The organism is Nostoc sp. 'Peltigera membranacea cyanobiont' 232 (assembly GCF_002245985.1).
Taxonomy (GTDB): Bacteria; Cyanobacteriota; Cyanobacteriia; order Cyanobacteriales; family Nostocaceae; genus Nostoc.
The window spans coordinates 1-57671 of sequence record NZ_NOLK01000024.1 but is presented as its reverse complement, the minus strand read 5'-3'; the positions used below and the strand labels follow the sequence as shown (position 1 = coordinate 57671).

At 41.8% G+C, this 57671-nt stretch carries 49 protein-coding genes; 20 read left to right on the top strand and 29 right to left on the bottom strand.

Annotation, left to right across the window (positions count from 1 at the left end; genetic code table 11):
• Positions 1–505: 505 nt before the first annotated feature.
• The 10 genes from CDG79_RS42240 to CDG79_RS10820 all read right to left on the bottom strand — a co-directional run bounded on the left by CDG79_RS42240 (position 506) and on the right by CDG79_RS10820 (position 12437).
• A complete protein-coding gene (locus CDG79_RS42240) occupies positions 506–775 on the bottom strand; it encodes a hypothetical protein (RefSeq protein WP_189524955.1) in 270 nt (89 codons plus the stop codon).
• Positions 696–878 (bottom strand): restriction endonuclease, encoded by a 183-nt coding sequence (locus CDG79_RS45450; protein WP_094342147.1) that lies wholly within the window; start codon positions 876–878, stop codon positions 696–698. The genes CDG79_RS42240 and CDG79_RS45450 overlap by 80 nt, the downstream gene beginning before the upstream one ends.
• A gap of 141 nt (positions 879–1019) precedes the next feature.
• Positions 1020–2636, bottom strand: coding sequence for an iron uptake porin (locus CDG79_RS10855; protein WP_094342146.1), 1617 nt, complete (start codon positions 2634–2636; stop codon positions 1020–1022).
• A gap of 129 nt (positions 2637–2765) precedes the next feature.
• Complete coding sequence (locus CDG79_RS10850; protein ID WP_094342145.1) at positions 2766–3812, bottom strand: Gfo/Idh/MocA family oxidoreductase; 1047 nt, start codon at positions 3810–3812, stop codon at positions 2766–2768.
• A 433-nt stretch (positions 3813–4245) separates the two neighbouring features.
• Positions 4246–5646 (bottom strand): sugar porter family MFS transporter, encoded by a 1401-nt coding sequence (locus CDG79_RS10845; protein ID WP_094342144.1) that lies wholly within the window; start codon positions 5644–5646, stop codon positions 4246–4248.
• Positions 5647–5785: 139 nt separating this feature from the next.
• Positions 5786–6784, bottom strand: a complete 999-nt coding sequence (locus CDG79_RS10840; protein ID WP_094342143.1) for an ABC transporter permease subunit — start codon at positions 6782–6784, stop codon at positions 5786–5788.
• Positions 6781–8337: a sugar ABC transporter ATP-binding protein gene (locus CDG79_RS10835; protein ID WP_094342142.1), complete on the bottom strand. Its 1557-nt coding sequence runs from the start codon at positions 8335–8337 to the stop codon at positions 6781–6783. Before CDG79_RS10835 ends, CDG79_RS10840 begins: the two co-directional genes overlap by 4 nt.
• Positions 8338–8599: 262 nt before the next feature.
• A complete protein-coding gene (locus CDG79_RS10830) occupies positions 8600–9628 on the bottom strand; it encodes an ABC transporter substrate-binding protein (protein WP_189524954.1) in 1029 nt (342 codons plus the stop codon).
• Between the two features lie 108 nt (positions 9629–9736).
• Entirely contained in the window at positions 9737–10744 is a 1008-nt protein-coding gene (locus tag CDG79_RS10825; RefSeq protein WP_094342140.1) for an ABC transporter substrate-binding protein, read from the bottom strand.
• 796 nt (positions 10745–11540) lie between these two features.
• Positions 11541–12437 carry an inositol oxygenase family protein gene (locus CDG79_RS10820; RefSeq protein WP_094342139.1) on the bottom strand — a complete coding sequence of 299 codons (897 nt, stop codon included), beginning with the start codon at positions 12435–12437 and terminating at the stop codon, positions 11541–11543.
• A 653-nt stretch (positions 12438–13090) separates the two neighbouring features.
• Between CDG79_RS10820 and CDG79_RS42235 the strand changes: the two genes are divergently transcribed.
• Both CDG79_RS42235 and CDG79_RS45445 read left to right on the top strand, forming a co-directional pair.
• Positions 13091–13411 carry a hypothetical protein gene (locus tag CDG79_RS42235; protein WP_094342138.1) on the top strand — a complete coding sequence of 107 codons (321 nt, stop codon included), beginning with the start codon at positions 13091–13093 and terminating at the stop codon, positions 13409–13411.
• A gap of 488 nt (positions 13412–13899) precedes the next feature.
• Positions 13900–14253 carry a DUF3011 domain-containing protein gene (locus CDG79_RS45445; RefSeq protein ID WP_094342137.1) on the top strand — a complete coding sequence of 118 codons (354 nt, stop codon included), beginning with the start codon at positions 13900–13902 and terminating at the stop codon, positions 14251–14253.
• 203 nt (positions 14254–14456) lie between these two features.
• On the opposite strand, the gene CDG79_RS10805 is transcribed toward CDG79_RS45445, so the two are convergent.
• Both CDG79_RS10805 and chrA read right to left on the bottom strand, forming a co-directional pair.
• Complete coding sequence (locus CDG79_RS10805; RefSeq protein WP_094342136.1) at positions 14457–15674, bottom strand: glutathione S-transferase family protein; 1218 nt, start codon at positions 15672–15674, stop codon at positions 14457–14459.
• 449 nt (positions 15675–16123) lie between these two features.
• The gene (gene chrA / locus CDG79_RS10800) at positions 16124–17344 is read right to left on the bottom strand and encodes a chromate efflux transporter (RefSeq protein WP_094342135.1); all 1221 of its coding nucleotides are present in this window, start codon (positions 17342–17344) and stop codon (positions 16124–16126) included.
• A gap of 380 nt (positions 17345–17724) precedes the next feature.
• Here chrA and CDG79_RS10795 point away from each other — a divergent pair, with 380 nt between their 5' ends.
• Together CDG79_RS10795 and CDG79_RS10790 are read left to right on the top strand one after the other, a co-directional pair.
• On the top strand, positions 17725–18456 hold the full coding sequence (locus CDG79_RS10795; protein WP_223278094.1) for a hypothetical protein: 732 nt from the start codon (positions 17725–17727) through the stop codon (positions 18454–18456).
• A gap of 145 nt (positions 18457–18601) precedes the next feature.
• The gene (locus CDG79_RS10790; protein WP_094342133.1) at positions 18602–19711 is read left to right on the top strand and encodes an LLM class flavin-dependent oxidoreductase; all 1110 of its coding nucleotides are present in this window, start codon (positions 18602–18604) and stop codon (positions 19709–19711) included.
• Here CDG79_RS10790 and CDG79_RS10785 read toward each other — a convergent pair.
• Positions 19683–21047 (bottom strand): amidase, encoded by a 1365-nt coding sequence (locus CDG79_RS10785; protein ID WP_094342132.1) that lies wholly within the window; start codon positions 21045–21047, stop codon positions 19683–19685. The two genes, CDG79_RS10790 and CDG79_RS10785, sit on opposite strands and share 29 nt — an antisense overlap.
• Positions 21048–21170: 123 nt before the next feature.
• On the opposite strand from CDG79_RS10785, the gene CDG79_RS10780 reads away from it, so the two are divergent.
• Complete coding sequence (locus CDG79_RS10780; protein ID WP_094342131.1) at positions 21171–22946, top strand: asparagine synthetase B family protein; 1776 nt, start codon at positions 21171–21173, stop codon at positions 22944–22946.
• 748 nt (positions 22947–23694) lie between these two features.
• Entirely contained in the window at positions 23695–25485 is a 1791-nt protein-coding gene (locus CDG79_RS10775) for a DVUA0089 family protein (protein WP_094342130.1), read from the top strand.
• A gap of 78 nt (positions 25486–25563) precedes the next feature.
• On the opposite strand, the gene CDG79_RS10770 is transcribed toward CDG79_RS10775, so the two are convergent.
• Positions 25564–26595 carry a VOC family protein gene (locus CDG79_RS10770; RefSeq protein ID WP_094342129.1) on the bottom strand — a complete coding sequence of 344 codons (1032 nt, stop codon included), beginning with the start codon at positions 26593–26595 and terminating at the stop codon, positions 25564–25566.
• A gap of 198 nt (positions 26596–26793) precedes the next feature.
• Here CDG79_RS10770 and CDG79_RS10765 point away from each other — a divergent pair, with 198 nt between their 5' ends.
• The 4 genes from CDG79_RS10765 to CDG79_RS10750 are packed head-to-tail and all read left to right on the top strand — an operon-like array spanning position 26794 to position 31755.
• Positions 26794–27417 (top strand): DUF3859 domain-containing protein, encoded by a 624-nt coding sequence (locus CDG79_RS10765; RefSeq protein ID WP_094342128.1) that lies wholly within the window; start codon positions 26794–26796, stop codon positions 27415–27417.
• Positions 27418–27422: 5 nt separating this feature from the next.
• On the top strand, positions 27423–29201 hold the full coding sequence (locus CDG79_RS10760) for an asparagine synthetase B family protein (RefSeq protein WP_094342127.1): 1779 nt from the start codon (positions 27423–27425) through the stop codon (positions 29199–29201).
• Entirely contained in the window at positions 29189–30466 is a 1278-nt protein-coding gene (locus CDG79_RS10755; protein WP_223278093.1) for a diaminopimelate decarboxylase family protein, read from the top strand. The genes CDG79_RS10760 and CDG79_RS10755 overlap by 13 nt, the downstream gene beginning before the upstream one ends.
• Positions 30467–30495: 29 nt before the next feature.
• Positions 30496–31755 carry a hypothetical protein gene (locus CDG79_RS10750; protein WP_094342126.1) on the top strand — a complete coding sequence of 420 codons (1260 nt, stop codon included), beginning with the start codon at positions 30496–30498 and terminating at the stop codon, positions 31753–31755.
• 79 nt (positions 31756–31834) lie between these two features.
• Here the strand turns inward: CDG79_RS10750 and CDG79_RS10745 are convergent, their stop codons facing one another.
• Positions 31835–32443, bottom strand: a complete 609-nt coding sequence (locus tag CDG79_RS10745; protein ID WP_094342125.1) for an rRNA large subunit pseudouridine synthase E — start codon at positions 32441–32443, stop codon at positions 31835–31837.
• A 362-nt stretch (positions 32444–32805) separates the two neighbouring features.
• Here CDG79_RS10745 and hisC point away from each other — a divergent pair, with 362 nt between their 5' ends.
• The gene (hisC, locus tag CDG79_RS10740) at positions 32806–33855 is read left to right on the top strand and encodes a histidinol-phosphate transaminase (protein ID WP_094342124.1); all 1050 of its coding nucleotides are present in this window, start codon (positions 32806–32808) and stop codon (positions 33853–33855) included.
• A gap of 169 nt (positions 33856–34024) precedes the next feature.
• On the opposite strand, the gene leuD is transcribed toward hisC, so the two are convergent.
• From leuD to smpB, 3 genes are all read right to left on the bottom strand, one after another.
• Positions 34025–34633: a 3-isopropylmalate dehydratase small subunit gene (gene leuD / locus CDG79_RS10735; RefSeq protein WP_094342123.1), complete on the bottom strand. Its 609-nt coding sequence runs from the start codon at positions 34631–34633 to the stop codon at positions 34025–34027.
• Positions 34634–34782: 149 nt separating this feature from the next.
• Positions 34783–36186 carry a 3-isopropylmalate dehydratase large subunit gene (gene leuC / locus CDG79_RS10730; protein WP_094342122.1) on the bottom strand — a complete coding sequence of 468 codons (1404 nt, stop codon included), beginning with the start codon at positions 36184–36186 and terminating at the stop codon, positions 34783–34785.
• Positions 36187–36421: 235 nt separating this feature from the next.
• Positions 36422–36889, bottom strand: a complete 468-nt coding sequence (gene smpB / locus CDG79_RS10725; RefSeq protein WP_094332194.1) for an SsrA-binding protein SmpB — start codon at positions 36887–36889, stop codon at positions 36422–36424.
• A 650-nt stretch (positions 36890–37539) separates the two neighbouring features.
• Here smpB and CDG79_RS10720 point away from each other — a divergent pair.
• A complete protein-coding gene (locus tag CDG79_RS10720) occupies positions 37540–38223 on the top strand; it encodes a response regulator transcription factor (protein WP_094342121.1) in 684 nt (227 codons plus the stop codon).
• A 61-nt stretch (positions 38224–38284) separates the two neighbouring features.
• Here the strand turns inward: CDG79_RS10720 and CDG79_RS10715 are convergent, their stop codons facing one another.
• The 4 genes from CDG79_RS10715 to murC form a co-directional block, all read right to left on the bottom strand.
• On the bottom strand, positions 38285–38761 hold the full coding sequence (locus tag CDG79_RS10715) for a low molecular weight protein-tyrosine-phosphatase (protein ID WP_094342167.1): 477 nt from the start codon (positions 38759–38761) through the stop codon (positions 38285–38287).
• Between the two features lie 55 nt (positions 38762–38816).
• On the bottom strand, positions 38817–39164 hold the full coding sequence (locus CDG79_RS10710) for a YbaB/EbfC family nucleoid-associated protein (protein WP_069070420.1): 348 nt from the start codon (positions 39162–39164) through the stop codon (positions 38817–38819).
• Positions 39165–39345: 181 nt separating this feature from the next.
• Entirely contained in the window at positions 39346–40347 is a 1002-nt protein-coding gene (gene murB / locus CDG79_RS10705; RefSeq protein WP_094342120.1) for a UDP-N-acetylmuramate dehydrogenase, read from the bottom strand.
• A gap of 125 nt (positions 40348–40472) precedes the next feature.
• Positions 40473–41918 carry a UDP-N-acetylmuramate--L-alanine ligase gene (gene murC, locus CDG79_RS10700; RefSeq protein WP_094342119.1) on the bottom strand — a complete coding sequence of 482 codons (1446 nt, stop codon included), beginning with the start codon at positions 41916–41918 and terminating at the stop codon, positions 40473–40475.
• A gap of 403 nt (positions 41919–42321) precedes the next feature.
• Here murC and nadD point away from each other — a divergent pair, with 403 nt between their 5' ends.
• Both nadD and CDG79_RS10685 read left to right on the top strand, forming a co-directional pair.
• Complete coding sequence (gene nadD, locus CDG79_RS10690) at positions 42322–42948, top strand: nicotinate (nicotinamide) nucleotide adenylyltransferase (RefSeq protein ID WP_094342117.1); 627 nt, start codon at positions 42322–42324, stop codon at positions 42946–42948.
• A gap of 116 nt (positions 42949–43064) precedes the next feature.
• On the top strand, positions 43065–44078 hold the full coding sequence (locus tag CDG79_RS10685) for a type I glyceraldehyde-3-phosphate dehydrogenase (RefSeq protein WP_094342116.1): 1014 nt from the start codon (positions 43065–43067) through the stop codon (positions 44076–44078).
• Between the two features lie 89 nt (positions 44079–44167).
• Here the strand turns inward: CDG79_RS10685 and thiL are convergent, their stop codons facing one another.
• Positions 44168–45175 (bottom strand): thiamine-phosphate kinase, encoded by a 1008-nt coding sequence (gene thiL / locus CDG79_RS10680; protein ID WP_094342115.1) that lies wholly within the window; start codon positions 45173–45175, stop codon positions 44168–44170.
• A gap of 90 nt (positions 45176–45265) precedes the next feature.
• Here thiL and CDG79_RS10675 point away from each other — a divergent pair, with 90 nt between their 5' ends.
• Positions 45266–45847 (top strand): Uma2 family endonuclease, encoded by a 582-nt coding sequence (locus tag CDG79_RS10675; protein ID WP_094342114.1) that lies wholly within the window; start codon positions 45266–45268, stop codon positions 45845–45847.
• Between the two features lie 61 nt (positions 45848–45908).
• Here CDG79_RS10675 and CDG79_RS10670 read toward each other — a convergent pair whose 3' ends face one another.
• Positions 45909–47015, bottom strand: coding sequence for a peptidylprolyl isomerase (locus CDG79_RS10670; protein WP_094342166.1), 1107 nt, complete (start codon positions 47013–47015; stop codon positions 45909–45911).
• A 190-nt stretch (positions 47016–47205) separates the two neighbouring features.
• Here CDG79_RS10670 and efp point away from each other — a divergent pair, with 190 nt between their 5' ends.
• From efp to CDG79_RS10655, 3 genes are all read left to right on the top strand, one after another.
• The gene (gene efp / locus CDG79_RS10665; RefSeq protein ID WP_094342113.1) at positions 47206–47763 is read left to right on the top strand and encodes an elongation factor P; all 558 of its coding nucleotides are present in this window, start codon (positions 47206–47208) and stop codon (positions 47761–47763) included.
• A 109-nt stretch (positions 47764–47872) separates the two neighbouring features.
• Entirely contained in the window at positions 47873–48430 is a 558-nt protein-coding gene (accB, locus tag CDG79_RS10660; protein WP_094342112.1) for an acetyl-CoA carboxylase biotin carboxyl carrier protein, read from the top strand.
• A 61-nt stretch (positions 48431–48491) separates the two neighbouring features.
• Positions 48492–48839, top strand: a complete 348-nt coding sequence (locus CDG79_RS10655; RefSeq protein WP_012407243.1) for an ArsR/SmtB family transcription factor — start codon at positions 48492–48494, stop codon at positions 48837–48839.
• A gap of 57 nt (positions 48840–48896) precedes the next feature.
• Here the strand turns inward: CDG79_RS10655 and CDG79_RS10650 are convergent, their stop codons facing one another.
• Positions 48897–49514, bottom strand: coding sequence for a GerMN domain-containing protein (locus CDG79_RS10650; RefSeq protein ID WP_094342111.1), 618 nt, complete (start codon positions 49512–49514; stop codon positions 48897–48899).
• Between the two features lie 377 nt (positions 49515–49891).
• On the bottom strand, positions 49892–51706 hold the full coding sequence (locus CDG79_RS10645; RefSeq protein WP_094342110.1) for a proline--tRNA ligase: 1815 nt from the start codon (positions 51704–51706) through the stop codon (positions 49892–49894).
• A 150-nt stretch (positions 51707–51856) separates the two neighbouring features.
• Between CDG79_RS10645 and CDG79_RS10640 the strand changes: the two genes are divergently transcribed.
• Positions 51857–53239 (top strand): glycerol acyltransferase, encoded by a 1383-nt coding sequence (locus CDG79_RS10640; RefSeq protein WP_094342109.1) that lies wholly within the window; start codon positions 51857–51859, stop codon positions 53237–53239.
• Positions 53240–53812: 573 nt separating this feature from the next.
• The gene (locus tag CDG79_RS10635; RefSeq protein ID WP_094342108.1) at positions 53813–54742 is read left to right on the top strand and encodes a PEP-CTERM sorting domain-containing protein; all 930 of its coding nucleotides are present in this window, start codon (positions 53813–53815) and stop codon (positions 54740–54742) included.
• A gap of 240 nt (positions 54743–54982) precedes the next feature.
• Here CDG79_RS10635 and CDG79_RS10630 read toward each other — a convergent pair whose 3' ends face one another.
• The 3 genes from CDG79_RS10630 to CDG79_RS10620 form a co-directional block, all read right to left on the bottom strand.
• Entirely contained in the window at positions 54983–55558 is a 576-nt protein-coding gene (locus CDG79_RS10630; RefSeq protein ID WP_094342107.1) for a Uma2 family endonuclease, read from the bottom strand.
• Between the two features lie 51 nt (positions 55559–55609).
• Complete coding sequence (locus CDG79_RS10625; RefSeq protein WP_094342106.1) at positions 55610–56764, bottom strand: PD-(D/E)XK nuclease family protein; 1155 nt, start codon at positions 56762–56764, stop codon at positions 55610–55612.
• 326 nt (positions 56765–57090) lie between these two features.
• Complete coding sequence (locus CDG79_RS10620) at positions 57091–57633, bottom strand: (2Fe-2S) ferredoxin domain-containing protein (protein WP_094342165.1); 543 nt, start codon at positions 57631–57633, stop codon at positions 57091–57093.
• Positions 57634–57671 lie beyond the last annotated feature (38 nt).

Genomic DNA, 57671 nt, shown 5'->3' with positions numbered 1-57671 from the left:
CTGAAAATTAAGGACTTCCAAATAAAAAAATATCTAACTATTTCTTGTGGGATGGGTGTCTCGCTCGTCATATTGAACTAGGCTGACTAGAGACCCCACAAGATTGGACGATTTATTTGTTGGAGTTCCCAATGGCACGCTTGATAAGGGAAAATCGTTGAGGCAGCAGGGGTGCAGAGGAGCGGAGGCGCAGGGGAGAAAGAAGAAGTTTTAAGCATTGCGTTCGGATATTTAGAAATTCCCCTCTGCGCCCCTGCCCCCCTGCTCCTCTGCTCCTCTGCAATCCTTACGCTGCATACCCTTCAGCTTAACTTAGTGCCATTCGTTGGAGTTCCCTTGTATCTTAGAAGACTGGCAAATTATTTAATATCACCTTGACAAAAAAAGCATGGTGAAAGCGGCATGAAAAAAGATGATTATCAAATAAGTCGCATTCTGAGTCGTGGCTGATCGATCCAGAGGAACAATCTGTGTTTGTTTATCCGCCAGATCAAAGCGCCACTTTTTACGATGAACCAGGAACACGTTTGCCAGTGCCAGAATTTGCCAAAGATTTTAACCTTACTGTAGCAGGCTTGTTTGGCTGGTTGCTTGAGTGAGTTGTGGTTTTGCGATCGCAGCAGCGGCAGCTAGGATGGGTGCTATTACTCAAAATTTTCTCAAGCGGAAATATAGCGATCGCTATCAGGCGTAGGTTAGGATTTTTCATCGTTATTGCATCGGTATTTTTCAATCCATCTGAGGATATCTGAGCGATCGTATACAGCAATCTCATCTGGCTTCAAATCAGCGAACTTCTTAGAAGCATGGCTATATTTTGAACTCGTGATGGCAATCCCACCTGTTATGTTATGTGTCTTGGCAACCCCATATAACATGTGCGCGATTACTGAACGAAAATCGGCGGCTATTCTTCCAAGAGGTGGGAGGAATAGCCGCCCGCCGATTTAGTAATTAGTCATTGCTACTAATGACTAATTACTAGCATTCTGTTAGTCAAGCAAACTATTCACATTCAATTAAAAATCGAAGGTTGTACGAAGCACACCTACATACTGCGTATCATTTCTACTGTCGTTTTCCGGGTTGAGAATCACCCAAAAACCAGGAGTCACAGAGATATTATCGTTTAGGCGGTAGCGATAGAAGGCTTCGATATGGTAAGCGGTGTCTCGGTCTTGACGGACATCACTGTTAGAGACACGTGGTGGTATACCAAAGAGAATTCCTGGCAAGTTACCCTTACCCCCCACATCAGGAAAGGACATACCAATCGCGCCAAACCAGACATTGGCATTGTCACCACTGTTCACAAATAGAGAATCTGTTCCACCTCTGCCATTAGAAATATCACTCAAACCAGAACTCTTGGCATTTGCCCAAATATATCCACCCCAACCGTGAATTTGGAAATTCGGAGAGAAGCGATAGAATCCCTGTGCGCCGACAATATCGTTGGAAGTAGCAATGTTGTTGCCAAAGGGAGCGTTTGACAGGGTGCTACCCGTCCCGGCTGCGAGATCGACTACTCCACCAGGACTATAGCCATGAGAGTAGGCAACACCAATAGCTCCTTCCTTACCGTAATAGGCTAAGTGCGCCAGGGCGTTGTAGCCGCCATCAAACAAGCCGTTGCTGCCCGATGGCGTATTGGGAGTGCTTGCTAAATAGCCCAAGGTGAGAACCAAGTCTTTGGTAATGTTCAAGTTAGCGGCTGCACCCCCACCACCTCGCCGGAATAAGGGACTGTATGACCCAAATAGTGAGGGAACCCCATTGCCGTCGTCAGCGATTGTGGGGGGAGTGACAGTAGTTGAAATATCGGTGTAACCAATGCCTGTGGGGCCAACAACGAAGTTAAGAGAATCACTGACTGGGAAGTAGTAACGGATGTGGGGAACAAAAAGTGTATCGTTGCTGTCATAGTCAAAGTTCAGGCGTGTCATGCCTGTGCCTGTAGCTGCGGCAATTTGGCTTGCACCATTGGTGGAATTTCCAAAGTTACCAAATTCTAGCCGGACTCGCAATAAATCTTTGCCTGTGAAACTGCTCTCAAAGTTGAGACGACCCCGGTTTGCAAAGTAGATACGGGATTCATCGCGATCGCCACCTACTCTATTACCAAAGGTATCACTAATGGCGGTAATAATTTGAGCATTCAGTCTGGTAGTTGTGGAAAATTGCTGCGCCTCTAATGTTGCTGTATGTGCCTCTACGGTATCTACTCGTCCGCGCAGAGTAGTCAGTTCTGCGGCAAAGTCTGTCTGCAACTTTTGCAGTACTGCCAAATCTTGCTTATTAACTAAATCGCTAGTCGCTGTGGCAATTAACTCATTAATCCGATCCAAACAAGCATTTAAACCTGCGGCAAACTCATAACGGCTTAAGGCGCGGTTCCCGCGATAGGTGGAATTGGGATAACCTGCAATACAGCCGTAGCGTTCGACCAACGATTGCAATGCACCAAACGCCCAATCGGTTGGTTGTACATCAGAAAACTGGGAAACAGAATTTACTTGCCCCTGCAAATTCCTATTAGCATCTGCTGCATTAGAATCATCTTCTGGAGGTGTTGCCCAAACTGCTGGAACTGCCAAAAATAGGATAAAAAAGCTATGAAAAACAATTTTTAGCATTGACTTATTTACTTGAAAGTGGTTAATTTCTGACTTTGGAACTCAAGAGATTACACTCAAACCAAAGCTTGCAGGTTGTGAGTTAATCAGCATTAAATTTACATATTTTGAGTTTCAGTTTTTGGTTACTTAAAGCAACCCTATGACTCTTTGCTCATTGCTGCTTTTAATAGCCGCTTCTATAATCCGCATTCCATTAATTCCGTCTTCGGCAGTAACAGCAATTGGCTGATTATCAATAATAGATTTATATACCGCGTCGTAATAGCCTAAATAACTGCCCTGTGAGCTTTTTACTTTTTCCCGAATTACTTTTGTGTCTTTTTCTGTATGCAGCAAGCCATATTCACTTTCCGGCTCTGTATACCAATCAAGTGTATTAGGCTTGATGCCTGCTACTAAATACTCTTCTTGGGCATCGGCTCTGCTTTTGAGAAAAGAACCCTTTGTACCATGTATGATATAGGCAGGTGCAGGCTCACGCACAAGGAAACCTGCTTTTAGTTTGACGCGCAGTTTGTCGTAGTAGAGTATTAACTCGAAATAATCATCTACCTGCGATCGCTGCCTTGTGATTCGGATGTCTGCAAAAATAGCATCCGGCATCCCAAATAAATGCAAAGCTTGGTCTATTAAGTGCGGGCCTAGATTGTTTAATATTCCTGCACCTGGACTTGGAACTTCTACGTGTTGTTTATGGCTGAGTGCCGGTTTATATTTTTGAAATTGAAATTCTGCTTCAATAATATCACCCAGCAAGCCTTCTTGGATAATTTTTTTTACTGTTTTAAAATCACTATCCCACCTGCGGTTTTGATACACAGATAACTTCTTTCCCTGTTTTAATGCCAATTCATTCAGTTGTTCTGCTTCTTTAACTGTAGTGGTAAATGCTTTTTCTACAACTACATGTTTGTCTGCCAACAAAGCCTGTTTAGTATAGTCGTAATGTGTATAAGTTGGTGTATTTACCACCACCAACATTACTCGATCGTCGGCTAGCAATGCTTCCAAAGAAGGATAGCTTTTTACTCCTGGATAATCTTCTTGTATCAGCTTTTTGCTTCTTTCCCAGGAGCCTGCTAATTGAAAACCGGGATGCAAGTCAATGAACGGCGTATGAAATACCTTACCGGACAAACCATAAGAACAAAGAGCCGTATTGAGAGTTTCCATCTTTTTACTGATTGACTGAAGCGAAAGCTTATATAGGAATCCGGTTTGATTTCTGAAAAGATACGTAGGGTGTTATCGCGGAGAGTACGGCACGAAACCCTTGATAGTGGTGCGTTACGAACTTCGTTCTAACACACCCTACATACCTAATTTTGTTCAAAAATCAAATAGGAGTCCTATATTTAGTTGTTATCAAATGGTCTACATAAAGCTTGCCCGCTCGGAGCGGGCAATATGCCCACCCCACAAGAGTTATAGCAATCTTATTTGATTTGATACTAAATTTGGTTGTATCGGAATTATTCCTCTTTTCTCTTCCTCTGCGGTTTTTTAATCATTTAGATACTACTGGATTTAATTTTAGAAGTCGGGTATGTAGCTTTTTACAAATGATGCAGTTCAGAACGCCACAGAGGTATTAGATAGATACAAATTACATATCTTCTAACTCAATTCCTTTAGTTTCTTTAATAAAAAAGAGAATGAAAAAGAATGAGGTAGCAGCCGCAATTGTATAAAGTCCATAGGCAGAACCTAGACCGAAATATTGGAGTATGGGAGGGAATGTTGTGGAAATAACGAAATTCGCAACCCATTGGATGGCAGCAGCAACTGAAAGTGCAGCCGCTCGAATTTTGTTATTAAACATTTCTCCTAACAACACCCAAACTACTGGCCCCCAAGAGAAACCGAAGCAAAATACATAGAGATTGGCTGCGATGAGAGCCAGAGTCCCGGCGCTTCCCGTGAGGGCGGGGTTTCCAGCAGCATCTAGGGGAGCGTTGCCAAAAATATAAGCCATCGTTCCCAAGGTAAAGGTCATACCAATTGACCCTACTATGAGCAAGGGCTTGCGACCAAATTTATCCACGAAGGCGATCGCAATTAATGTTGTAATAATATTGACGGCTCCTGTAATCACCGTGATGCTTAAGGAACTTTGTTCGGAAAATCCAACTGCCCGCCACAAAACGCTGCTGTAGTAGAAGATGACATTAATTCCCACAAATTGCTGTAATACAGATAAGCCGATTCCTACCCAAACAATTGGGAGAAGTCCACCACTTCTACTCAACAAGTCAGAAAATTTAGGCTGGCGTTCGCGAAATACTGTCTGCCGAATTTCTTCAATTTTTGGCAGCACATCACCCCCCAAAATCTTAGTCAGAACGTTAACAGCTTCTGGCTCCCGTCCTTTGGCAACTAAGTAACGGGGGGATTCAGGAATTGTTAAAGCCATCATCCCGTAGAATATAGCTGGTGGAACTGCTGTCCAAAACATCCAGCGCCAAGCTGCAACTCCAAACAAAAATGGCAAGTCTGCTGAACCTGCTGATACAGCGATAAAGTAATCGCTCAATAAGGCGACGAAAATTCCCACTACGATCGCTAATTGTTGCAGAGATCCCAATCTTCCCCGCAAATGGGTAGGAGAACATTCCGCAATGTAAGCGGGCGCGATGACGCTAGCAACGCCGATTCCAATGCCACCCAATACTCGCCAAAAGATAAAATCCCAGATACTGAAGGCAAGCCCAGAGCCAATGGCACTGATAGTAAACAACGCAGAAGCGACCACCATTGCCTTGACTCGACCATAACGGTCTGCAATTTGTCCGGCAAAGAAGGCTCCTACCGCAGATCCTAGCAATGCTAGGGACACTGCTAGCCCTGTTACCCAACTACCGGTGTTAAAAGCTTTTGATATAGATGAAACTGCGCCGTTGATTACAGCAGTATCAAAACCGAATAAAAACCCACCAAGGGCAGCAGCACCAGCAATTAAAACGACATATAACGTGTTGGATTTACGACGAGCAGTAGTGGAGGTCATAGTTTATATATTGGGGATTGGGGATTGGGAATTGGGGATTGGGGATTGGGGATTGGGTGTTGATGCAGCCTCTGGTAGACAAGTATTGGGGATTAGTTAGTTATTCTGTGTGTCCCCCAGTCCCCAATCACCAGTCACTCTACCGTCTAGAACGTCTGCGGAGTCGGTCAATCATTACTGCCAAAATAATTACTAGTCCTTTAACGACTAGTTGCCAGAAGTAAGACAGGTTCAACAGAGTTAAACCGTTGTTGAGAATAGCAATGATTAATGCACCTAAAAGAGTGCCGCCAATGGTACCAATACCACCAGTAAAGCTGGTTCCACCAAGAATAACAGCTGCGATCGCATCTAATTCGTAACCTTGACCCAATATGCCACTGGCACTATATAGACGGCTGGCGCTCATGATTCCTCCTAAGCCTGCCAGTAATCCGCTAATACCATAGACAAATAGCAACACGCGATTAACTTTAATCCCTGTTAATCTGGCTGCCCGTTCGTTACCACCTACGGCATATATCTGCACTCCTAAAACAGTTTGCCGCAATACAAACCAGCTAGCAATGACAGTTAATAGCGCAATGATTACTAGCCACGGCAGAGGGCCGACATAACTATTACCCACCCAAGCAAAGTTGATGTCCCGGTTAATCAGCGTTGTCCCCTTGGCAATCAAGAAGGCCACACCCCGCAAGGCTGTAAGTGAACCTAACGTCACAATAAAAGGTGGCACATCCAAAAAGGTGATGAGAGCGCCGTTGACTAAGCCTAAAAGCAATCCTGCCAGCAATGCAGCAGGTACAGCCGCCCAACTTAAAGCCGGCAGTAGCGATACTAGCAGTCCAACGACGGCAGAAACAGCCAATATTGACCCAACTGATAGGTCAATACCGCCGGTGAGAATTACAAAGGTCATTCCTGTCGCCAGCACAATATTGATTGATGCCTGACGCAGGATATTAACAATGTTACCGCCCGTGAGGAAGTTGGGAGAAAGGAATGCAAATAAGATGCAGATAATTACTAAAATTGGCAGAATACCCGCAACTTCCAGCAGAGTGCTGATTGATTTTCGGTTGCGGGATGCTGGATTGTTGGCTAATTTATTGGTCGGCGGTCTGACTGTCTGACTCATAATGCTGATACCTCCGATGCTCCAGTTGCATAATGCATAATCTTTTCTTGGGTGATTTCTTTGCCAAGACTGCCGTCCAGTTCGCCTACTAGTTGTCCCTCTCGCATCACCAAGACGCGATCGCTCATACCGACAATCTCTGATAGTTCGCTGGAAACCATTAAAATAGCAACACCTTGTGCTGCCAATTCGCTCATAATTCGGTAAATTTCGCTTTTGGCACCGATATCTACGCCGCGTGTCGGCTCATCTAACATTAAGACTCTGGGTTTAATGGCTAACCAACGCGCTAATAGTAGCTTCTGCTGATTCCCACCAGAAAGATCCAGCGCTCGAATTTCCAAATTGGCTAGACGGATATTAAAGTTTTCTACCGCATCTGTTGATAGCCGATTAACTGAAGCCCAGTTAACAATTCCACCCTTTGCATCTTGCTTGAGTGTGTTGATAGCAATATTCTTGCGGGCGCTCATCTCCAGAAATAAACCTTGGTCTTTCCGGTCTTCTGGGACGTAGCCAATTCCCGCAGCAATGGCATCACTGGGCGAATTAATTTCCAGTTTTTTGCCATTTAAAAATACTTCACCACTGGCTTTGCGGTCAGCACCAAAAATCAGTCGGGATAGTTCTGTGCGTCCTGCACCAACCAGCCCCGCTAAACCGAGAATTTCCCCCGCATGAAGTTCAAAACTAGCCGGCTCAATCTTTTTGCGGGCATCGCTCATATTTCTGACTGACAGCACCACGGGGCCAGGATTCATTTGCCGTTGATGTTCGTAAAAGTCTTGCATGGAACGCCCGACCATCATCTGCACCAATCGTTGTGGAGAAATTTCACTGCGTGTCAAACTACCAATATATTGACCGTCTCGCAGGACGCTAATCCGGTCAGCTAAGGCGTAGATTTCTTCCATCCGATGGCTGATGTAAATAATGGCAATGCCATCACGCCGCAGTTTGCGAATTACCTCAAATAAATGGTCGCTCTCGCGGTCAGAAAGGGCTGCTGTTGGCTCATCCATCACCAAAACGCGGCTTTTATCTTTTAGCGCTCGTGCAATTTCAACTTGTTGCTGTTCTGCGATCGATAAAGTACCAACTATAGTCTGGGCTGTAAAATTGGCTCCCAGGCTTTCTAAAACTTGCTCTGCTTCCAGTTGCATCGCTTTGCGGTCTAAAAACTGACCTCGCCGCAACTCGCTACCCATAAACATATTTTCGGTAACGGTTAAATTAGGTGCAACATTTAGTTCTTGATAAATAAGATTAATACCGGCCTTGCGTGCTGTCGCCGGATCGGTAATTTTCAGGGGTTCACCATTGATGCGAATTTCTCCTTCATCGGTAATGTAAGCCCCAGCCAGGATTTTCATCAATGTGCTTTTACCTGCTCCATTTTCACCCATGAGGGCGTGAACTTCTCCCGGATAAATGGTGAGATTAACATTTTGGAGTGCAGATACACCATGAAATCTTTTGGTAATCCCTTGCATTTCTAATACAGGGGTGGTGGTTGGTGCATCAGTAAATGAGGTTTCAATACTTGTTGTCATGAAAATCTCCTGTAAAAAGAATTTAAAAGTCACAATTGAAATTTATAAATTCATCGCTGATGTGAAATTTAAATTATCACAAAATCAGGTTTTTAAAACCGATTGCTATCTTAGAAAATTCTGAATGTCATCTTCCAACATTCAGAATTTTCTACAGATGCACATATATACATCATGGGGATGTGCAAAAACCATGTCAATGCATCAAAAGACTCAATTTAAATTGACATAATTTTTAATAATTGTCAGTTTACAATTATTATTATTTCCACCCTTTTTCTGTGCTGACATTATCTTTTGTGATCAGCTTGACTGGAATTAAAATGGTAGGATTGCTAGGTTTTTTCCCATTTAAAATGTCGTTTCCAACCTGAACTGCTTTTTCGGCCATTCCTCGCGGATTTTGAGTAGCGGTTGCAGCATATAAACTGTCTTTAGCTGCGATCGCAGTGATTGCTTCTGGCGCACCATCAACCCCGACAATAAAGAAATCTTTACGTTGTGCTTGGTTTGCTGCTAGTTCTGCGCCAACTCCACTCGGATCGTTGATGGCAAAAACCGCATCAATTTTCGGGAAGGTTGTGAGCAAATCAGTCATAACTCTCAGTCCTCCATCCCGACTACCCTCTGCATTCTGGTTTTTGGAGAGAACTTTGATATCAGGATATTTGGACAACACATTCTCGCAGCCACTAACTCGTTGAATCACCGAGTCAACTGGCGGCCCGTTAACTATTACAACATTGCCTTTACCTTTGAGGCGATCGGCAATATATTTACAACTAACTTCTCCAGCTTGAACATTATTAGTAGTGATGGTGGCATCCACACCTCCTTCAGCACCTGTATCTACCGCAATGACGATTCTACCTGCTTGTTTTGCTTTTTCAATTGCTGGTTTAATGCCGCTTTTATCAGCAGCATTGACGATAATAATGTCAGTATTGGAAGCAGTAAAATTTTCAATTTGATTGGCTTGTTGATTCAGGTCATAGGCACTGGAAACTACGGTAACATTGACATTATTACCGCCAATTTTCTTTGCTTCTGCCTCAGTTGCTTGTCCCATGAGGACGAAGAAAGGATTACTTAAATCGCCAACGGTGAAGGCAACAGATCGTAATTTGGAATTACCAGTGGCAGTTTTAGTCTCAGCACTAGTATTGGTAGCAGGTTTTGGATCGGGGTTAGTAGCAGTGTTGTTATCGGGGGAAGCATTTGTACAGCCGACAACACCACCACTGATGATACCTAGTATGCTAGCTGCGATCGCAATCCTTTTCATATTCATATATCTCCTAAATGTCTAAAAACAGGGTCAAGTATTGTAACCCTCGTATATCAAACCTTCTCTTTGTCTTGTAATTACGAATTACGAATTACGAATTACAAATTACTATTACCAGCCTTTGTAGCTGCTGAGGTTGTCTCTAGTAACCAAGTTGACTGGAATCAGAATGTCAGGTGACTCAGGTTTTTTACCCTGGATGATATCGTTGCCAATCTGAACCGCTTTTTCGGCCATCCCTGCGGGATTTTGCGCCGCAGTTGCAGCAAATACACCATCTTTGTCTTCCATTGCTTTGGTTGCATCTGGCGAACCATCAACCCCAACAATAAAAAATTCTTTGCGTTTTGCTTGTCTAGCGGCTAAGTCTGCACCCACACCGCTTTGATCGTTGGTGGCAAAAACGGCATCTATTTTGGGAAAGGTTGTGAGCAAATCACTCATAACTCTCAATCCTCCATCCCTTGTCCCTTCAGCGTTTTGGTCTTTAGAGATGAGTTTGATATTAGGATATTTAGATAATGATTTCTCACAACCACTGACTCGCTGATTGATTGAGTCCATCGGCGTACCATTGAGAATGACTACACTACCTTGACCTTTGATGCGATCGGCAATATATTGACAAGCAATCTCTCCAGCTTGGGTATTGTTGGAGCTAATCATTGCATCTACATCTGCATCAACGGCTGAATCTACGGCAATCACAACCTTACCTGCAAGCCTTGCTCGCTCAATTACTGGTTTAACTCCTTTTTTGTCAACAGCACTGAGGATAATTAAATCAGTATTCGCAGCAGTAAAATTTTCAATTTGGTTGCTTTGTTGGTTCAGATCGAAGCCACTGGAAACTGCATTAACCCTGATATTACCCCCAATTCTCTTAGCTTCTATCTCCGCTCCCTTCTGCACTGCATTATAGAAAGGGTTTCCCAAGTCACCCAAGGCGACACCAATTGTTTGCAATTTTCTATTTGGACTATTTTCTTTAGTCTCTAAGCTAGTGTTGGTAGCAGTGTTAGTACCAGTATTAGTAGCAGAATTGTCATTTGGAGCGCTATTTGTGCAGCTAACAACAGTGAAACCTAGTATGCCAACTATGAGCAAAATTCTCTTCATATTCGTCTATTTCTAACAACGGATTTAAATTTGAGAAAGGTCAGCAGAATCTAAACATGCGAGGCTATCACAATATCAACTAGGTCTAATAAATTCAGACCTAACCTAGTGATACTGCTAGCCTTGTCAATATCAACTCTTCTTAAACGTCTTGGAAACTGACGTGGTTTAAGTTGCTAATACTCACTTCCCTAAACTAGATGTTTTATTTTAAAACAATTTTTTGACGGCTACTTAACGTCAGGGAATCACATTAATGTGTTGTTGTAAAAATGGTTTTTTAATGTGCCTACAATCAAACCACCTTTTCAATAAAACTCTAGAAAAATGATATTATTAAAAGTGCAAACTTATACTTGAATCATTTTATTATCTTATCCTCCATTAGGACAAAAATGAATTTTCTTTATCGAACTTTACAAAGTAAAGAAACATTTTTAATCTCCTTTTAGTCAAAACTCTCGGAATCATAGGATTTGTAAATATTAAGTATTTTTGAGCTTAGGGATAATTCAAAAAACTTAACATTTATATATCCAAGCATCATAATGCAGCCTGGAGATGAGAGGATGACTAATTTTAGATTTTGGGTAATGAAGTTGAAGGATTCAAAATCCCAAGTTTAAACCTAGTTTTAGAGCCACTATCGAAAACCCTCAAATCCCTTGCTCAGAAGAAATACCTTTAGGCATAAGGTTAATCTCAAATCCAAGGTTGATTGACTGCTGTTAACATCTTATAGATAAATAGGGTATTTTTATTGCAGAGCAATAGCCAGTTATCGAGTGTTATCAGTTTAAAACTTTAACGTCGTTGGTAAATATTTAGCCACTAAATCTTCATAGTATGGTCTTAATTTTTGCCAATCAGGAGGAATAGGGTTTTTCGAGTACAAATCATAAGGATTGAATAAATTCACCCATTTAAACATTTCTGTGTCGTGTTTATCCATCAAATGGTTATATGCGTTTTCCCGGTGTTGAGGATAAAATGAGTGGTAGCGAAGCATGTACAATGCAGGTTCAGGTAAATAGTTTTTTATCATCTGATAGAAATACTCATCATGACCCCATGACATGTGTACATTACTCAATCCACAATTCGGTTCGTAAATACCATACTTGGTGTTGTAATTGGGATTATTGTAATCGGGGTTTTCTTTGAAAAATTCCGGGAAAACAATTTGATCGGAGAATGCACAACCCACAGGATAAGTATCACCAACAGTAGCCCATTGAGGCTCACCAAATAGGCAAAGCACCTTCCCCATATCGTGAAAGAAGCCAGTAAGTACCATCCAGTCAGGATGACCATCGGCGCGAATGGCTTCTGATGTTTGCAATAAGTGCTGTAACTGATCCATATCTGTATCAGGATCTGAATCATCTACTAATTGATTCAAAAATTCAACCGCATCCCAAACGGACATTTCTTTTTTATCAAACTTGAGAAAATTCTTTTGTTTCTCAAGTACAAAATTATATGTTTGATTAATATGATTTAAGCGATAAAATTCTTTCACCGTGTTTCTGGTCAGTGTTTCGTAATTTCTGTACGCTTCAGTGGTTTTACCTTCTTTAACTATGCTGTCTGGATCGGGATAGCGATTGAGTAAATCTTTTTCCCACTCTTCTAGTGAATGTAAGGGATTGTATTGAGTTTGTTCGATGGAATTCTTTACAATTTGAGACATAGGTTTTTACCCGTCGATATTAATTTTTTAAATCAGACTTTGGGACTTTATGCACAGGTGTGCAAGAGTTGTTATGAATTTATTTTTGCACACGTGTGCAAAAGAGTGTGTTAAGTTTCTTTTCTATTTGCATAACTATGGACAACATACTTCGTTAAGTATTTTTTACAATCTACTCGGTTCAAATATTGACAAAGTACACGAAATGTAGAGTGCAGACTCAAAACCAAGTACTTATGCAATCTGGGTAGCGACAACCTTGTTCCAACAGATAATTCATCTGTTGGATAGATTTTTGAATAAATAGCTTTATGCACACATGTGCAAAATCTATGTTAAGTTTTTTATCGGCTTTTCCTAAAGGAGTGTTAGAGCTGATTCGCAAACAAAAGCTTAAGATGCCGAATCAGTGAGCCATAAATAAGGTTGTTGCAGCAATTATAATACCGACTACTGCGTAAAACGTACTGAGGGTATCATCCATCTCAGGTAAGGTTTCGACCGTTAACCAATTTCAAAAATCAAATATAAATCCTGATATTAGGGACAAAAGTAACCACTTAAACATGACTTTTTTCACAGGCGTGTGCCTAATGGCTTCGATTAGATTGAGTACATACAAATCAAGTAATACAAAGTATATTACAAGATATATGAACCGCTTGAAATCTATTCTACTTGGAAGCTTATTAGCAGTTGCTTCAATTACTGCTATTTCTCAAAATGCTAATGCTGCTGAATTTAAATCCGGTCGCGATCGTTTTAATAGTGATACTGTAGCTTTTAATAACAGCAAAGTCCAACACGAACGTCAAGTCCGCGAACAACGCGCTCGTGAATTACGCGAACGTCAAGCTCGCGAACAACGCGCTCGTGAATTACGCGAACGTCAAGCTCGTCAATTGCATGAACGTCAAGCCCGCGAACAACGCGCTCGTGAATTACGCGAACGTCAAGCTCGTTTTCATCACTAAGCTGTAAATTTCACCTTATATAACCTTTAAGGAGAGTAGCAACACTCTCCTTTTTTGGTATAAATTGACTCAAATCAATACCATTGTTCTCCTTACAATAAATCTCGGAAATATCTTCGGATATAGTTTTCTATCAGCTCGAATATTTTACAAAGTTAAATTAAAACTTAGAGCCTATTTATAAAGTAAATAAAAAGTTAGGATGTGTTACGGCTGTGTAGAGTTTGAGGGTTTGAGAAAGTCTAATTCAGCCGTAACGCACCATATTTTCAGGTGCGTTACGCGCTGCTTTAACGCACTTTACAATTTAAGGTTTACTTTATAAATGGTCTCTTAAATAATGATTATCTGCTTGATAGAGAATGTTATACCTAGTACTGTTGACAGTACAAAGAATCTTTGCATTTAATCCGCTATAAAAACATCCTATAAAACAGTTCGCTACAATTACTATAGTATTTGATTGTTGAAGAGTTCTAACATTTATTATGCTAATACGTTTCCCCATAGTTGCTGCCACCTTTATGGTTGCCAGCGTTAGTCTAGCCACACTTTTGGGCGTTGCAGCTCCCGCTTCAGCCCAGGAGATAATCACTTGTTCAAGCAGTAATAATCAGAGGAATACTTGTTCAATACCTAGTAGAGGCAGAGTCAGGCTTGTTAGACAATTGTCTAATGCCACTTGTAGAGGAAATTGGGGGTATAGGAATAATCGTGTTTGGGTGAGAAATGGTTGCCGGGCTGAGTTTTCAGTTGGCGATCGCAGAAACGGTAGGTATGACAGAAATGACAGAAATGACAGAAATGACAGATATGATAGAAATGACAGATATGATAGATAGGAAATTGGGCATTTGGGGTCATCATACCGAGCAAAACAGGTGGTAGCTAAAATTGTTTAGACTACCACCACGCCAAATAGGATCTTGGCGTTGCTGAATCATGAGATGATTTTGTTTAATGCGGAATAATTTTTCAATGCTTCCAACTGCCAATTCATCTCGCAAATATGCAACGCTAAAATCTTAACCGTCACGAGCGATCGCTAATAAAGAGATGCCAACACCTTATCTGCTGCTGCCCGGAATGCAGTTGCAGCACCAGCGCTCATATCTCGTGGCGCACATATACGATTTCTCACGTATGCGAGTGTAATGGCTCCAATCGCAGCCACAGTCGGATCGGCGTTGTCTTTGCCGCCCACGCGCCCCCACGGTAATGCTGCACCATTGCCATTAATGAGATAGTCAGCCAGCAATCTGAGGTGAAAATCAACTGCTTCTTTCACTGCTGTCGTGTCGCCATTAACCGCCAATGCTTGCACCCCGGAGTTTTTTAGGATGTCTCCTAAAGCAACTTCTCGGTTATCAGTCAATCTCTCGGCCGCTTCTGCCCGAAATTGGATTTCTTGGCTAGTTGCTGGATCTGGGGGTAAAGGATTACCGATTGGTGTCACACCCCATCGGCGACGCAGAAGTAAATTGTTAGTGGTATCATCCGATTTGACGCGGTGATAGGCGGGACGCTGTTTGAGTGCTTCAAACCAAGCATTGATGAGAGGATAGCGGGGATTTCCTTTGAGGTGATATCCTCGATAAACAGGTAAGTTAGCCGCCAATCTATCTAAATGGGGGCTATAGGTAATATCTACCACGCTAAATGTTGACAAAAAGTAGGGGCCAGAATACTTTCCGAGAAGTTGCTCAAGTTCGTCTAATTTAGCTTCAAAAGCTACCTGTAAGCTGGCTAATTCATGAGGATCTTCAGGGGCTTGTCGGAGGAATTTGTAAGCGATATCTCTGACACCATTGGTTTCAGCATCTTCAAGCCACTGCCTAGCAATGGCGTTTTCTTGTGGATCTTCAGGAAGCAAAGTTGGGCCAAATCGTTCTTCTAATGCTAACAGAATCTCTTTGGATTCATAGACTAACTTGCCCTCAATTTTAGCAGCCGGGACAAGGGTTGTAGGAACTAAATCAATATACCATTTAGGCTTGTTAGTCAAGTCGATAAACTCGGTCGCAAAGGGAATTTCTTTTTCTTCGAGAGCAAACCAAACCCGTTCGCAAAATGGACACCAAGAGTTAGTATCGCGGTAGAGCAATACTGGTGGTTCGGTATTTGGCGGCAGTTTATGAAGACTGCTAGGAATGGGAGCAGTAGAAGGAGATTGGCCTGGTCTACGCACCCGTCGAGCAGGGGTATTTTTTTTGGCAATTTCTAACAGATGTTCCCAATTAGATACTGTGTCTTGAATTGACATATTTCACCTTAACAAATTTATGACTCTTGAATAATTGAGATGGTGGGATGGAAATATATAGATAAACATTGGCAGGAAAAATTCATCCGTCAATATTTATAACTTCAATCTAAAATATGCACAGATATGCATAAATATGTCTGTTACAATGCAAATTAGCAAACTTTTTCTAGATAGCAGTCCTGAAGTTAGAAACTGGTATGTCTATTACCATGCTTATAACTTTTAAACAGATTAAAACTTAATTATTCAACTCACGCCATTAACTACGGTAACTATGCGATTTTACCGGTGTTAACGGAGATTATCACATGAAAATAGTTTGAAAGCAAGATTTAACATTGGCTTGTTGAAAAAGCTCCGGCGAAAGGCATGAGACTGTTGGCGGATCAATCCAACTGACTCCTGACTCCTGAATTCTGAATTCTGTTTTGATAAAATATGCAATTTCAACGAGTGTAGCCCAAGAGTGAAGCGCCCCATCCAATAAAAGCGCTACCAAAGACTAGCCATGCAGCATTGATTCGGAAGTGAATAGCTAAAATGGCTGAGACGATCGCGATCGCCAAGGCGAGAAAATCTACAAACGGGGCTTGTGGTAATGTTAAAGTGGCTGCTCCAAGTTGCAGGGTGGTAACAACCATTAGCGCTACAGCACTAACATTCACCGCATCCAAAAATGCTCTAGTCCAAGAAGAGGCCCGTAAGCGGGGAATTAAGGGATTGAGGGCAGCAACGAAAACAAAAGAAGGTAGAAAAATTCCGATTGTGGCAACAATTGCGCCAGGTATACCAGCAATGATATAACCTATAAATGTAGCAGTAGAAAGTACTGGCCCAGGAGTAAATTGACCAATTGCGATCGCATCTAGTAACTGTTGTTGTGTCAGCCAGCCGTATTCTTCAACTAATCCCCCTTGGATAAAAGCCACCAAAAGGTAGCCACCACCAAACAAGACACTACCGACTTTGAGAAAAAACCAACCCAACTGCCATAAAGAAACGTTGGTTACAGTAGATGCAGTAGCTACCGATGCTGCAACAACCGTTGATGCCTTTAAAGTCGCACCTGTGCTGAGACTAGCAAGCAGAAAGCTGGCTTTATTTCCTGATTTATCGTTTTTATTCCCAGAATGTAACCAAACCATACCTAGCAATCCCCCAATTAATAGGGCAATTACTTCATTTAATTTGAACAATAATGTCATTAATGCCACAGCTAAAGCAATGACGAGTAATTGGCTAGTTTTCACAGACTTTTTTGCCAAACCCCAGAGGGCATTGATAATGATTGCTAAAACAGCCGATTTAATGCCATAGAGTAAAGGAGCAACTTGAGGTAGAGTACTGTAGGTAACATAAACCCAAGCAAACCCACCAGTAATTAGAACCGCAGGTAAGACAAAACAGACACCTGACACAATCAGCCCTAACCATCCTGCGTAGATGTATCCTATATGAATAGCCATTTCTGTAGAATTTGGGCCAGGAATTAGGTTAGTTGCGCCCAGCAAATCCAGAAAATGCTCCCTTGTTAACCACTGACGACGCTTAACTACTTCATCTTCAATCATGGCGATATGGGCAACCGGGCCCCCAAAGCCGATAACGCCCAGTTTAAAAAACAGTTTGGCGAGTTCGCTCAAACGACTTGGTGCTGAGTTAGTCATCTTTGCTAGGCAATATTTTTCATCCACTTCTAGACTATTAGCGACTTCCAAAAAATAAAATATACAGTAGGGTGTGTTAGGCGAAAGCCGTAACGCACCGAGATATCTGGCGGTGCGTTACGCTGTCGCTAACGCACCCTACAAAATTGGATATTTTTTTAATTGGAAGTCCCTTAGCTCAAGTTATCACTAACTTTTTTAATATTGCTCATAAAATACACTATTTAGATAGCCTTAATGTAGTATGTTGGCAATTCCGTTCAAAATTTAGGATTTTCCTTAATCAAAATTCTGTAAAGTTAGCTCATATCATTTGCCTATATGAGATAATTTCCTATTAATTATTTTTTTCCCATAAAGGAAATTAGCTCAATATGCGTATGCAGCAAGTATCAAGCCATAATATAGAGTTACCAATTCATCTTTATGCTAAAACAATTGCTCGGTGTTTAATTGTCGCAGTTATCTGCCTCACCTTAGCAGGCGTTCTAAGTACCTATTTCTTGCTTACGGAGTTTTCGTTCCCAGCTAGCAAATGGTTTTACGACCTATTTAGCTTAGATGAAGAATTGAATATTCCTGCCTGGTATTCTGCATTCTCTCTATTATTTTGTTCGGGATTACTTAAAACAATTACCGCTATTAAGACGGAAGACCGCTATTTCTCTCAGTGGAAAATATTATATTTTATATTTTTATATTTGAGTTTTGATGAAGCATTTAGTTTTCACGAGATTTTGATAATTCCGTCAGTGCGAGAATGGCTTCATCTCAATCCTATATTTTACCAAACCTGGGTTATACCTGGTGCTATTTTATTGGTATTTTTTGCATTTAAATATCTAAAATTTTGGCTCCATCTCCCTCACAAGACTCGGTATTTATTTCTGATTGCCGCAGTTGTTTATGTGAGTGGAACTTTAGGCATGGAAATGGTAGGTGGACTTTTGAGAGAAGATTTTGGGCGACTTAGCCTAATAACCTTAATTGGCATAGTTGTTGAAGAATTTTTAGAAATGGCTGGAATTGTGATTTTTATTTATGCGCTGCTAGCTTACCTTAGCAGTTTGAGAACAAACCTTCAACTAAAAATCTATATTTCTGAAAATTAATTTGAACAATTCGTAGTTCTTAATAACGCTGCCGACGATTCATTATTATCTTTAATTGCAACACAAATTCCGTGCATTAACTTGCATTTTAAGTTTTGTTTTACTCTATAGTGCATAATTGAATCGCAATTTAAAATTTGTCTAAATGTTTGCAAAAGAGAAACTGGAATTTAATTGGTGCGCTCCGGTATCTGGTGATGGATTCTATTTAGGTTTACCCGTTTGGGAACGTCCTCCCAGTCTTGAGTATACCGTTGAGATTTTTAAAACAGCAGAAAAATTTGGGTTTCGGCAGGTTCTAATTGGTATGGGTTTCAACCACCACATTATGGAGGCTTGGACTTTAGCAACAGCAGTTTTAGCCCTGACTATGAATGCTGGAGCGATGGTAGCTGTACGTCCAGGATTCTATTCGGCCCCAATATTGGCGAAGATGGCTGTTACCTTAGATTACATTAGTAAAGGTCGCCTTTCGCTTAATATTGTTACAGGTGGACGACCAATGGAACAGGCAATGTATGGTGATTATTTAGATCGTGATAGCCGCTATCGTCGCACTCGTGAATTTATGCAAATTTGTCGGCAGTTATGGTCAAAAACTAATCCCTTTGACTATGAAGGAGAATTTTATCGACTCCATCAAACTCGGTTAGAAACTTTACCTCTGCAACCGTCTGGGCCGCTATTTTATTTCGGTGGTGCAAGCGAAATAGCTCAACAAGTGGGTGCAGAATTTGCAGATGTTTATCTGATGTGGGGAGAAATACGACAACAACTTGCTGACCGAATCAACCAGATGCAGGAATTAGTTAGTAATTGCGGACGCATAAAAGAGGTGCGTTATGGATTGAGAATTAATATTATTGCTCGAACAACTGAAATCGAAGCCAGGGAAACAGCAAAAGAAATACTGGCAAAAGTTTCTCCACAAGTATTAGCTAAAGCACGAGCCACTGAGTTTCCTAATACCAAACGGGAAAGTGTTGGTCAAAGCCGACAGTGGGAATTACGGGGAAATGCTGATGAAAATTGGTATGTCGAACCACTGCTTTGGGCTGGTATTTCGGTGGTGCGGAGTGGTGCGGGAATGGCTATTGTTGGTAGTTATCAGCAAGTAGCGGAGCGTCTTTTAGAATATATAGATTTGGGAATCACAGTTTTTATTTTGTCTGGGTATCCCCATTTAGAAGAGTGCGAAAATGTGGGGCGAAATGTTTTACCGTTAGTTAGAGAAGGCTATCTTCAAAGAAAGTAGTAGCAAGTTGAAAGGCAAAAGCAACTTTCAAAATTAAAGCTTCAGTATAAGAATTACCAACAAGTTGCAATCCTATAGATAAACCCTGACTACTTCGACCACAAGGTAACGATATTGCAGGTAAACCCAGAAAACTGAAAGGTAACATAAATCGCCGATTTAATTGATAAATTTTAGTATCTGTGTTAATAAGAGGTGCAACCATTGGTGTTGTGGGTGTTAGCAAAACATCCACTTGCTGAAACAGTTTTTGCCGTTGCAGAAAACATTCTTCCCATTTATGCTTTGCTTTTTTGTAACTTTGATGAGAAATTTTGACTCCTTTAGATAAGTCACTTTGTACTTTTGCTCCAAATATATTGGGGTTTTTAGCATATTCTGCTTGCAAAACTTGATGAAATTCATAAAGAGCAATAGTAGAATAAGTCACCTCGTCAAATTCCTCTTCTAAAAATGGAGAATTTATGGTGATAATTTCCACCCCTAGTTGTTTCAATATGGATATGGCGTTAGAAATTGCATTGGCAACTTCTGGTTCAATCCCACGGAATGTATAGTTACTAATTATGCCCAACTTTAAACCGTTGATGTTATTTGATAGAGGATACAGTTGTTTTAAATTTGTGGAGATAGGGAAGAGTGCAGCATCAAGTAAAATGGCAATATCTTCTACACAATTTGTCAAAAACCCAACTGTATCAAAACTAGGAGCGCGGGGAAAAATCCCTTCATTGCTAAGTAGTCCGTGAGTTGGGCGCAATCCCACCACACCTGACCAACTGGCGGGAACTCGAATTGAACCACCAGTATCTGTACCAATTCCAGCTAAACAAAGATGAGCCGCAATAGCGGTTGCACTTCCGCTAGAAGAACCTCCTGATGAGTGGTTGTGGTTCCAGACGTTGCAAGTATTTCCATAAAAAAGATTGTTTCCAGAAAGGTCAGCCGCAAACTCGCTTAAATTTGTCTTACCTAAAATTACCGCACCTGCTGCCTTTAGCTTTTGGACAACTACACTATCAGATAATGGTATGCGATCGCAAAAAAGTTGTGAACCAACTGTAGTTTTTACTCCTACTGTATCAATATTATCTTTTACAGCAATAGGAATTCCGTGTAGCAATCCGCATTCTTGACCGTTACTTCGCTCAAAATCCTTTTGTATAGCAGTTTCTAGGGCTTGTTGCTCGAAAACGGTAATAAAAGCCTTGAGTGTAGGATTGAACTTTTGGATACCTTCGAGATAATGCTTGACTAATATTCTGGAAGTTAGCAAGCCGCTTTGCATTTGCTGACTTGCTTGTGCGATCGTTTTAGGGATAGAATCTGCTTGCATCTTAGAGAAAGGTAAGCTGTTCCAAATTGAATTGCATAATTAGCCTTCTTGGAGAGAAATTTCTGTGTGGTCTATTTATTTTAAAACTGCCTAAAATTACTAATTATGCGTTGAAAATTTCCCATGCTATTTGATGCGTTTAAAAATCGTAAATCTCCTAAAATCGAATTCACCAAAACTGACCCAACCTGGCGCGTAGCTTGGGGAAAAGTTGATAAAAGTTATGAAAATATCGCTTGGCGAGATGAAAATTTTTCTGTAATTCTACCACGTACAGCTTCGGGATTTCTGACGGAAAAATTAGCCATCAGTTCTGGAGGACGATTTGTTGTTGTTGGTGATATTTGGTTAACTAACCGAGTGCAGTTACTACAAAAGTTAGGCATTGAACCGGATAGCTTTAAAGAAACTTCTTTGCAAATAGTTGCTAATCTTTGGGAACGATGGGGCTTTGAATGTCTTCGCCAACTTGTGGGGATGTTTGCGCTAGTGATTTGGGATCGAGAAAAACAGGTATTGAAGTTAGTTCGCGATCGCATCGGTGTTCGTACCCTCTACTACACTACCACTGGTTCGGTTCGTTGGATTGCGCCTCAACTGAGAACTTTATCACCCCATCGTTCATCCGATTTAGATTTGGTGGCGTTGCGAGATTATCTTTGTTGTGCCTTTGTTCCAGGAGAAAGAACGCTTTGGGAACAGGTGCGGGAACTGCGACCTGGAACCGTTTTAGAATTTCCCGACCACAAAGTTGAAGCCTATTGGCAGCTTCAAGAACAGATCATAGCAGTAGATCAACCTTTAGCATGGCATGGCGATCGCTTGCGAGAACTCTTAGAGCAAGTTGTTCAAGAATATTTACCACCAGCCGATGAACCCGTCGGCGTTTTTCTTTCTGGCGGTTTGGACTCTAGCGGTGTCACTGCTTTAGTAGCGAAATTCCACAAAGCACCAGTTCACACCTTCTCGATTCATTTCGGTTCTGAATGTCCCAATGAGTTAGAATTTTCTAGTCTCGTTGCATCCCATTGCCAGACGCAGCACCACATTTTAGAAATCACCTTTAAGGATATGTGGTCACGTCTGCCGGAAACAATGGCCTATTTAGATGACCCCATTGGCGACCCACTAACTGTTCCCAACCTTTTGCTGGGGCGATTGGCGAGAGAAAGCGTAGAAGTAGTTTTAAATGGTGAAGGTGGCGACCCCTGTTTTGGTGGGCCAAAAAATCAGCCAATGCTAATTAACAGTTTATATGGTTCTGTCACCAATCAGGATGCATTGCAAGCTTATTTAATTTCCTTCCAAAAGTGCGCTGTTGACTTACCGCAACTTTTAAAACCAGAAGTTTGGACAGCAGTACAAACAGCACCTTGGGTTTTTCAAGAAGATTTATCTTCCCAAGCCAGCTATCTGAATCGTTTGATGGCAATGAACATCAAATATAAAGGCGCTGACCAAATTCTGACCAAAGTCAGTAACTTGACTCAAGCAGCCCTTTTGCAAGGTCGTTCTCCTCTATTTGACCAACGAGTAGTAGACTTAAGCATGGAAATCCCTCCACAGTATAAGCTTTCTGGAGTGAAAGAAAAAGCTGTCTTAAAGCAAGCGATTACCTACGGTAAGTCTCCGACGAACGCAGATATTTTACCAGATGCGATTATTCATCGTCCCAAAAGCGGCATGATGGTGCCCGTGCAGTTAGGATTTCGGAAATATTGGCAGCAAGAAGCCAGAGATTTATTGCTCAATGGTCATGCGGCTATCACTCCTTACTTGAACCAGTTACCAATTCGTAATTGGTTAAACTATCAAGGAGATACTTGGAGTCGTTATGGGGTGAAGCTGTGGTTGCTTGTCAGTTTAGAAATTTGGTTACAGGTAAATCGAAAAGCGTAGTACTCTGTCAACTTAGTTTTGATGGGTAAAGGAACGAGCCACAAAGGACGCGAAGCACACAAAGGAAGAGAAAAACAAAAGAAATTATATAACATTTATGTAAAGCTTCAGTTTTATTAAGCGCCAAGTTCTCTGGACTAATATATAAATTTAACTTATCTATTATGAAACTTACTTCTCTAATACAAAAGTATTTTTTTTTATTAAAGATAATATTTATTTACGAATAAACCTGATTTAACGACCAGTACCACCTTAAGCGGAAAAGTATCGCAACATTTACGAAAAAATCAGTAGCTTTGAAACAATATTTAATTACTTCTTACAAAGATAATTCAATGTATTACAAATCGCATTTATTAAGATTTTAAAGATTTGATAAATAAGCTAATGTAACCTTTGATTCATGGTAATTAAATAATTACAGCTGGGTTCAAAACCAATTAGATTGACAAAATATTTGAACTAATTACATATCATTTGATTAATCTATTAAGGTATTTTCATTAAATAAATTATCTAATTTTGTTAAGTAGGTATCTCGTTCGCCCGTAACCAAAGCAGGACTTTTCTACCCAGCCCACAATAAATAGTTGGATATTTTTTATTTGAAAATTCCTAGCCCAATTAATAATTAAGGGTTTGAAAATAGGATTATACAAATGATAAGTAATCTACATTGAACTGATAAATAGTTCTTTGACTAAGGCTGAACTGACCTATTAGTTAGAAATTCAAGAGAAATAACATGGCATTTATTTTTGGTAGTACAAATCCTGACAATCTCTCTGGGAGTTCGGGAAATGACACGATAGTTGGTTGGGCCATTAATGGTGATGCCAATAGTACATCTGGTAATGACACCTTGAATGGTGCAGCTGGTAATGATTCTATCGCTGGTGGGACAGGGAACGATAGTCTAATCGGTGAAGATGGCAATGACACACTTGATGGAGGCATCGGAAACGACACCTTCAAAGGCGGTCAGGGTAACGACAGTATTAATGGTGGAGATGGCATAGATACCGCAGACTACAGTCAAGTAAGTCAAACTATTACCTTGTCAGGTGTTGGAACCATTCAAAAAGCTGGCGGGTTGGGGCAAGATACGCTCTTGAAAGTAGAAAAGATTATTGCTAATGCTAATGTTGCTAACAATACCATAGATGCATCCCAATCTTTGACTGGAGTATCTATTACTGTTAACCTACAAACCCAAAGTTTGTCTGCCAATAACGTTCCTGGTTTGGGAACATTGCCATTTACTGTAGTCAATTTTGATAATGTCAACGGCACAAATGCAAATGACATCATTATTGGCGACGACCAAAATAACCAATTATCTGGTAATAATGGTAACGATAGTCTAAACGGTGGAAATGGCAATGATACACTTAATGGAGGTAGTGGTGCTGACACTTTGAATGGGGCAGCAGGCAACGATACTTACATCATTGATGGTGCTGTTGATACCATTATTGAGGCTGCTAATTCCGGCACAGATATCGTCCGGTCTTCTATCGCCTACACACTTGCGACCAATGTGGAGAACCTGACGGTGACAGGAACTGGTGCCATCAGTGGGACAGGTAATACTCTTAACAACTTTATCTTTGGTAATAGTAGTAACAACACTTTAAATGGCTTAGGAGGCGATGACACCCTAGATGGTAGTCTTGGCAATGATACCCTCAATGGTGGTGACGGCAACGATCGCCTACAGGGTGGGCCAGGCAATGACAAACTCAATGGGGATGCTGGAAACGACGTTCTCATCGGTGTTTTCCCTAATAGTCTGCTTCCACCTGGATTAGGAGAAACTGATACCCTCACAGGTGGGGCTGGGGCAGATAGATTTATCTTAGGGGATCTTATAAATATTTACTACGACGATAATAATACTGTGAATCCTGGTTTGGGGGACTACGGTACTATTACTGACTTTGACTCTAGCCAAGATTTAATTCGACTCAAAGGAGCACCACAAGACTACCGCCTGCAAGTTGTTGGAACCAATACACGAATATTCGTAGACAAACCGGGATCAGAGCCAGATGAGCTTATAGGTATTCTACAGGGGAAAACCAATCTCAGACTTGATAGTGATGACTTCCTTTTCAATGAGCAAGAAAATGCTGGAGAAGGTACAAATAATACACTGGGTAGCGCTGAAGGGTTGCGTTCCTTATCATCAGGCTCAAACATTAATCTTGAAGCCCAGTTAGCAACAGTTCAACCAGGGAATAGTGCTGATTTTGACTTTTTTACATTTACCCTAGCAAATTCAGGAACTGTCAATATTAGGACAGTGACATCAGGAGATACAGTTCTCGGACTGTTTGACAATGCTGGGAATTTAGTAACCAGTGACGATGATAGTGGCGGTGGCAATTCGTCATTAATCAGCAGCTTTTTGGGTGCAGGTACGTACTCAATTTCAGTGAGTGACTATCCTGCTTTCCCTCAAAATGGCGGAATTTTCTCTGCTAGCCCCAGCTTCGATCCTACTTTTTATACGCTACAAGTCAGTTTTGCTTAAGGAAATTTTGAATTTCAGAAAGTACTGACATCAGTTTATTGCTAACCAGGGGGACACGGCGACGTGTCCCCTATGCCGTTAATTACCTTCTAGCAAAGTCCAGAAATAGCCATCTGGTGCAATAAAGGAGAAACTCGTCTCGCCAAATTCATTACTAATCATGTCTGTAACTTTTTGTATAGTACTTGCTTTGATGCGATCGCAATACTCTTGTATTCCCTTAACCCGATAGGTATATAAAGACATACCCAAGCTACCTGGTTGGGCTGCTTCAAAGCGCGATTCTAAATTAAGAGATTCTGGGAATCTAACAATATAAAGTCTACCACTGCGTGCAGCCATCAGGTCAGACTTAGAAGAACGGGGATCGTCAAAAGTAGTAACAATAAACTTTTCACCAGGGTTAAGGTCAAAAATATCTCGACCGGCTGGCGAAGATTCATAGCTAGTTTCGACATCATCACGCACACGCAGCAAACCTAAAACTTCTTCATAAAACTTCAGGGTTTCCTTGCTATCGTCTTGAACGATGATTCCTATATGGGTAAACTGACTAGTCTTGAGAGCCGCATTATGGTTAACTTGTCCGTAATGCGGCAGTGTATAGCCAAACCGTTGAAATAAAACCTGTCGAGCTAAAGGTTGCAGTAGCAGCATTTCTCGTACACCAACTGCTGGCTCAATAAAAGGACGGTTTTTCCTTTCTTTGTTGTAGATGACTTCCCAATAAGGGTGAGAGTGCCTAATCGGAAAACCTGCGGCTTTGGCATCTTCTATATGATTTAAGATACTTAACACATCTGTTGTTAAGCTTGTCGCCCAACGATTTCCTTTAATTTTCATCGACGCTGTTCCCAAACCTGGATGGGTCGGATTTTGCCAAACCATCAGCCGAATTAAACCATGATCTGAATTTTGGTGGTAGAGGCGGATTGAGCGTAAAGACGAATTTACTCCATATAATTGATAAGCTACATCTGCGGTTAATTCACCCACTTCACCAATGCGATAGCCAAATTGCTCCCAATACTGAATTGCAGAAATTGGTTCCGGGATGCCAATACAGACTTCATAGATACCTTCAATTGCGGTTTGTTGTTCTTGAGTCATAGCAATTTGGGATTTTAGATTTTAGATTGGGTCAAAATAAATAAAGCTTTCGGAAAGATATCTCAGAAAGAATCTGAAAAGCAACAACTTTATTTTGTAGCTTATGATGTATCTACAAAAGTTAGATGTCTAATGTAGAGTTATTCTGATTGCACGTAATCAGCGATCGCTATAAAGTTTTTTAACAGGAGTTAAGCTATGACGCAGCGACTGACTCAAGAGCAATTATCACAAATAGTCACTGAAGTAGAAGGTCTGCAAGTGCGTCGAGAAGCGGAACTAGACCAACAGCAGGTTAGAGAAATTTTACAGGAGTTGAATTTACCACCAGAGTTACTAGATGAAGCCCTGATTCAGTTAAATCGCCGCCAAGCACTGGAGGTACAACAACGCCGGAATCGATGGATTGCCTCTGGAGTGGTGGCATTATTAATCATACTGAGTGCATCTACAATATTTTTCATCCGGCAACAAAATTCTGCACTCTCTCGTGTTTCTGCTCAACAAGACCGCATCACTTTGGTACAAAATACTGGCGGTGACTTGAAGACAATTTCCCGCCAAACCAACCCAGAAGTTTTTTACCGTGTCACCTTAAAGGATGCACCCTTGGGTAAAAAGCTAGCTCTTTCCTGTAATTGGATTGACCCAAGCGGTCAAATTGTCAAGCAAAACAAATATCAAACCCGCGAAATTAATACGTCTGTCTGGGATACCCAGTGTCGCTACACGATTAATCCGGCTGCAACTGTTGGTAATTGGCAGGTGCAGATGTTCCTGGAAGGTCGGCAGATTAGCGATGAAACCTTTGAAGTGAAATAGTCCAGATGGGCAACATCCCGCATCACTTTCTAGGCTATTGGGGTTACGGCGCTCAACATGAATTGGAAGCGCTGTTAAATAGTATTCTAGAAAATCTCTCCCCGACAAAAGGAGAGGGGGTGAAAAGTCAGTTCTCTGCACAGAGAAATTATCCTCTTCCTATCTGGAATGTTGCTTATATAGGAATTGATGGAAATTCCCCACCGCTAGAAAATCAAATTGCTGCTATTTCCGCATCAGGATTATTCACTTCACCCGACGCTTGGGTAAGTCTCCAAGAAAATAACTGCCTAATTTTGGGTAGAGAACCTTTCGGAAAGATGCCTTTGTATTGGACTCAGCAAGGACAAGCAATCTGGTTTGCATCCCAACTGCAACTACTCTTACCGATATTACAACAGTCAGAAGTTAGCATTGCTGGATTATCCGGCTACAGCTGTTTTTCTTACGTTCCCACACCTTTAACCCCTGTTAAGGAAGTGTTTGCCGTGACGGCGGGAACTGAATTAGTTTGGCAGAGCGATCGCCAATCAGGTATTTTGCGATCGCCTGAATCTAAAAATATCCACTCGTGGCGGGAAGCCCCGAAACAGTTAACAGATGAAGCTACAGCAATTACCGAATTGCAAACCCTCCTTAAAGATTCCATTGAACGACAGATTGCCGATTTAAAGGATGAGTCTGTTGGGGTGTTTCTCTCTGGCGGACTTGATTCTTCAGTGGTGGCGGCGTTGCTGGTACAAGCTGGGGTGAAAGTCCGTGCCTACACTCTAGATTTTGGTGATGTAGGCATTCCAGAATATCCTTACGCTGAACAAGTTGCCCAGTTTCTCGAAATTCCGCTTATTAAAGTTGCAGTAACCCCAAATTCCATCAAAAATGCCCTAATTTCTACTGTGCAAGCATTAGATTTGCCCTTTGGAGATGGCGTGTGTATTCCGTTGTATCTTCTATCTGAAAGGGCGAGTCAGGAAACTCAGGTAATTTTTAATGGCGAAGGTGGAGATCAATTATTTGCCGGTTGGACAAACAAACCTTTAATTACCGCAGGTGTTTATCAGTCAGAAAATCCCGCCGGACAGGAAACTTTTATCCAGCAATATCTCCGCACCTTTCACCGTCTTGGGGGATATGAATCTCAAGTTTATCAGCCAGAAGTCTATGCACAGATCCAAAATTTGCCTCCCGAAGATTGGCTATTGGCGGCTCTTGATTACAATGAGTGTCCATCTTTGCTGCATCGCTTGCGCCGCGCTGGTTTGATGCTCAAAGGGGCGCAGAATATCCATCCCCGTGCGACTGCATTGGGGTTTACTCATGGATTATGGGTGCGATCGCCTTTTTGTGATTTACCTCTAGCAGAATGGACATTTAGCCTATCTGGAGAACTCTGTTTGCAGGGAGCTTGTGAAAAATATATCCTCAAACGTGCCATAGAAAATTGGCTCCCACCCGAAATTGTTTGGCGACAAAAGCGGGGGATGGGAGTTCCCTTAACTTCTTGGTGTTTAAATGATTTTTGGCATCAGCTAGGCATCTGGCTCAATCCAGAAATACTTCGCGCTAACAATCACTTTTATCCTCACATTGCAGCCCAAATCGTTAATGGCAAACTCGGAGCAGCTATTCAAGGGCGGCGGATTGGTGAGACTCTCTGGTTACTTATTATGTGGCAACTTTGGCGATCGCATGTTTTAAATGAAGAACGAAGTAAACAGTCCTGGGATCATCCTTTTTGGTTGCCTCGTCGGCTATGGAGGAGTTACAAACGATGGCAAGATTAGATAAAAAAGAGTTAGGAGAGACGCGATTAATCGCGTCTGTACAAAAGGTAGGAGTTGAGAGTGAGCAATTAATCTTCTCATGTATCCCATTTGCTGAGGAACTTGCCAAAGAGTTGCTGAGTACTTATGGTTCTCCGCTTTATGTTTATAATGGCGATCGCTTGCGCGAAACTATTGAGCGCATTACTAAGGCTGTCAGCTATCCTTATACGCAATTTCGGTTTGCCAGCGTTACCAATGGTAATATTGCGCTGTTAAAAATTTTTCGCTCATTTGGGTGGGGACTTCACGCTAATACCCCAGGAGATATTTATTTAGGATTGCAAGCTGGTTTCGATCCTAGTGAGATTGTTTATAGTGGCAGTAATTTGAATCGGGATGAGATGCTACAAGTCTTAAATTGGGGAGTTACAACTCTCAATCTCGATAGTCTGGCTCAATTGCAGTTGTGCTGCGAAGTTTTGCCCAAAGGCAGAGAGAAATATATTCGGCTGGGTTTACGCCTAAATTTACCAGAAATTACCGGAGATAGCCGCATTGGTGTACGTCCTGAAGAATTTGCTGATGCGATCGCTTTAACCCATGAGGTTGGATTGAAGCTGAGTGGTTTACACTTCTATCGAGGAACCGGAACTAACGCCACAGCCGCTTTCACCCAAGTAATTGATACGCTAATCGCCACAGCCCAACTGTTACCCGATTGGGAATATTTAGATTTTGGTGGTGGTTTTGGTTATCCGTATCACCACAACAAAACAGCATTTGATTGGGAAATCTTTGGGGGTGAGTTAACCGAGAGAATTAGGCGATTAGGGCGGAAAATTGATTTGGTGATTGAACCGGGACGAAGTGCGATCGCAGAATGTGCAACTTTGCTTGCCCAAGTTGTTTCTGTGAAATGGCAAGGAGAAAAACAGATTGTCGGAGTTGATACCACCGTTGCTAATCTTTCAGTACCTTCAGTACACGGCGGCTACCGAGAAATTATCACTTGGAAACAAGCAGACAATCTATTCACAACTGATATTTGTGGTAACACCACATATTCACGAGATTATCTGGGGAAAAATTGCCAACTCCCAGTTTTAGAAATTGATGATATCGTTGCCATTCTAGATGTCGGTGCTTATGGTTATGCAATGTCGTCTCACTTTTTACACCGCCCCAAACCTGCGGAAGTCTTGCTAGAAAATGGCACACATCGCTTAATTCGTCAACGGGAAGACTATAGTGTTTTGCTAATAAATCAGATGCTTGATAACTAACAATTAATAAATAATATTGAGCAACCATTATGAAGTGTATTAACTGTGGAACTGACAACAAACTAAAAGACCGGACAGCTAATCAAGGTCGGTGTCTAAAATGCAATCATCCCTTTGCATTTGAACCAACCAACATGAGTAATATTAAGATTACCGATCCTTTTTTTGCAAAGGCGATCGCTGATATTTCTGCAAATAATACCTTGTTTTTTACACCCAAGCAACTGCTGTATTTTCTAGATAATCGTCTCAGATCAAAATCTTTTCCCAAATTTAGCTGGTTATTTTTATATGTATTTCTGAATTTCTTTACATTTTTTTTAATCATTGGCCCGCTCCTCGTAAATATTGTGTTTATTTTGATATTTTTCAATCGAACCAATTCAGTTAAACTCAACAATAAAATTCGCAAACAAAATGCTAAAAATTTACAAGTTATCGGAGGGATTATCCTTGTTATAGGAATTTTGCTAAGTCTCGCTTCAAACTCATTCAGCTTATTTACCATTGTTGTTATTTTGGGGATGCTGCCTATATATTTAGGAACCCGACAGTTAGGACGAATTGGATTTTTAACACAAGAATTTTTATTTCCTGAATCTCAGCTTAAAGATTTGCTAGATCGTTGGCAGCAAATAAATGGTTCAATCCTCAAAATTCTGCCTCCTCCTAACCAGGGAAATACACCAGCTACAGTTAATCCCGATGTAACTGCTTACAGTTTTGATAGATTAGTCGTTTGTGATAGTGCTGCCATTGCTCAATTATTAATTGCTAATAATTTCCACTTTGAAAATAACTGTGCAATTCTCAGCATTACTGGATATCCTCAAAGCATTTTTGACACCACAATGCAAATGCTGCGCCGTAATCCCGATTTGAAAGTCTATGCAGTACATGATTGCAATCCACGAGGCATTGGTTTAGTTCATCGTCTTAGAACCAATGCTAGTTGGTTTCTCAATAGCGAGATTGCGATTATTGATATCGGATTAACGCCACGTCAAATTATCGCTACTAAACGTGGAATGTTCATTCAATCTTCTCCAGAGTCGGCGCAAGCAGCTAAAGAATTACCTGAAGAAATTCGTCAAAGTTTATCTACTGAAGAATTAGCATGGTTAGAATCTGGAAAGTTTGTAGAATTGGAATCTTTCACTCCCCAAAGACTAATTAAAGTTGTACAAAAGGGTATTGCTGGCAGTCGAGATATAGAAACTGATGACAGTAACTTGCTTTTAGTAGGGGATAGAGGTAGCGATATCTATGTTGTTCAAAGTTTTGGTTAATATAGCCACGCATCCCAAGTGGGCAAAATGCTCCTCAGATTGGAAAGCCGCTAGGTAACAATAGAAAGTCGAACTTCTGTTAGAGAGTATTCGTCTTTAAAGGAAAAGTTTTTGATTTACCGAAATTATGTAGAAATTGCAGTTCAGATGTGGTGAGGTCGCGCCATTGACCCAATTGTAGGTCATCTAATTGTAGGTGGGCTATGCTAACCCTGACTAGCCGCAAAGTCGGAAACCCTACAGCCGCAGTCATGCGCCGTACTTGGCGGTTTTTTCCCTCTGTCAAAGTCATTTCTAGCCAAGCTGTGGGTACATTTTTGCGAAATCTAATCGGCGGGTTACGTTCAGGTAACTGTGGCTCTGTTGGTAAGAGCCTCACTTCTGCTGGTTGAGTGCGGTAATCTTGAATTTCTACACCTGTATGCAACCTTTGTATCGCATCTGCATCTGGAATTCGCTCTACCTGTACCCAGTAAGTACGTTTATGACCAAAACGCGGATGGGCGAGGCGATGTTGTAATTGCCCATCGTTCGTTAACAGCAGTAACCCTTCACTATCCCAGTCTAAGCGTCCCACAGGATACACATCAGTTACATCAATATAATCTTTCAGGGTGATATGTGTGGGAGCATCTTTTGTAAACTGGCTGAGAACACCGTATGGTTTGTAAAAAATAATATATCTCATTGGGAATTGGTGATTGGGGATTGGGCATGGTCGTAGAATGGGCGACTTCTTTCGGATTCAAATCGTTCGTATAGTTCTGGATTCCATTTAGGGAACTCCAAAAAATAAATTATTCAATTTGTCTACTCAACTAGACTTCTTTCTTCCTTGTCTCCCTTGTCTTCCTTGTCTCCCTTGTCTTCCTTGTCCCCCTTGTCCCTCTGCGACGGAATATTTTTTTACTTGGAAATCCCTTATCTGGCATCTGTTGATAATTCCTCATTCGTAATTTATAAAGTCGTATTTTTTGATGTAAACGACAAAAAACGATATTGTCAGAAATTGTAAGTTCAAATTTGCTTAAGATACACACCCAATGCCCTATGACTAAATACTTTCGCTCCAACGTTGATGCAATGGCTAGCTACATTCCCGGTGAGCAGCCTCAACGCGGTACACAGATCGTCAAACTTAACAGCAATGAGAATCCTTATCCCCCTTCCCCTGCGGCACTAGCTGTGCTAAAAAATATCGATGGCGAGTGGTTGCGGCGGTACCCAGAACCTTTTGGTGGGGAGTTCCGGCAAGCTGCAAGTAAAGTTTTAGGAGTTCCTAGTGATTGGATCGTTGTCGGAAATGGTAGTGACGAATTGTTGGGTCTGATCGTTCGAGCCTGTGTAGAACCTGGGAAGAAGGTAGTTTATCCGATGCCAACTTATGTCCTGTATCGCACATTAGCAGAAATGCAAGCTGCGGAAATTGTTGAGATTCCCTACAGCGAGGACTACAGTTTACCTTTGGAAGAACTGGTTACTGTCGATGGTTCTGTGACATTCATTGCATCGCCTAATAGTCCATCGGGCCATCTGGTAACAACAAATGAGCTACGAAAATTAGCCAGCCAGTTATCTGGAGTTTTAGTGATTGATGAAGCATACATAGATTTTACCGAAGAAAATGCATTGGCTTTGGTAAAAGAATACGAAAATGTCATCATAATTCGCACTCTATCTAAGGGCTACTCGTTGGCTGGATTGCGCCTGGGGTTTGGGGTGGCGAATCCTAAACTGTTGCAGGGATTGTTTAAGGTGAAGGATAGCTATAACATTGATGCGATCGCTTGTGCAATTGGTACAGCTGCTATTACCGATCAAGTTTATAAAAATGCTTGTGTGGCAAAGATTAAAGCATCACGGAACCAGTTGGCAACAGACTTAAAACAATTAGGTTTTCATGTTTGGGAATCCCAAACTAACTTTTTGCTGGTACAGCCCCCACAAAAAAAAGCGGAATATCTCTATCAAAAACTGAAGGAAGGGGGAATTTTAATCCGTTACTTCAAGCAGCCTGGACTAGATGATAAATTACGGATCGCTGTTGGTACTGATGAACAAAATCAGGCTTTAGTGAAAGCACTAAGTTCTTTATTATAAATTTGACAATGCTCCTGTTAGGTAGCAAGTATTTCAGTGCTGAAGATAAGGACTAAAGCTCTAAGCTATGCAGGATAAGCGCTACAAATTTTAAAGCTATTGAACACTGAAGGTCTTGGGAATCAATCAGTATTCCCCGGCAGAGCCAGGGAAGGAGAAAATCTTAACATTAACTCGCTGCTAAATTGCCCCAACTTAAATAAGGTAATTTTGCAGATGTTGCCCGGACTTTGTCAGCATTGGCCACCAACTGACCGCAAGCGTCCCAAGTCCCAGAAATGAATGTGCTTCTACTACCTTCACCGATCGCAATTGGGGCGGTGTAATCACCAATTTGCACTTGCAAGGTTTCCAGATTGACTCTCACAGAAGCTTGGGGATTAGTAGCGACTAAATCTTGCAGTTGTTTAACAGTGACAGCATCGGCTGTCACACAAGGTATCCCCATTGCCACACAGTTACCAAAAAAGATTTCTGCGAAGCTTTCACCGATTAAAGCTTGGATTCCCCATTTTGCGATCGCTTGGGGTGCGTGTTCCCGTGATGAACCACAGCCAAAATTTCTATTGACTATTAAAATATTCGCCCCTTGGTATTGGGATTGGTCAAAGGGATGTTCACCTTTAAGTGCTGTCCGGTCATCAATAAACGCACCTTCGCCTAACCCATCAAAGGTAACGGCTTTCAAATATCGTGCGGGAATGATGCGATCGGTATCTATATCATTGCCCACTAAGGGTATACCGCGTCCTGAAACTGTTTTAACTTCACTCACCATAATTTTATATCTATTCTTTCAATGACAGACTGTTGAAAAAGGGACTGGGGACTGGGGACTAGGGATTAGGGAAGATCGGGGGGTCGGGAATAGATAAACTTTCAATTACCAATCCCCAATTCCCAGTCCCTAGTCCCCAGTCCCCAAAATTACAACAACTCACGCACATCAGAGACTTCGCCTTTAATTGCAGCAGTGGCGACCATCGCTGGACTCATTAACAATGTCCGGCCGGAAGAGGAACCTTGTCTTCCTTTAAAGTTGCGGTTAGAAGAAGAGGCACTGATTTGTCTTCCTTGTAACTTATCGGGGTTCATTGCCAAGCACATGGAACATCCCGGTTCACGCCATTCAAATCCGGCTTCCTGAAAGATTTTATCCAGTCCTTCAGCTTCTGCCTCTTCCTTCACCCTTTCAGAACCGGGAACAACGAAAGCTTTGATTCCCTCTGCAACATGGCGACCTTTGGCAATTTTTGCAGCTTCCCGTAAATCACTAATTCTGCCGTTGGTACAACTACCAATGAAGCAGACATCTATTTTAGTACCTTTGATGGGTTGACCAGGATATAAATCCATGTAGCGGTAAGCTTCTTCGGCAATAAATCGGTCTTCTTCCAGCAGTTCTTCCGGCTGAGGCACTGACTGGTTGATACCGATACCTTGACCGGGAGTAATTCCCCAGGTAATAGTAGGAGAAATTTCCGCAGCGTCAAATACAACTACATCATCATACTCGGCATCAACATCGCTCTTGATGGAATCCCACCAAGCCACTGCTTTATCCCAATCTGCATCAATGGGTGCAAAATCTCTACCTTTGAGGTAATCATAGGTGACTCGATCGGGATTAATATAGCCGCATCTAGCACCGCCTTCGATGGCCATATTGCAGACAGTCATCCTCTCTTCCATGTTCATTTGCTCAAATGTCGTACCTGCAAATTCGTAAGCATAGCCCACGCCGCCTTTTACGCCGAGGGTGCGGATGATATGTAGGATGACATCTTTGGCATAAACTCCTGGGTTCAGGCTGCCGTTAACTTCAATTTTTTTGACTTTCAGTTTCGAGAGGGCGAGAGTTTGAGCAGCGAGAACATCCCGAACTTGGCTAGTACCAATCCCAAATGCGATCGCACCAAATGCCCCATGACTGGAAGTATGGCTATCTCCACAAGCGATCGTCATTCCTGGTTGAGTCAATCCCAGTTCTGGAGCGATCACATGAACGATACCCTGACTACCAGAACCAATATTATAAAAGGTAATGTTATTTTCTCGGCAATTTTGCTCAAGTGCTTGAATCATTTCCTCTGCCAAACCATCAGCAAAGGGACGTGCCTGATTTTCTGTCGGCACAATATGATCGACTGTAGCAACGGTACGCTCTGGAAACAGTACTTTTAGACCCCTCTCGCGTAACATAGCAAAAGCCTGGGGACTGGTGACTTCATGAACTAAGTGAAGCCCGATAAATAGTTGCGTCAGCCCTGAGGGAAGTGTACCAACGGTGTGTAAGTCCCAAACTTTATCAAACAGGGTACCTTTGCTCATACGTCAATCAATATTTAAAGAGTCCGGTCTTAAATAGTATCAAAAAAGAGTCTAAGTTTTTCCCCGCCCTTCATATTAGTTACATCTTTACACTCATATTTCTCTATGCCCTCAGCGTCTCTGCGGTTTTATTCTTCCTTAACAAACCGCAGAGGCGTTGAGAATTCCCAGTATATCCCAAGCTTTTACCAATGCGACTAGCAAGAGCTTTTCCTAACTTGATACGAAAAGAACGTTAATAACTTTTCATTGCCCGTTGAATATCACGCTGATCTTCTCGTCGTTTCAGGTCTTCTCGCTTATCGTGGAGCTTTTTACCTTTGCCAAGGGCTATACTCACTTTTACCCAGCCGCGTTTGAGATACATTTTCAAAGGGATTAAAGTTAACCCTTGCTGTTCTACTTTGCCAATTAGCTTGCGGAGTTCTTGACGATGCAACAACAGCTTGCGTGTCCGCCGTGGTTCATGATTAAAATATTGTCCGCTGGCGTTATAAGGCGAGATATGAATATTGATCAACCATGCTTCGCCATTGCGAAGTAAAGCATAGCCATCTTGGAGATTGACTTTACCTGCACGAATTGACTTCACCTCGGTTCCTGTCAACTCAATTCCGGCTTCGTAAGTTTCCAGAATTTCATACAAATAACGGGCTTGACGGTTGTCAGCAATAACTTTGTAACCTTCGTTCTTGTCGCTCATTGATAATTTTGTGCGCTTTAAATGTACCTAAAAAATTATTTGGATTGTCTGGCGAATTATAGGGTATTCATTATAACCGCTATAAATATTGAACTGTATATCACTAATTTAGCTTTTCTAAGTTCATAATTAAGAGTTTTCTGGTAACTTTAAGTTATCAGATATGGATTAAATCTGAGGTTTACCCAGAATTTGGAGGATTTTGTCTCAAGTTTCCCAAAGAGTGGCTAAGTAAATCGGCGTAGATAATTAAAGGTTTGTAGTGTACCTTTGTGGGTATATTGCTATGAGACGCTACTCTTCTCTAGAAAATTATTTCAATCATGGCTACTTAACTTATATTTTGGTAAATTACTGATAATATTAATAATAATTTATACTATAATAAAAATCTACTCTGCCTGATTAATGAGTTATTACAAATTAAAAAGCTCTCTATGCCTCCTAAGCAGAGTGAGTCAAAGGCAGTTACACTCCGTTAACTCTTCCGAAAGATTTAAGATTTTCTTTATAAATCAACCCTAAAGTCAGTTATTAACTGGTAATCCTGTCATAGTATGAGACATAAGAACACTATTCTTACCAGTGTTCCCAGATGAAGCGCGTAGAAGCAAATTTCTGAGTAAAAAAATGCTAGGGGTGTATTGTCCATGCCCTTGACGATCCTTGTAGTGGATGATGATTTGGGCACTCGTCTGTCTGTTACCGACTATCTTGAACTGTCTGGCTACTGTGTGATCACGGCTAATGACGGTCAAGAGGCTTTGTTTATGGTGGATGAGTATAATCCTGATTTGATCGTCACGGATATTATAATGCCACAGATGAATGGCTACGAACTGGTGCGTCGGGTGCGTCAACAATCAATGTTTCGGTTATTGCCTGTAATTTTATTAACAGCCCGAACTAAGACCCAGGAAAGAATTCTGGGCTACCAGTCAGGGTGCGATTTATACTTACCCAAGCCTTTTGAACTGGAAGAATTAGCAGCAGCAATTCGCAATCTTTTGGAGCGATCGCAAATCATTCAATCGGAGTATCGCTTTTCTCATAAAGAGAGTTTGGGCATTTCCGGCTCGACAAAAGCGGCGGATGCCCATAATTCTCTGTCTACTCAAATTCAGAAATCCCATCTGCACTCATCCCTAACTCATAGAGAACAAGAAGTCTTAGAGTTATTGACTCATGGTCTGTCTAATGCCGATATGGGTCATCAGTTACACCTGAGTCCTCGTACAGTGGAAAAGTACGTTAGCAGTTTATTAAGAAAAACCTCAACCAGCAACCGAGCAGAATTAGTGCGTTTTGCCATGAAGCATGGTTTGGTGGAATAAAAAAGTGAGGAGTTCGGAATTAAAACTCCCAACTCTTGTACAGACGCGATTAATCGCGTCTCTACTCTTCACTTTTAATTTTTGTGAGCAGACCTTCACAAGCATCAATCAGTAAATCAATAACCTGATTAAATCCGTCTTGACCACCGTAATAAGGATCTGGAACTTCCTTTAGAGTGTGTCGAGAGCAAAACTCGCACATCAAACGAACTTTATGCTGATATTGCTTAGTGCGATCGAGAGTGAGGATATTATCATAATTTTCTCGATCCATCGCCAAAATTAAATCAAAGTCTTGAAAGTCTGACTTTTGAAACTGGCGTGCTTGACCACGCAGTTTAATTCCCAACTTTGTAGCAGCCGCAGCACTCATGCGTCTGTCAGGTGGGCTACCAACGTGATAACTAGATGTACCAGCCGAATCACAGAGGATGCTTTCGCTCAAGTCAGCCTGCTCAATTAGATGATTCATAATGTTTTCTGCCGATGGCGATCGGCAGATGTTACCTAAGCAGACAAACAGCAACTTGTAAGGCATAGATATTTTTTGTCCTTTGTCAATAGTCATTTGTCCTTTGACCAATGACTAATGACTAAAATCCAGGTAACTCCAACCCACTGGTTAATTCTTCCATGCGTTCCCGCATTGTTGCTGTGGATTTGTTGTAGGCTTCTTTCATTGCCACTGTCACGAGATCGGAAAGTACTTCTGCACCTTCCCCTAGAGCATCTGGAGAAATTTCTACCCGCTTGGGTTCTTGGTTCCCACTGACAATCACCTTCACCAGACCACCGCCAGATTCTCCTAGAATCTCCATTTGCTCCAATTCTTCTTGGAGTCGCTTTGCACCTTCTTGAACTTGCTGTGCTTTCTTAAAAGCTTCGGCCAGTTCCTTCATTTTTCCTAAGCCAAAGCCGAATCCTTGTCCTTTACCTGTCATAATTATTTGTACGCTTATGCGTTGAATAACAAATCAAATTCAATTATAGATGCGGTAAGTAACTTGCCTCTTTTTTTACTAATAATTAATGCATTCAGGAATTGGGCATTGGTCATTGGGCATCAATTGTCTTTCCTCACTACATCATTTTTACTATTCCCCATTCCCCATTCCCCATTCCCTATCCACAAGCACCTTGAAACTCTCCGAGCATTTTGACTTCTGGCTCTAAATTAATAGACCAACGTTCTTGTACCTGATGTTGAATGTGGCGAATAAGACAGAAGATGTCACTAGCTTTTGCCCCACCCCGATTAACGATAAAATTAGCATGGAGTAGTGCTACTTGCGCTCCACCAATTTGGTAGCCTTTGAGGCCAGTTTGTTCAATTAACCAGCCAGCACTGTAAGGTTTGGGATTGCGGAACACACTCCCACAACTGGGGAAGTTGTATGGTTGTGTGCTTAACCGATGCTTTTTGTGTTCTTTGGTGATTGCCACAACTTTTGCTGGGTCTGCACCTGGTGCGAGTTGTAAGGTGGCTTGGGTGACTATGCGATCGCCACCTTGCAATAATGAAGTCCGGTAGTTATAACCTAACTGTTCTGGGGTAAGAGTCTCCAGGGTTCCATCGGGTGAAAGTACCTTGGCACTAACTAACATATCTGCGATACAGCTATTATGTGCCCCTGCATTCATCACTACAGCACCACCGGCTGTTCCGGGAATGCCAACAGCCCACTCCAATCCTTGCCACCCTAATTCTGCTGCCGCCCATGCCAAGCTAGGAATTGATTCTCCGGCAGCAACGGTTAATTGACCGGTTTGGGGGTCAAAGTTGCTGAAGCGGAGATGACGAGTTGCAATGACTAAACCTGATATCCCACCATCGCTCACCAGGAGGTTAGAACCGGCTCCCAGTGTTGTCACCTTTAAATCGCGTTCTTTTGCGTATTTGAGACTGGCTTGCAGTGCTTCTAAGTTTCGGGGGGCAACGTATAAATCAGCTGCTCCCCCAACCCTATAGGAAGTAAACGCTGACAAGCAAGCCTGGGACTTGATCGCACAATCAGTATTTGGTAAGTAAATTACTTCACTATCCACCGAATTAGCCGTTTGATGTTTCTTTGTATTCAAAGCAGAAACTGTGCAGACGTTTCCAACTGCCTGGGAAATGGTCATCTTTACTTTGTATGGGTAAAATTTTTACATTAATTTACCGCAAAGATACGGTAAGAGAATTCACAAACGGAACCGTTGCTAGACGGGCGCTTTGCTCAGAAATGAAGTCTTCGCAAAGTCTCCACTTAAGATGTGGCTTTAGCAGGTTCGCAAAGTGCAGTAATTACTTCAGGAATCACCTGATTCAAGTTCCCAGCCCCTAAAAACAGCGCCAAGTCTCCTGGGCGTAATGTTTTTAACAAGTACTCACGCACTGAGGGTAAAGTTGGTTGATAAACTACGTGCGAATGCTGTTTAGCAATTTCTGCCGCTAGCTGTTCGCCAGTAATTTGCCCTAAATTGGGTTCGCCCGCACTGTAAATATCAGTTAGCACAACCAAATCAGCATGGGTAAAAGACTCGGCAAATTCTTCTAAAAAGGTCAGTGTCCGGCTATAGCGATGGGGTTGGAAGATAGCAACAACTTTTTGCCCTGGTCTTGCTTGTAAACGGGCAGCGGCGAGAGTAACGCGAATCTCGCTGGGATGATGAGCATAGTCATCAATGAAGGTAATACCATCAACTTCACCCCGGAGTTCAAAGCGTCGTCTTGCTCCTTCAAAGGTGGCAATACCTTTAGCGATCGCTCCAAATTCTAAGCCCAAGACGCGACCAACCGCAACTGCTGCCAGAGCATTGCTGAGATTGTGCCGACTGAGCAAGCGCAACTTCAACACGCCTAAAGCTTTGCCTCTTTCCCAAACTAGAGCAGTGGTGCCATCAGCACGGTAATCAATATTAGTAACGGTATAGTCAGCGTTGGTATCTGAGTGTAAGCTATAGCTCAGGGTGGGTTGCAAGCGATCGCGCACTGTCGCACAGTCAATGCTACCTATTAGAGTTTTACAACCCTTAGCAAATGTCTGGAAGGTGTCAATGACTTCTTCTAATGTATCGTAATGGTCAGGATGATCGAGTTCAATATTGGTGATGATGCCAATTTCTGGAGCGTGTTTTACCAAAGAACCATCAGATTCATCCGCTTCGGCTACCAAATATTTGCTTTGTCCCAATCGAGCATTACCAGACCATGCATTGACTTCGCCACCGACTAAAATCGTTGGGTCTAGACCTGCTTCCAGCAGCATATAACCAATCATGCTACTAGTTGTAGTTTTGCCGTGTGTTCCTGCTACTGCAATACTGTAGTAATCGGCAATTAAGGCGGCTAGTACATCTGAACGATGTAAAACTGGGCAACCTAATTCTAGCGCTGCTTTGTATTCTAAATTATTAGTGTTAATTGCTGTTGAACAAATGACTTGAGGTAGTTTTGACTTAGTATCAGCAGTTAATTGTTCTTGTGAATTTAATACTTGAGGGCGAAAGAATTCGAGATTGCTTGCCTCTTGTCTACCAAAAATATGAGCACCGATAGATTCCAATTTGTGCGTAATATGGTTTGGACGAAGATCCGAACCTGATACTGGATATTGACGCTTGGCGAGAACGTATGCCAGAGCAGACATACCTATGCCGCCGATGCCAATAAAATGAAATGGTCTACCACTAAAATCTACAGAATTAGTCATTTATTGCTCCTCTTACACCACACCACACCATAATCACAAATGACACGCGTATCATAACAGGAATTTGATTTTTACTGTAACTACTCCTATATCGTGTTTATCTTTAATGGCCAGATGTTCTTTCTGCTCTGGTTTTGCGCGTTCAGAATGATTTTACCTTGGTTGGAGGTTTTTACTATTTCTGAACTGTTGTTAAGATTATTCTGAAAATTTTGGCTACATCGGGAAAGAAATTCTTGTAATGTCAAATACATATTTTTGTCTACCTTACTGGAATTGGCTACATAATACATTGTTTAGTGAAACTGATTTGAAATTGCATCAAGTTTAGGCGTAAATTGACTACAATAGTACATTGGTAATGAAACTATTTTTCAATTGCATAAAACCCAGGCATAACTGGATGCAGCAACTAGCAATTTTTGGTGGCACATTTGATCCAATTCATTGGGGACACCTGCTCGTAGCCGAGACAGCAATGCAAGAATTATCCCTTGAAAAGGTAATTTGGGTGCCATCCCTAAGTCCTCCTCACAAAGAAGCAGCTTTGTTTGAGCATCGCGTCAAAATGCTGCAATTAGCCATAAAAGATAACCCAGCGTTTACTGTCTCACTAGTGGAGGCAAATCGCTCTGGGACTTCTTATGCCATTAACACCCTGATTGACTTATCTGCTTTTTACCCAAATACTCACTGGTACTGGATTGTGGGCTTGGATACTTTCCAAACCTTACCTCGTTGGTACCGTGGACACGAACTAGCACAAATGTGTGATTGGTTAATCGCACCCCGACTGCTAGGTGGTGAGACTATAACTCAAAGCAAATTAATCTGCAAGCAAGTGGAGCAACAACTGAGAGAGCAGTCGTACACCATTTACTGGCAACTCTTGAATATACCTTTGGTAGGAGTTTCGTCAAGTCTAATTCGCAAATTGTGCCGCGAACGCCAGTCAATTCGTTATTTAGTCCCGGAAGCAGTCAGATCGTATATCACTAACAACAATTTCTACTCGAACAAATCTGAATAAATTATGTGTTTTTTTATTGATCTAACACTTTATGGTTATAAGTGCCCCCCCCCTTTGCGATATGATTGGGGTCAACGATATCAACATATAAGCATAAATACAGAGGGCAAGACACTGTGATTAGAGTTGCAATCAACGGTTTCGGGCGAATTGGACGTAACTTTGCACGTTGCTGGGTGGGTAGAGAGAATAGCCAAATCGATCTTGTCGCTATTAATGACACGTCAGACCCTAGAACCAATGCTCACCTGCTGAAGTATGACTCGATGCTAGGAAAGATCAAAGGTGCTGAGATTAGTGCCGATGATAACTCTATCATCGTTAACGGTAAGACCATTAAGTGCGTATCCGATCGCAACCCAGAAAAGTTGCCCTGGAGAGATTGGGGAATTGACCTAATTATCGAAGCAACCGGGGTATTTACTAGCAAAGAAGGAGCGCTGAAGCATGTAAATGCTGGAGCCAAAAAAGTTCTGATTACCGCTCCTGGTAAAAACGAGGATGGCACTTTTGTGGTTGGTGTGAATCATCATGATTATGACCACAATATACACAACATTATCAGTAACGCTAGCTGTACTACCAACTGCTTGGCACCAATTGCCAAGGTGTTGAACGATAAGTTCGGCATCATCAAAGGTACGATGACCACCACCCATAGCTATACAGGCGATCAGCGCTTGCTAGACGCTTCTCACCGGGATTTGCGACGGGCGAGGGCAGCAGCGATAAACATTGTACCCACCTCCACTGGTGCAGCAAAAGCAGTTGCACTGGTTATCCCAGACCTCAAAGGCAAGCTTAATGGCGTTGCCTTGCGCGTACCTACCCCGAACGTCTCAATGGTAGATTTCGTTGTTCAGGTTGAGAAGCGTACTATTACTGAAGAAGTTAACCAAGCTCTCAAAGACGCTGCCGAAGGCCCACTTAAAGGCATTTTGGACTATAGCGAACTAGAACTGGTATCTTCCGATTATCAAGGGAGTGATGCTTCTTCGATTGTCGATGCTAACTTAACTTTGGTCTTGGGTAATGACTTAGTAAAAGTTATGGCATGGTACGACAACGAGTGGGGTTACAGCCAACGAGTTTTGGATTTGGCAGAATTGGTAGCCCAGAAGTGGCAATAATTTTTCATTAGTCATTGGTCATTGGTCATTGGTCATTAGTCATTAGTCATTAGTCATTAGTCATCGGTCATTATAAAAATGACAAAGGACTATTGACAAAAATGTTGAAATCCCTGCCTGAGACTCAGAACTTGGTCAGGGAATTTTTTTTGTTCGTCGTGTAATAGTACTGTTGAGCCGGGTGTAATATTGCCGACGATCGCAGCACCTTGACCAAGATGTTGTACTAATGTTAATGCTAACTCTTGTGGCAAGCAAAGCACTAATTCAAAGTCTTCGCCACCGTATAGAGCATAAGCTAGTGCTTGTTCTGGTGTTAGCCAATGGTCAAAAGCTACTGGCATGGAAATTTGTCTGCGTTCTAGGACAGCGCCAACACCACTGGCGCGGCAGATTTGGATAATCGCATCTGCTAAACCATCACTACTATCCATACCGGCAATGGGTCTGGGGCATGGGGATACTAAAATTTTCCAGAGGATTGGTAACACATCTAATCGTGGCTGTGGGCGCTGGTGTGAGCGGATTAGAGCCATGCGTTCTGCATGTTTGAGGTCTTGTCCTAATTCGGGGTGTAAAAGCAGTTCTAAGCCAGCGTGGGAGGCTCCATGAACGCCTGTAACAACGATCGCATCTCCCACTACAGCAGCAGAACGGCGGATAATTTGACTAGGGTTAACTTGACCAAAAGCGGTAATTGCCAGAGTAGTTATAGGCGATCGCACCACATCACCCCCAACAATTGAGGTATTGTATTTTTGCAGGCATTCTGTCATTCCCTGATACAGTCGCTCAACCCAACTCACCCTAACTTCACCGGGGAGTCCCAACCCAACGGTAATTCCCAATGGGGAAGCACCCATCGCTGCTAAATCTGATAAATTGGCAGCAGCAGCCCGCCAACCAGCATCTTCTGGGGAAGTGGTGAGGTTGCTAAAATGTACGCCGTCAACTAGAACATCTGTAGTCACCACCAAAGATTGCCCTGGTGCAGTCTTAAGGACTGCGGCATCATCGCCAATAATCTCTGGTGGACAGAAACCCTGTAATCTTTCTAAAAGACCTTGTTCGCCAATGTCTTTAACTTCTTTAGTCATTAGTCATTTGTTATTGGTTAATTCTCCCTATCTGCCTCATCCCCAACTCCCCCAAGTTACGATAAAGGTATCGTCTAGGGGGATGTTGGAATGGTCTCTATACCAGTAACAAAGCTCACATTTGAAGAGTACTTAACTTATGATGATGGCAGTGGTTTTCACTACGAGCTAGTAGATGGCAGGCTGGAATTAATGAATCCCCCTACAATTCAACATTTCTTGATTGTCGCTTTTTTAGATACCGCATTCATAGCGGAAATTCAGCGCTTGAGTTTACCTTGGTTAACTTTTCGCGAAACTGGGACGAGGACGGGGAAAAATAAGTCTAGGTTAACTGACTTGTCTGTGGTGACGCAGGAGCAAGCAAGAGAATTGATCAATGCATCAGCAGTCTTTGAGTCCCCACCATTACTAATTGTAGAGGTAGTCAGTCCAGATTCTATAAACCGGGACTATCGTTATAAGCGGTCTGAATATGCGGCGGTTGAAGTGCCAGAATATTGGATTGTAGACCCACTAAAAGAAAAGATTTCTGTGCTGTGGCTGGAAGAAGGATTTTACGAAGAGACGGTGTTTACTGGCGACCAGCAAATTGGATCGCGGACTTTTCCAGAAATGGCGATCAACTGCGATCGAGTGTTCGCTGCCGGCAATCTAAATCAGGGGAGTTAGGAGAGACGCGATGAATCGCGTCTGTACAAGAGTTAGGAATTATTTTGCCCCTGCCTCTTTCTTATGCTGCTTGCGGCTCAACCAGATTTTCTATTCCCTGGACGACTTTTGCCGATTCAATTTTGTCACCTGCTTTCAGTTTATCCAAAACTTCTCTGCCTTCGGTGAGATAGCCAAAAACGGCATAACGACCATCCAATAGATTGCGTCCGGCGGGGGTGAGTTCTGGGTCAAACAAAAAGAAGAAGAATTGTGATGAACCACCATTTACTTCACTTTCGGGACGAGCCATCACGACTGCACCAAAAGCAGAGAAAGGTAGAACTGGCATATCAACGTAACGACCAGCTTCTTCTAGAGTAATACCATAAGTAGGTGCTTTATCACCTTGAACTAAGACTTCTAAAGGAATAGCGCGATATTTGCCCGTCTTGGGATCAATGTAACCCACGTCTTTCCCCGCAGGATCTCCAGTTTGCAGAAAGTAAGATTCTTCAGAACGGGTAAATTCTAAGTCATTATAAAAACCCTTCTGTACTAAATCGACAAAATTACCAGCAGTGACAGGGGCGCTATAACCATCTACTACAACGGTCAAATCGCCTTTGTTGGTTTTGATTTCTACAGTGGCATGACCTTTAAGTTGTGGCAGGTTGCTGTACTGGACAGGTACTTCAAAGGGGAATTCTTTCACCATTGACTCTTCTAGCTGAGTCACGAGATTCAGAAGTTTGCCTCTTTCTTGTAGAATTTGTTCTTTATCTTTGCTGTTCGCCAATTCTTCTAATTTACCCACCCCAGATTTCAACTCGGTAATCCAAGCTTCAGCTTGGGGTTGGCGTTCTGCGGGAACGCTTGTTAAGATTTGGGAGGGTTTATCGAGAATACGGGATGCTTTGCTGATGTCCTTGGAAATTGCACCCCATCGCCGATTTGCCCGCAGCTGGGCAGAGATGTCCTCTAGACTGGCTTGTAGTTGCCGTACAGGTTTGTTATCTATCGGGAGTGCATATCGCAACAAAGCCTTGCCATCGGTAATTGCGTTGCCAGATGGCAGCGCGGCGCTACTGGAGGGAGTCCACCCAGCTGTAGTTATGCCTAAAAATATTGTTACCAGCAGTATTGCCATTAGGCTGTTCTTCAGCCAGGATTTTAATAAGTTAAGCATGGGATAACTCAAATGCAGCATTAAATTGTTGACTGGACGTAACCCATAAATAATCTTCCCACGTTAGGTGATGAGTGGATCAGAGGTCTAGGGCAGGGGAACAAATGACAACTAACTAATGACAAATGCCCAATGACTACTCTAGAAGGGTACAATAAATGCCGATTGTCTTCCAAAATTTGAAAGTTTCATGATCTCCAGTAACGACTTTCGACCCGGTGTTTCAATTGTATTGGATGGGTCTGTATGGCGAGTGCTTGAATTCCTACACGTCAAGCCAGGTAAAGGTTCTGCCTTTGTCCGAACTAAGTTAAAAAATGTTCAGAGTGGGAGCGTGATGGAAAAAACGTTCCGAGCTGGAGAAACTGTGCCCCAAGCTACTCTAGAAAAAAGCACGATGCAGCATACCTATAAAGAGGGCGATGAGTTCGTCTTTATGGATATGGAAACCTACGAAGAAGGTAGATTGACCCGCGCACAAATTGGCGATCGCGTCAAATACCTGAAGGAAGGTATGGAAGCTGAAGTTATTAAATGGGGCGAACAGGTGCTAGGAGTAGAATTGCCTAAATCTGTGGTTCTAGAAATTGTCCAAACAGACCCAGGTTTAAAAGGTGACACTGCCACCGGTGGCTCAAAACCCGCAACTCTGGAAACTGGTGCAATTGTGATGGTTCCTTTGTTTATTTCTCAAGGAGAACGCATCAAAGTTGATACCCAAGAAGATAAGTATATCAGCAGGGAATAACTTTCATCTCTACGGAGATGCTTGTTCCCGATTGAAATCCCTACATCAGGATTAAATCCCTGCCACACTTAAGATGCTAATTTACGGATAGGTCGAGGTAATAAAAACTGTGCCATTGGACTTTAATGAAATCCGCCAACTATTGGCAACTATCGCACAAACAGATATTGCAGAAGTCACGCTCAAAAGCGATGATTTTGAACTAACAGTCCGTAAGGCTGTGAGCGTCAGCAATCAGATGTTGTCGGTAGGTCAACCGACCTTCGGCGGTGTGGTAGGTTCGGGCTTGACATCGGGTTCATCTGGAGGAAACCAGACGAACACGAGTCAGGTAACGGAGGTGTCCACATCTCGCGTGTTTGAGAATACTGGTAGTAGCACACAATTGCAGGTATCAGTAAATCCTCCCTCAATCATTGACCAGAGATTAGTAGAAGTGCCTTCCCCAATGGTGGGAACGTTTTATCGCGCTCCTGCACCTGGGGAAGCGGCATTTGTGGAAGTTGGCGATCGCATCCGCAAGGGTCAAACAGTCTGTATCATTGAAGCCATGAAGCTGATGAATGAAATCGAAGCCGAAGTCTCTGGACAGGTGATGGAAATTCTTCTCCAAAATGGTGACGCTGTAGAATATGGTCAACCTTTGATGCGAATTAACCCCGATTAAGTATTAATCTATATATGAAGTGAGTAATTGTTAAAACTTCAGTCCTTGCGGGTTAATCCTGATGAAACAAACGTTGCCTTTACCGCCAGAAGTGGTGCAACAAGTAGCTGAATACTTCAGCCTGTTAAGTGAGCCGATGCGCTTGCGGCTGCTCCACTTATTACGGGATGAAGAAAAATGCGTGCAAGAGTTGGTAGAGGCAACACAGACTTCTCAGGCAAATGTGTCAAAACACCTGAAGGTAATGTGGCAAGCAGGTATCCTTAGCCGCCGCAGTGAAGGAACTTGCGCCTATTACCGGGTGGAAGATGAAATGATTTTTGATTTGTGTAATCGGGTTTGCGATCGCCTTGCCACAAGGTTAGAAGAACAAGCCCGTAATTTTCGTGTATTAAATAGCAAACGTTAGGTCAGTTGTCATTTGTCAGTTGTCCTTTGCTAATGACTAATGACTAATGACCAATGACTAAAGCTGATAATTTTTATCAAAGCTTTCACGAGTTAGTGGCTGTTGTAACTCTAAACCTTCACCACCTAAAACATCCAACGGTTTGCCGTTCACGTCAATGTACACCTTGGCTTTGGGATTTAAAGTTGTCGCAGTATAAACAACTTGTCCCACGCGACCCATCATTGATGTGCTACCACCACCACTGGTAAAATCTTCTGATAAATTAACGTGAACTTCGTTATTTTCTGATTTCAGCCCCAAAAGTTTGGTTCCTTTTGGGATAGTTGTGGAACCTGTCGCTTCTGTTGTTGGCCCTGCTAACAAACTTTGGAAAGCTGCTTCTAAAGGCTGGTTAGGTAGTATAGAAGCGACTTTAACAGGCTGGGGAACCAAAACAACATTTTTGTCTTTTGGTGTGAGCCAATAAACATTGGGGGTTTTTTCGTTAGCAACTGGCTGTCTAGTTGATGGCTGTGCTGGTTGAGCGATTTGCCCAGAGGGGTTTGACGGTATGGGAGTATTGCTGGAGTGGGAGGTAAACCAAGCCACACCACCACCCACCGCTACAACCACTGCTGAGACTGCGGCAATTGCGCCTGAAGAAATACGATTAGATCCTTGTTGGTCTTTCATGTTCAAAACCTTCCTAACTGAGGGCTGATATGGTAGTTATGTGAGGAGCAGCCTGGTTAACGACGATACTTATAAGTTGAGAGTTTCCACAACCCAGAGGAGACTTACTTTATGCCTCTTAATTCTGCAAGTCCCTAATTCAATTTTAGAATTTTTATTTCTAATCCGTCACCTACCAAATTATGTAAATCTCATTCTTTCTGGAGATGATTGAAGATTAAATTTACAACGCAGAGGATAACGCAAAGGAACGCGGAGTATTTCTCACAAAAGTCCTGAGTGCTTAGTGAAGAACCCTCTGCGAACCTCTGCCTAAACCTTTGCGCCCTTTGCGGGAAGGCGTTCGCGTAGCGTCTCGTAGAGAAGCGCCTATGCGTTTAATCTTTACCGTCTATTACTTCGGTAATCCACTGTTTGAGTGTCGCTGTAACTTCATCAATGACAATTTCTTGAGATTTACGGGTGGCTCTTTCTACAACTTCGACTTTGCCATTAGCGATCGCGCGTCCGGTTACAATTCTGTAAGGGATACCAATCAAGTCAGCATCTTTAAATTTCACTCCCGCCCGTTCATCGCGGTCATCTAGTAGGGTTTCGATTCCCGCTTGATTGAGTTGGGTGTAAAGCTTTTGGGCGATTTCGACTTGTTGAGCATCCTTAATGTTCGGAATTGTGACGATCGCGTGATAAGGAGCGATCGCAACTGGCCAAATAATCCCATCTTTATCGTAAGATTGCTCTACGGCAGCTTGTGCTAATCGTGACACTCCCACACCAAAACAACCCATAAATAGTGGCTTTTCTTCACCCTGTTCATTGGTATAAGTTGCACCCATTGCTTGGGAATATTTAGTGCCTAATTGGAATATATGACCGGCTTCAATTCCACGGGCGCTTTGTAAGGTTTGTTCTGGGTTATGGATGGCGCGATCGCCTGTTCTTGACTTACGAATATCTACTACTTTTTCTGGTAACTTAAATTGCTCGCTCCAATTAGCACCAACTACGTGATAACCAACTTCATTCGCGCCTGTAACAAAGTTTTTTAAATCAACGGCTGTTTGATCCACCAAGCGCAAAAAGTTGGGATGAATCTGTTTATTGGCGGTAATATACTCATCTGCGATATCTGGCGCAATGTAGCCTAAAGGTAGAGATTTCGCTCTCCATGCTTGCTGGGCTTCTACATTTGGGACATTGAAACTAATAATAGTTTTAGCGCCATACTCAGAAGCTAATTTAGTCAATTCATTTTGCAACTTGACTTCATTAACTTCCTGATCGCCTCGAATGCTTACCAAAACTAACACCGTTGTACCATTATCATAAACTGTCTGATAAAGGACATTTTTCACCAATTGAGTGGGAGAACATTTGAGGATTTGACAAACCTTTTCAATGGTTTCTGTTCCAGGTGTATCTCGTTTCTGATATGTTGTAAACCGTGAGGTTTCGGCATCAATTGGTAAAGAAACAGCCTTTTCTACGTTAGCGGCGTATTTACCATCCTCAGTATAGAGAACTTCATCTTCACCAGCTTCCGCCAAAATCATGAATTCTGTGGAACCAGAACCACCAATTGCACCAGAATCAGCTTCCACTGCCCGAAAAGCTAAACCAGAACGCCGCAGGATATTGCTGTACGCTTTATACATATCCTGGTAAGTTTCTTTGAGGCTGGCTTCATCAACATGAAAAGAATAGCCGTCCTTCATGATAAATTCCCGTCCGCGCATTAAACCAAAGCGGGGGCGAATTTCATCGCGGAACTTGGTTTGAATTTGGTAGAGATGTAGTGGTAACTGCCGATACGAGCGAATCATATCACGAGCGATCGCTGTGATTACTTCCTCATGAGTTGGGCCTAATCCTAATTGTTGCTCGCGGCGGTCAATTAGGGAAAACATGATCCCCTCAGCTTTGGTGTAAGTGTCCCAGCGTCCCGATTCCTTCCATAAGTCCGCAGGTTGTAATTGTGGTAAGAGACATTCTTGTGCGCCTGTAGCGTTCATTTCTTCCCGCACAATCTGGGAAACTTTTTGCAGTACCCGCCACATTAGCGGCAAATAAGCATAAAGACCACTACCGATGCGACGAATGTAGCCTGCACGGAGTAATAATTTATGGCTAGGAATCTCAGCATCAGCTGGATCGTCCCGGAGTGTAACGAATAACATTTGTGACAGTCGCATCGTTTATAGCCTTTATTCGATCGCTAATTTCTATGTCAACTAAAGTATGAAGTATTAAGGATGAAGTACAAAGTATACAGTGTTATTTCTTTTTCATTTTTATTTATAGCTTTCCGCCTTTTTTGTTCGCAACTTTAGGAGAAAATTACCTTGGCAGATGTAATTTATCAAGCACAAGCACCCTTAGAATTTATTCCTCCGGCCTTTAACCCCTTATTTTTACGATTCGTCCATCTGTTGCTACCCAGTTGGATAAACTGGCAAACATCTATTACCCAAATTGAAGCAGACAACATAGAGGTTCTAGTGGATCTCTATCGCCAGTTTCAGGAGGGTAAGATCCGTTTTATGCTGGCATTTCGCCATCCGAAAACAGACGATCCACTTTGTTTAGCCTACTTGTTATCTCAACTTGTACCAAAGATAGCGCGATCGCAGGACACAACACTACAACTTCCGATTCACGCTCATTTTATCTACGATCGCGGCATTCCTCTATGGGCAGGTTCCCACGTTGGTTGGATTGCTTCTCATTTAGGTGGGACTCCGATTCAGCGAGGTAAGGCTGACTGGACAGGTTTACGTTCGGCGCGTGACTTGTTTGCCAATGGGAAATTCCCGATGGCTGCTGCGCCAGAGGGTGCAACCAATGGTTTATCGGAGAATATCAGTCCTTTGGAACCCGGTATTGCCCAATTAGGCTTTTGGTGTGCTGAAGACTTGCACAAAGCTGGAAGCGACCAACAGGTTCTAATTGTACCAGTTGGGATTAAATATAGTTACGTTGATGCTCCTTGGAGTGCGATCGCAAATCTTTTAAGTGAATTGGAAGCGGCTAGTGGTTTACCTGTGAATTCAGCAGAAAATGCTTCGATAGAGTCGCTTTATCCTCGCCTATTGACTTTGGCAGAACATTTACTTTTGCTAATGGAAGAATTTTACACACGTTTTTATCATCAAAAACTGCCAGATCCTAACATTGTCAATGGGCAAATTCCAGATAGAAATGAAGCATTAGCAGTTCGTTTACAAGCTTTATTGAATGCAGCGTTGTTAATATCAGAGCAGCATTTTGATTTGCAGTCAAAAGGTAATTTAAGTGACCGTTGTCGGCGAGTAGAACAAGCTGGCTGGAATTATATATTTAGAGAAGAATTTAAGGATGTAAAAGGAGTATCTGCCGTCGAAAGAGCTTTAGGCGATCGCGTTGCAGAAGAAGCGAATGCGCGAATGTGGCACATGCGTTTAGTAGAAAGTTTTGTGGCAGTTTCTGGTAATTATATTCGTGAAAAACCGACGGTAGAAAGGTTTGCCGAGACAACTTTAATTTTATGGCAAATGATTGCTAAAATCAAAGGCGATAAAGGTATACAGCGTCCACAATTGGGCAAGCAAAAGGTAAAAATAACTGTGGGTGAACCGATATCTATTTCTGAGCGTTACCCAGCGTATAAAGAAAATCGCTTGGCTGCTAGACAAGCTGTTGCTGATGTTACTAATGATTTGCAACATGCGTTGGAAGGATTGATTTGATTAGGAGGGTTGCACCTTTAGTTAGGAACCAGAATAAAGCTGTCAAGTCGCCTCGCTCCAATTAAAAATTAAAAATTATTAATTAAAAATTGGGCGCTGCTGAATCATGGGATGATTTCGCCCCTTGGCTCCTGACTTCCTTAACTTGCAAGAGGGCAATCTAAATACCCAAGTGTTCATCCAAACCCGATATTACTTTCTAAACGTAGATCAATGCAGATAAAGAAGTTCTAGCGATCGCGGCTTTAGATGCCCTGTACGGAGATGCTGCCGGGATATGGTTTATTAAGCTTGCACAAACTCAAAAGTTTTGCAAAACTGTCTAAATAAATGGGTGCAGAAAATCGTAGGCTACTAGACCCGCTAGGCTTTGCTCTTATTTAACCTTTCATCCAATGGGTTAGATAAAAGCAATTTTAACTAAATATGTCATTTGTTCTTTGAGTTTTATAAAATTACCGTTAAGTTATCCAAATTATATTTTCAGAATAATCACGCTTTTCTATTTTTGTAATTCAAATTACAAATAGAGAAGTCCAGAAAATTGTGATTCTCTAAATCAAGTTATAAATAATGAAAACTCAAATCTTATTCAATTTACTGAAGGTTGGCGTTGCTACTTTTGGAATCTTCTTTGTGGCTGGTCAAGGAGCCTATGCTTCCGACTTAAAGGGAACAGCATTTAGCATATCTTTGGAGTGTATGAATGACACTACTGGTCTTTTGATGGGTCAAAACTCCACTGATGCTAATGGCTGGCAATATGCATTCGATTCAAACAAAGATGGGATGAACGGGAATTACTGGGTTGGTGCTGCACCAGGTTCAGTCAATCCCTACGATATCTCTGGTATGGCTATTAAAGAAACTGCTACCAGCGTCATTGTGGCAATCAATGGCAATATGAAGTTAACAGGAGAGGCTGAAGGGGGTGCTGCTGGCGGTCAGATTGGATATGGTGATTTGTTCTTCAATATGGCCGGTAAGACCTTTGACAATGCTATGAGCAGTGGGGATTTGTTTGGTATTCATTTCTCCTCAGTTAATGCTTCAGGGGTACAACAACTCGGTGTTTATAGTGATGTTCAGGCAAAGACAGTTACTAATATCAAAGAGGGCTACACTGTTGCTACATACGGTGGTTTAGCAGGAGGAGGGAATTCTTACGAAAGTCAGGTAGCACAAGGTGGTGGTACTGTCGGTTATGGTGATTTGACCAGTAGTTACTTTACCAATAACGGCAAGGACAATACATTTAATCTTAATGTCATCAACTCTGGAAATTATCTGAGTGGAATCTCGTTCTTAGCACAGGGTAATGTAACGCAGCAGTTGCTAACCACTGGCTATAATGCCACCAAATTTAATGGCACACAAACCATTGCATTTGAATTCAAGAAATCTGGTGTTGTCCAATCGACTCCTGAGCCTGCTAGTCTCGCTGGTTTAGGAATTGTTGGTCTGGCTTTGGCTGGTAGCAAGCGACGCAAGAAATTAGCGTAACAATTGGGTGGGGACTATTTGCAATAAGGCTTGATTTATCTTCAGTGAGTAATAGCATTTTGGATAAAGCTTAAGTGAAAAGTATCCCAAACTGTGTAGATTTAGCCATTACATATTAAAGAAATAAAGTTAAATGCCTTTACTTTTTAGTCAGGGCATTTCTTTTTTTAAACACCATTATATAGGGTAATATAGCGCGTCTACTCACGATAATAAAATTGAGCGATCGCGTTTTATATCCTAACCTGGAAATACCTTAGATAAATCCACAACTAAATCAGGGAGGCAGGGCAGATTAACTAATTCATTTGGCAGAAAAATTAACTTGCGGCGATAACCAAATTTAACTTGCAAAGTTTGATAAGGTTCGCTGTAGCACTCCAGATAATTATCTACTAAATTAAATATCCAATAATCAGAGATATTTGCTTCTGCATAAATAGGTAGCTTTTCCTCTTGGTCATATTTTAAGGATGAATCGGCAATGTCAATTAAGAGTAGAATATCAGATGGGCTGGGATGATTCGCTAGATAGTCATCATCTCTATTTTTTGCAATTACCCTATCTGGTTCAGGCTCACTGTTGTTAGACAAAGTAATTGGTTGTTGTCCTCGCAGGGTTGCGCGATCGCCTACTAGCTTATACAATTCTCTCTCTAGGCGTGTTTCACAAACAGAGTGCAGTGTACCTTTTGCTACCATCTGGATTATTTCACCCTTAATTAGCTCAACTCGCTCATTCTCCTCAAAGAAGCCGAGTTCAGCTAGACGGTGATATTCAGCTATAGTAAAGCGTTTAGCAGTGGTAAGGCTCATAACAGCTACGAGAATGCAGAGTTATTTTTATCTTAATATAGCTGTAGCTGATTAAAGTTGTGTGATGGAGGGTGGTGAGGTGTCTGGATCTTTTTCTTTATCAACTTCTGTAACTGTTTCTATACTTACACCCTTCCAAGGAAAGTTAAAATCTGGCTGAATATTTTTGAGTTCATTAATGGATTTCAAGAAGAAATCTTTAATAGCAGATAGTTGATTTTCTTGAGATAAAAACTCTTGTAGGCTTTTTCGATAAAAAATAGCTGACCAATCTGGCAAGATGGTTAAATTCTCAGGAGTCCATATATTAGGCTGATCGTTAATGACTTTGTGCATGGATTCAATAATTTTTGGGCGTTCTACAAAATGAGGGGAGACCTCTAAACATATACCTAGATATGGATATTCCGTAAAATTATCTGGATTTAAATTAAAATATCCAAGACCACACCAAAAATTATCGCCTGAAAACTTAGTATATATAATATATCTGCTGCTCCATCTCCATTGAGTCATACTTGCTGCGCCTTTGATAACACCTCCGAAAGCTAGCTTGAATTCGCGTTGTACTTCTTCGCTGAGGGTTGATTCCATGAGATTGAGAGTTTTGTTAAAATTCACTATTGTCAATAAGTCAACTGATGAAAATTGATTAGTGTGAGACATTCCATTTTTCCTCATGAAGATTAATATTTCTTGTGCTAAGATATCGGACGCGCGTTCTTTTAAGAAGCTATAAAACTGATACCACCTGAGTTGGAAAAAATTTACCTTGGGTAATAAATCAAGGCAGTATTTTTTTCTTTCATCTTTTGGGTCATAATCACGGGTAATGTAAATTAAAATTCGATGTCTGACATTTGGTAAATTACTCAAAATCTCAGCATATTTTTTTAATTGCCCCGGTACTTCTGTAGAGCAAATTTTTGATTCAATAAATATTACATCTGTGCTTAAACCATTTGATAATTCAACCACAATATCAAGTCTACTGTCTTCAGGATGGCTCGCCAGTGCTTGATGTTCTTGCTGAGTTGAAATTTTGATGCTGGAATAATTATTATCACTAATGATTGAGTGATGTTTTAGCCAATCAATTAAAATATCTTTATTCAAGGATAAAAAATAAGCAACAATCTCAGTAAAAAAATCTTCACGCGGTTTGTTTCCTGAATGCAGGTTGAGTAAATTGGTAAATAAAGACATTTATTTTTAACTATTTAAGATAATTCCAAAAAAGCAAATATACCGGGCGATTAGAAATCGCGGCTACACAAACAAAGTCCACCTCCGTGGACTAAGAAAAAATCAACAGTTTTTAACCTGCGGAGGCAGGTTTTGTCTGTGTAGCCGTGACTTCTAGTCGCCTGGCTAGTAATAAATTAGACTTTTCAAACTAACGTTGCAGCAGTTATAACTTAGCCGATCGCAGTTTGACAAGATTACTGTATGATACTTAGAACAAATAGAGGTAAAATTTTTACCCCTACAAAGTTGTGTATTTTTTTAATAATAGCTAGAGAAGGTTACTACTATTGAGTTAAATGACTTTCTAGCAAAGATGCGATCGCTTCAGGATGAATATTCTTGTATTTCTTTTTACCAAGGTGTAAAACACAGTTGGGGGCGCTGCTACAGCATTTTTGGCAACTGGTATGTTCAATGGTAACTTTGTCTAACAAACCGCGATCGCACAAAGTTTTTTCTAATTCTGATAATAACCCTTTACCACCACGTTTCAGACAACCGCCCTTTTGACATACCATAATCCTCGCTTTGGTTTGAGGTGGTAAATCTTGCTTTGGACACCCATTAATTGATGTTACCTGATAGGCTTTAATTTTAATTTCACTTGTACGCGAATCTATCTTACTATAACCACAAACGCGAACTTGCTGACCAGGAACTAAGGATGAACTTAGAGAACGGCGCAACTCTTTAGACAGTTTAATTTCCACATTTCCAGATGGAATTGCCAATTGCAAGTATTTATATTTTCCTGATTCACCACCAACAAAACCTAGTAACTGTCCCTCAAGGTTCAATTCTGATAACGTCAAATGTTTGTCACCCATGATTGATAAAAAGTTATTGGGGATTGGGGATTGGGGAT

Bases quoted from the DNA above. Each gene is read 5' to 3' on its own strand.
- CDG79_RS42240 (WP_189524955.1), bottom strand. From the start codon at position 775: ATGAGATTGCTGTATACGATCGCTCAGATATCCTCAGATGGATTGAAA.
- CDG79_RS45450 (WP_094342147.1), bottom strand. From the start codon at position 878: ATGTTATATGGGGTTGCCAAGACACATAACATAACAGGTGGGATTGCC.
- CDG79_RS10855 (WP_094342146.1), bottom strand. From the start codon at position 2,636: ATGCTAAAAATTGTTTTTCATAGCTTTTTTATCCTATTTTTGGCAGTT.
- CDG79_RS10850 (WP_094342145.1), bottom strand. From the start codon at position 3,812: ATGGAAACTCTCAATACGGCTCTTTGTTCTTATGGTTTGTCCGGTAAG.
- CDG79_RS10845 (WP_094342144.1), bottom strand. From the start codon at position 5,646: ATGACCTCCACTACTGCTCGTCGTAAATCCAACACGTTATATGTCGTT.
- CDG79_RS10840 (WP_094342143.1), bottom strand. From the start codon at position 6,784: ATGAGTCAGACAGTCAGACCGCCGACCAATAAATTAGCCAACAATCCA.
- CDG79_RS10835 (WP_094342142.1), bottom strand. From the start codon at position 8,337: ATGACAACAAGTATTGAAACCTCATTTACTGATGCACCAACCACCACC.
- CDG79_RS10830 (WP_189524954.1), bottom strand. From the start codon at position 9,628: ATGAATATGAAAAGGATTGCGATCGCAGCTAGCATACTAGGTATCATC.
- CDG79_RS10825 (WP_094342140.1), bottom strand. From the start codon at position 10,744: ATGAAGAGAATTTTGCTCATAGTTGGCATACTAGGTTTCACTGTTGTT.
- CDG79_RS10820 (WP_094342139.1), bottom strand. From the start codon at position 12,437: ATGTCTCAAATTGTAAAGAATTCCATCGAACAAACTCAATACAATCCC.
- CDG79_RS42235 (WP_094342138.1), top strand. From the start codon at position 13,091: ATGAACCGCTTGAAATCTATTCTACTTGGAAGCTTATTAGCAGTTGCT.
- CDG79_RS45445 (WP_094342137.1), top strand. From the start codon at position 13,900: ATGCTAATACGTTTCCCCATAGTTGCTGCCACCTTTATGGTTGCCAGC.
- CDG79_RS10805 (WP_094342136.1), bottom strand. From the start codon at position 15,674: ATGTCAATTCAAGACACAGTATCTAATTGGGAACATCTGTTAGAAATT.
- chrA (WP_094342135.1), bottom strand. From the start codon at position 17,344: ATGACTAACTCAGCACCAAGTCGTTTGAGCGAACTCGCCAAACTGTTT.
- CDG79_RS10795 (WP_223278094.1), top strand. From the start codon at position 17,725: ATGCAGCAAGTATCAAGCCATAATATAGAGTTACCAATTCATCTTTAT.
- CDG79_RS10790 (WP_094342133.1), top strand. From the start codon at position 18,602: ATGTTTGCAAAAGAGAAACTGGAATTTAATTGGTGCGCTCCGGTATCT.
- CDG79_RS10785 (WP_094342132.1), bottom strand. From the start codon at position 21,047: ATGCAAGCAGATTCTATCCCTAAAACGATCGCACAAGCAAGTCAGCAA.
- CDG79_RS10780 (WP_094342131.1), top strand. From the start codon at position 21,171: ATGCTATTTGATGCGTTTAAAAATCGTAAATCTCCTAAAATCGAATTC.
- CDG79_RS10775 (WP_094342130.1), top strand. From the start codon at position 23,695: ATGGCATTTATTTTTGGTAGTACAAATCCTGACAATCTCTCTGGGAGT.
- CDG79_RS10770 (WP_094342129.1), bottom strand. From the start codon at position 26,595: ATGACTCAAGAACAACAAACCGCAATTGAAGGTATCTATGAAGTCTGT.
- CDG79_RS10765 (WP_094342128.1), top strand. From the start codon at position 26,794: ATGACGCAGCGACTGACTCAAGAGCAATTATCACAAATAGTCACTGAA.
- CDG79_RS10760 (WP_094342127.1), top strand. From the start codon at position 27,423: ATGGGCAACATCCCGCATCACTTTCTAGGCTATTGGGGTTACGGCGCT.
- CDG79_RS10755 (WP_223278093.1), top strand. From the start codon at position 29,189: ATGGCAAGATTAGATAAAAAAGAGTTAGGAGAGACGCGATTAATCGCG.
- CDG79_RS10750 (WP_094342126.1), top strand. From the start codon at position 30,496: ATGAAGTGTATTAACTGTGGAACTGACAACAAACTAAAAGACCGGACA.
- CDG79_RS10745 (WP_094342125.1), bottom strand. From the start codon at position 32,443: ATGAGATATATTATTTTTTACAAACCATACGGTGTTCTCAGCCAGTTT.
- hisC (WP_094342124.1), top strand. From the start codon at position 32,806: ATGACTAAATACTTTCGCTCCAACGTTGATGCAATGGCTAGCTACATT.
- leuD (WP_094342123.1), bottom strand. From the start codon at position 34,633: ATGGTGAGTGAAGTTAAAACAGTTTCAGGACGCGGTATACCCTTAGTG.
- leuC (WP_094342122.1), bottom strand. From the start codon at position 36,186: ATGAGCAAAGGTACCCTGTTTGATAAAGTTTGGGACTTACACACCGTT.
- smpB (WP_094332194.1), bottom strand. From the start codon at position 36,889: ATGAGCGACAAGAACGAAGGTTACAAAGTTATTGCTGACAACCGTCAA.
- CDG79_RS10720 (WP_094342121.1), top strand. From the start codon at position 37,540: ATGCCCTTGACGATCCTTGTAGTGGATGATGATTTGGGCACTCGTCTG.
- CDG79_RS10715 (WP_094342167.1), bottom strand. From the start codon at position 38,761: ATGCCTTACAAGTTGCTGTTTGTCTGCTTAGGTAACATCTGCCGATCG.
- CDG79_RS10710 (WP_069070420.1), bottom strand. From the start codon at position 39,164: ATGACAGGTAAAGGACAAGGATTCGGCTTTGGCTTAGGAAAAATGAAG.
- murB (WP_094342120.1), bottom strand. From the start codon at position 40,347: ATGACCATTTCCCAGGCAGTTGGAAACGTCTGCACAGTTTCTGCTTTG.
- murC (WP_094342119.1), bottom strand. From the start codon at position 41,918: ATGACTAATTCTGTAGATTTTAGTGGTAGACCATTTCATTTTATTGGC.
- nadD (WP_094342117.1), top strand. From the start codon at position 42,322: ATGCAGCAACTAGCAATTTTTGGTGGCACATTTGATCCAATTCATTGG.
- thiL (WP_094342115.1), bottom strand. From the start codon at position 45,175: ATGACTAAAGAAGTTAAAGACATTGGCGAACAAGGTCTTTTAGAAAGA.
- CDG79_RS10675 (WP_094342114.1), top strand. From the start codon at position 45,266: ATGGTCTCTATACCAGTAACAAAGCTCACATTTGAAGAGTACTTAACT.
- CDG79_RS10670 (WP_094342166.1), bottom strand. From the start codon at position 47,015: ATGCTTAACTTATTAAAATCCTGGCTGAAGAACAGCCTAATGGCAATA.
- efp (WP_094342113.1), top strand. From the start codon at position 47,206: ATGATCTCCAGTAACGACTTTCGACCCGGTGTTTCAATTGTATTGGAT.
- CDG79_RS10655 (WP_012407243.1), top strand. From the start codon at position 48,492: ATGAAACAAACGTTGCCTTTACCGCCAGAAGTGGTGCAACAAGTAGCT.
- CDG79_RS10650 (WP_094342111.1), bottom strand. From the start codon at position 49,514: ATGAAAGACCAACAAGGATCTAATCGTATTTCTTCAGGCGCAATTGCC.
- CDG79_RS10645 (WP_094342110.1), bottom strand. From the start codon at position 51,706: ATGCGACTGTCACAAATGTTATTCGTTACACTCCGGGACGATCCAGCT.
- CDG79_RS10635 (WP_094342108.1), top strand. From the start codon at position 53,813: ATGAAAACTCAAATCTTATTCAATTTACTGAAGGTTGGCGTTGCTACT.
- CDG79_RS10630 (WP_094342107.1), bottom strand. From the start codon at position 55,558: ATGAGCCTTACCACTGCTAAACGCTTTACTATAGCTGAATATCACCGT.
- CDG79_RS10625 (WP_094342106.1), bottom strand. From the start codon at position 56,764: ATGTCTTTATTTACCAATTTACTCAACCTGCATTCAGGAAACAAACCG.
- CDG79_RS10620 (WP_094342165.1), bottom strand. From the start codon at position 57,633: ATGGGTGACAAACATTTGACGTTATCAGAATTGAACCTTGAGGGACAG.